This is a genomic window from bacterium, from assembly GCA_030699905.1.
Lineage (GTDB): Bacteria > Patescibacteriota > Minisyncoccia > Phycocordibacterales.
Window position 1 is genome coordinate 1 of sequence record JAUYKQ010000018.1, and the last position, 47,460, is coordinate 47,460.

The 47,460-nt window shown below is 45.6% G+C and carries 42 protein-coding genes and 3 tRNA genes; 12 read left to right on the forward strand and 33 right to left on the reverse strand.

All coding sequences use genetic code 11. The features are described 5' to 3' along the window. From Q8P86_02020 to Q8P86_02030, 3 genes are all read right to left on the reverse strand, one after another. Positions 1 to 5,037, reverse strand: a 5,037-nt coding sequence (locus Q8P86_02020; protein MDP3996449.1) for a chitobiase/beta-hexosaminidase C-terminal domain-containing protein, incomplete at its 3' end; no start/stop codon positions are given. Positions 5,038 to 5,298: 261 nt separating this feature from the next. Further along, on the reverse strand, positions 5,299 to 6,186 hold the full coding sequence (locus tag Q8P86_02025; protein ID MDP3996450.1) for a hypothetical protein: 888 nt from the start codon (positions 6,184 to 6,186) through the stop codon (positions 5,299 to 5,301). 10 nt (positions 6,187 to 6,196) lie between these two features. Further along, the gene (locus Q8P86_02030; GenBank protein MDP3996451.1) at positions 6,197 to 7,345 is read right to left on the reverse strand and encodes a family 1 glycosylhydrolase; all 1,149 of its coding nucleotides are present in this window, start codon (positions 7,343 to 7,345) and stop codon (positions 6,197 to 6,199) included. 49 nt (positions 7,346 to 7,394) lie between these two features. On the opposite strand from Q8P86_02030, the gene Q8P86_02035 reads away from it, so the two are divergent. Then, the gene (locus Q8P86_02035) at positions 7,395 to 7,895 is read left to right on the forward strand and encodes a hypothetical protein (protein ID MDP3996452.1); all 501 of its coding nucleotides are present in this window, start codon (positions 7,395 to 7,397) and stop codon (positions 7,893 to 7,895) included. A gap of 80 nt (positions 7,896 to 7,975) precedes the next feature. After that, positions 7,976 to 8,314, forward strand: coding sequence for a hypothetical protein (locus Q8P86_02040; GenBank protein ID MDP3996453.1), 339 nt, complete (start codon positions 7,976 to 7,978; stop codon positions 8,312 to 8,314). 297 nt (positions 8,315 to 8,611) lie between these two features. Here the strand turns inward: Q8P86_02040 and Q8P86_02045 are convergent, their stop codons facing one another. The 4 genes from Q8P86_02045 to Q8P86_02060 form a co-directional block, all read right to left on the reverse strand. Continuing rightward, on the reverse strand, positions 8,612 to 9,826 hold the full coding sequence (locus tag Q8P86_02045; GenBank protein ID MDP3996454.1) for an aminopeptidase: 1,215 nt from the start codon (positions 9,824 to 9,826) through the stop codon (positions 8,612 to 8,614). 79 nt (positions 9,827 to 9,905) lie between these two features. Next, on the reverse strand, positions 9,906 to 10,808 hold the full coding sequence (locus Q8P86_02050; protein ID MDP3996455.1) for a matrixin family metalloprotease: 903 nt from the start codon (positions 10,806 to 10,808) through the stop codon (positions 9,906 to 9,908). A gap of 1 nt (position 10,809) precedes the next feature. After that, a complete protein-coding gene (locus tag Q8P86_02055; GenBank protein MDP3996456.1) occupies positions 10,810 to 11,619 on the reverse strand; it encodes a YihY/virulence factor BrkB family protein in 810 nt (269 codons plus the stop codon). A 111-nt stretch (positions 11,620 to 11,730) separates the two neighbouring features. Continuing rightward, positions 11,731 to 12,786, reverse strand: a complete 1,056-nt coding sequence (locus Q8P86_02060) for a peptidoglycan-binding domain-containing protein (GenBank protein ID MDP3996457.1) — start codon at positions 12,784 to 12,786, stop codon at positions 11,731 to 11,733. Positions 12,787 to 13,025: 239 nt separating this feature from the next. Here Q8P86_02060 and Q8P86_02065 point away from each other — a divergent pair, with 239 nt between their 5' ends. Then, on the forward strand, positions 13,026 to 13,397 hold the full coding sequence (locus Q8P86_02065) for a DoxX family protein (GenBank protein MDP3996458.1): 372 nt from the start codon (positions 13,026 to 13,028) through the stop codon (positions 13,395 to 13,397). A gap of 214 nt (positions 13,398 to 13,611) precedes the next feature. Here Q8P86_02065 and Q8P86_02070 read toward each other — a convergent pair whose 3' ends face one another. The 3 genes from Q8P86_02070 to Q8P86_02080 all read right to left on the reverse strand — a co-directional run bounded on the left by Q8P86_02070 (position 13,612) and on the right by Q8P86_02080 (position 16,056). Then, positions 13,612 to 13,995 (reverse strand): hypothetical protein, encoded by a 384-nt coding sequence (locus tag Q8P86_02070; protein MDP3996459.1) that lies wholly within the window; start codon positions 13,993 to 13,995, stop codon positions 13,612 to 13,614. Between the two features lie 139 nt (positions 13,996 to 14,134). Beyond that, positions 14,135 to 15,262, reverse strand: coding sequence for a PQQ-dependent sugar dehydrogenase (locus tag Q8P86_02075; protein MDP3996460.1), 1,128 nt, complete (start codon positions 15,260 to 15,262; stop codon positions 14,135 to 14,137). Positions 15,263 to 15,489: 227 nt separating this feature from the next. Next, a complete protein-coding gene (locus Q8P86_02080; protein ID MDP3996461.1) occupies positions 15,490 to 16,056 on the reverse strand; it encodes a Gmad2 immunoglobulin-like domain-containing protein in 567 nt (188 codons plus the stop codon). A gap of 501 nt (positions 16,057 to 16,557) precedes the next feature. Here Q8P86_02080 and Q8P86_02085 point away from each other — a divergent pair. After that, positions 16,558 to 17,130 carry a type II secretion system protein gene (locus Q8P86_02085; GenBank protein MDP3996462.1) on the forward strand — a complete coding sequence of 191 codons (573 nt, stop codon included), beginning with the start codon at positions 16,558 to 16,560 and terminating at the stop codon, positions 17,128 to 17,130. An 88-nt stretch (positions 17,131 to 17,218) separates the two neighbouring features. Beyond that, positions 17,219 to 17,791, forward strand: a complete 573-nt coding sequence (locus Q8P86_02090) for a type II secretion system protein (protein ID MDP3996463.1) — start codon at positions 17,219 to 17,221, stop codon at positions 17,789 to 17,791. A gap of 291 nt (positions 17,792 to 18,082) precedes the next feature. Here the strand turns inward: Q8P86_02090 and Q8P86_02095 are convergent. From Q8P86_02095 to serS, 10 genes are all read right to left on the reverse strand, one after another. Beyond that, a tRNA-Gln gene (locus Q8P86_02095) sits at positions 18,083 to 18,153 on the reverse strand. Between the two features lie 158 nt (positions 18,154 to 18,311). Then, the gene (locus Q8P86_02100; GenBank protein ID MDP3996464.1) at positions 18,312 to 19,334 is read right to left on the reverse strand and encodes a class I fructose-bisphosphate aldolase; all 1,023 of its coding nucleotides are present in this window, start codon (positions 19,332 to 19,334) and stop codon (positions 18,312 to 18,314) included. A gap of 88 nt (positions 19,335 to 19,422) precedes the next feature. After that, positions 19,423 to 20,454: a DNA polymerase III subunit gamma/tau gene (gene dnaX, locus Q8P86_02105; GenBank protein MDP3996465.1), complete on the reverse strand. Its 1,032-nt coding sequence runs from the start codon at positions 20,452 to 20,454 to the stop codon at positions 19,423 to 19,425. A 119-nt stretch (positions 20,455 to 20,573) separates the two neighbouring features. Then, positions 20,574 to 20,816, reverse strand: coding sequence for a hypothetical protein (locus Q8P86_02110; GenBank protein MDP3996466.1), 243 nt, complete (start codon positions 20,814 to 20,816; stop codon positions 20,574 to 20,576). A gap of 119 nt (positions 20,817 to 20,935) precedes the next feature. Beyond that, a complete protein-coding gene (locus Q8P86_02115; protein ID MDP3996467.1) occupies positions 20,936 to 21,481 on the reverse strand; it encodes a hypothetical protein in 546 nt (181 codons plus the stop codon). 50 nt (positions 21,482 to 21,531) lie between these two features. Next, on the reverse strand, positions 21,532 to 22,623 hold the full coding sequence (locus tag Q8P86_02120; GenBank protein ID MDP3996468.1) for a tRNA-dihydrouridine synthase: 1,092 nt from the start codon (positions 22,621 to 22,623) through the stop codon (positions 21,532 to 21,534). 236 nt (positions 22,624 to 22,859) lie between these two features. After that, positions 22,860 to 25,319: an AAA family ATPase gene (locus tag Q8P86_02125; GenBank protein MDP3996469.1), complete on the reverse strand. Its 2,460-nt coding sequence runs from the start codon at positions 25,317 to 25,319 to the stop codon at positions 22,860 to 22,862. Further along, positions 25,316 to 25,699: a hypothetical protein gene (locus Q8P86_02130; GenBank protein MDP3996470.1), complete on the reverse strand. Its 384-nt coding sequence runs from the start codon at positions 25,697 to 25,699 to the stop codon at positions 25,316 to 25,318. Before Q8P86_02130 ends, Q8P86_02125 begins: the two co-directional genes overlap by 4 nt. 47 nt (positions 25,700 to 25,746) lie before the next feature. Further along, positions 25,747 to 26,553 (reverse strand): hypothetical protein, encoded by an 807-nt coding sequence (locus tag Q8P86_02135; protein ID MDP3996471.1) that lies wholly within the window; start codon positions 26,551 to 26,553, stop codon positions 25,747 to 25,749. Between the two features lie 81 nt (positions 26,554 to 26,634). Then, complete coding sequence (serS, locus tag Q8P86_02140; protein MDP3996472.1) at positions 26,635 to 27,903, reverse strand: serine--tRNA ligase; 1,269 nt, start codon at positions 27,901 to 27,903, stop codon at positions 26,635 to 26,637. Between the two features lie 115 nt (positions 27,904 to 28,018). Here serS and dprA point away from each other — a divergent pair, with 115 nt between their 5' ends. Then, positions 28,019 to 28,891 (forward strand): DNA-processing protein DprA, encoded by an 873-nt coding sequence (dprA, locus tag Q8P86_02145; protein MDP3996473.1) that lies wholly within the window; start codon positions 28,019 to 28,021, stop codon positions 28,889 to 28,891. A 60-nt stretch (positions 28,892 to 28,951) separates the two neighbouring features. Then, a complete protein-coding gene (gene topA / locus Q8P86_02150; GenBank protein ID MDP3996474.1) occupies positions 28,952 to 31,156 on the forward strand; it encodes a type I DNA topoisomerase in 2,205 nt (734 codons plus the stop codon). 57 nt (positions 31,157 to 31,213) lie between these two features. Here topA and Q8P86_02155 read toward each other — a convergent pair whose 3' ends face one another. Then, complete coding sequence (locus Q8P86_02155) at positions 31,214 to 31,408, reverse strand: hypothetical protein (GenBank protein MDP3996475.1); 195 nt, start codon at positions 31,406 to 31,408, stop codon at positions 31,214 to 31,216. 252 nt (positions 31,409 to 31,660) lie between these two features. Between Q8P86_02155 and Q8P86_02160 the strand changes: the two genes are divergently transcribed. Next, entirely contained in the window at positions 31,661 to 33,292 is a 1,632-nt protein-coding gene (locus tag Q8P86_02160) for an HD domain-containing protein (GenBank protein ID MDP3996476.1), read from the forward strand. Here the strand turns inward: Q8P86_02160 and Q8P86_02165 are convergent. The 3 genes from Q8P86_02165 to Q8P86_02175 all read right to left on the reverse strand — a co-directional run bounded on the left by Q8P86_02165 (position 33,282) and on the right by Q8P86_02175 (position 37,680). Beyond that, the gene (locus Q8P86_02165) at positions 33,282 to 34,337 is read right to left on the reverse strand and encodes a ParB/RepB/Spo0J family partition protein (GenBank protein ID MDP3996477.1); all 1,056 of its coding nucleotides are present in this window, start codon (positions 34,335 to 34,337) and stop codon (positions 33,282 to 33,284) included. The genes Q8P86_02160 and Q8P86_02165 overlap by 11 nt on opposite strands. Before the next feature lie 1,037 nt (positions 34,338 to 35,374). Beyond that, a complete protein-coding gene (locus tag Q8P86_02170) occupies positions 35,375 to 37,429 on the reverse strand; it encodes a hypothetical protein (protein MDP3996478.1) in 2,055 nt (684 codons plus the stop codon). Continuing rightward, on the reverse strand, positions 37,426 to 37,680 hold the full coding sequence (locus tag Q8P86_02175) for a hypothetical protein (protein MDP3996479.1): 255 nt from the start codon (positions 37,678 to 37,680) through the stop codon (positions 37,426 to 37,428). Before Q8P86_02175 ends, Q8P86_02170 begins: the two co-directional genes overlap by 4 nt. Positions 37,681 to 38,655: 975 nt before the next feature. Here Q8P86_02175 and Q8P86_02180 point away from each other — a divergent pair. The 3 genes from Q8P86_02180 to Q8P86_02190 all read left to right on the forward strand — a co-directional run bounded on the left by Q8P86_02180 (position 38,656) and on the right by Q8P86_02190 (position 40,118). After that, positions 38,656 to 38,737, forward strand: a tRNA-Leu gene (locus Q8P86_02180). Positions 38,738 to 38,986: 249 nt separating this feature from the next. Continuing rightward, positions 38,987 to 39,877, forward strand: a complete 891-nt coding sequence (miaA, locus tag Q8P86_02185) for a tRNA (adenosine(37)-N6)-dimethylallyltransferase MiaA (protein MDP3996480.1) — start codon at positions 38,987 to 38,989, stop codon at positions 39,875 to 39,877. A 169-nt stretch (positions 39,878 to 40,046) separates the two neighbouring features. Further along, positions 40,047 to 40,118 (forward strand) — tRNA-Trp (locus Q8P86_02190). Positions 40,119 to 40,343: 225 nt separating this feature from the next. Here Q8P86_02190 and rpmG read toward each other — a convergent pair. The 3 genes from rpmG to Q8P86_02205 form a co-directional block, all read right to left on the reverse strand. Further along, complete coding sequence (rpmG, locus tag Q8P86_02195; protein ID MDP3996481.1) at positions 40,344 to 40,502, reverse strand: 50S ribosomal protein L33; 159 nt, start codon at positions 40,500 to 40,502, stop codon at positions 40,344 to 40,346. A 141-nt stretch (positions 40,503 to 40,643) separates the two neighbouring features. Continuing rightward, entirely contained in the window at positions 40,644 to 41,711 is a 1,068-nt protein-coding gene (locus Q8P86_02200) for a hypothetical protein (protein MDP3996482.1), read from the reverse strand. 18 nt (positions 41,712 to 41,729) lie between these two features. Next, positions 41,730 to 41,936, reverse strand: coding sequence for a hypothetical protein (locus Q8P86_02205; GenBank protein ID MDP3996483.1), 207 nt, complete (start codon positions 41,934 to 41,936; stop codon positions 41,730 to 41,732). Between the two features lie 195 nt (positions 41,937 to 42,131). Between Q8P86_02205 and Q8P86_02210 the strand changes: the two genes are divergently transcribed. Then, entirely contained in the window at positions 42,132 to 42,431 is a 300-nt protein-coding gene (locus Q8P86_02210) for a hypothetical protein (GenBank protein MDP3996484.1), read from the forward strand. Positions 42,432 to 42,714: 283 nt separating this feature from the next. Here Q8P86_02210 and Q8P86_02215 read toward each other — a convergent pair whose 3' ends face one another. The 6 genes from Q8P86_02215 to Q8P86_02240 form a co-directional block, all read right to left on the reverse strand. After that, on the reverse strand, positions 42,715 to 43,929 hold the full coding sequence (locus Q8P86_02215; protein ID MDP3996485.1) for a PsbP-related protein: 1,215 nt from the start codon (positions 43,927 to 43,929) through the stop codon (positions 42,715 to 42,717). 57 nt (positions 43,930 to 43,986) lie between these two features. Next, complete coding sequence (locus Q8P86_02220) at positions 43,987 to 44,175, reverse strand: hypothetical protein (GenBank protein MDP3996486.1); 189 nt, start codon at positions 44,173 to 44,175, stop codon at positions 43,987 to 43,989. Between the two features lie 150 nt (positions 44,176 to 44,325). Next, complete coding sequence (locus Q8P86_02225; GenBank protein MDP3996487.1) at positions 44,326 to 46,263, reverse strand: hypothetical protein; 1,938 nt, start codon at positions 46,261 to 46,263, stop codon at positions 44,326 to 44,328. Positions 46,264 to 46,275: 12 nt separating this feature from the next. Next, positions 46,276 to 46,512 (reverse strand): DUF2283 domain-containing protein, encoded by a 237-nt coding sequence (locus Q8P86_02230; protein ID MDP3996488.1) that lies wholly within the window; start codon positions 46,510 to 46,512, stop codon positions 46,276 to 46,278. A 2-nt stretch (positions 46,513 to 46,514) separates the two neighbouring features. Continuing rightward, the gene (locus Q8P86_02235; GenBank protein ID MDP3996489.1) at positions 46,515 to 46,736 is read right to left on the reverse strand and encodes a DUF4258 domain-containing protein; all 222 of its coding nucleotides are present in this window, start codon (positions 46,734 to 46,736) and stop codon (positions 46,515 to 46,517) included. Positions 46,737 to 46,753: 17 nt separating this feature from the next. Then, positions 46,754 to 47,460 (reverse strand): hypothetical protein (locus Q8P86_02240; protein MDP3996490.1); only part of this gene is annotated, 707 nt, incomplete at its 5' end.

Below are 47,460 nucleotides of genomic sequence, written 5' to 3' on the forward strand. Positions count from 1 at the left end.
TACTTCGTAACCTAAGAGAGCGCAGTGAACATCGTTGACTACTTGCTGGTCGGCTTGGAATGCAAGAAGGAGGTTTAGGATTGATTGGATTTGGGAAGAAGTTAAGGCAGAAGAGAGCGAGGGGAAGAGTTCGGGAGAGGATGTAATGGATGAGGAGCAGGAGGAGGGATCGTCTGTTCCTTCAAATTCGTCAGGTTCTGATTGTGTAGAAATGTCTTGAGGAATGGTGTAGGAGCCGAGGTCAAGGGTGCCGCCGCCACCTGAAGAACCGCCTCCTCCGCTACTTGAAGACGGAGCGGAGCTTCCGCCACCTGAAGAAGAGCCGCCACCGCCTGAAGAACTTCCGCCTCCTCCGCCTCCTGACGGTGGTGATGGCGGTGGAACATACCCTTCCGTAACTTCATAGGTAGAGAAGCCGGTAACGGTGAAGGTTAGGGTTTTCTCGGTTTTGTCGTAGGTGATATTGGAGCAGATGGTGGAAGGACAGGAGACGCCGTCTCTTTGGATTTTGGGCTCGGTAAAGGAGATGTTGTGGAGGGTGATGGAAGCTTCTCGGTTGAATTCGGGAAGATTGGAAGGGTTGAGAGTTACTTTGTTTGGAGCAAAGGTGATGTTGCCGTCCAGTGACAGACGGGTTTTGTAGGTTGTTTGGTTCTCTGTTTCGTCTTTGAGAAGAGGGATGCTTTCACTCCAGTTGATTTTACCGTAGTTCCCTACTCCGAGTTCAAGGTTGGAGAGTGAACGTAGGTCAAGAGCGTGGAAGTCGGGTTTGATGTCAAAGGTGGAGGCAAGAGGTTTGGGACAGCCGTATTTGTTGACTACTGATGCGAGAGTGGATGGAGTGGAGGGACAGTAGTCGTCTGTATCAGGGATGCCGTCGTTGTCGGAGTCGCTTCCATTTGTTGAGGGAGGGTTGGAGACGGAAAAAGAGATTTGGTAGTCGGAGGAGTTGGTGTTGCCTGCGGTGTCTCGGCATTTGATGTGGTAGGTGTAGCTTTGGCCGTTAGAGAGACCGGAAACTGAAGTTGAGTGAGTTGTGCTTCCCGTGGTGGAGAATGTGGTCATAGATGCGTAGTTGGTGTTTGCTGTGGTGGAGTATCGGCAGGTGGAGGATTCATTTGTGATTAAGGAAAGAGTAGCGGAGGTGGTGCCTGATGAGAGAGAGTCGGAAGGCGAACCGCCCGAGCGTGAAGGAGGAGTAACATCACCTTGGGCTGTGGTGATGGTGCCGTTTTGGGAGGTGGCGAGGTTGCCTGAAGAGTCGCGGGATTTGACGCGGTAGTTGTAGAGTGTAGACGCTGATAGGCCACTGATAGCCACAGAGTGGCTTGTAACCAACGCTGAATCTAACGCTGATGAAGAGCCGTAGGAAGTGGTGAGTCCGTATTCTATCTGTGAATCGGCCGGTTCGTTGGTAGTCCAGTTTACTGTGGCGCCAGAGGTCGTGATGTTTGAAACGGTGAGGTTGGAGAGGGTGGGTTGGGTGGTGTCTGGGGTAGGTGTGGAGCCGTTGGTTAGAGAGATGCCGGAAACAGTGTGCGAACCTGTGTCGGCATAGAGAGAGATGTTGGCAAGTGATGACGCGCTTCCCTGTTCCGTCCTGAAGGCGTAGTTGCTGGCGATGGTTACAGGCGTGCCGTTGTTGGGTGCGACTGTGGCACTGTATCTCTTATTGAGAACGTCAACCGTCATTACCACATTGTATGGGATGTTGGAAGTGTATGGGAGAGAAGTGACAGCGCTGTAGATACCTCCGTTCCTGGCGTCGATGGTACCGTTGGGGTTGAAGCGGATGATAGCTGCAAGGTCGGTGTAGCCGTCTGCGGGTCCTGACGAGAGGCCGGTGACTGCGTCGATGTTGGTGCCGGATGGAGTCATGGTGAAAGAGATAGTGAAGGTACCGGTTTGGGAAGTGAGTGGGACGTTGGTCCAGTCGAATTCGTTAGAGGATATCGAGCCGAGGACATATACTTCATCTAGAATGTCGCTCGTAGACAATCCTGATTTGACCGCTATGGCCTTGAGAGTAACAGAAGAAGAAATGGTAATGGGAGAAGTGTATTTTGTTGAAGAAGTGGTGGGAGTGGCGCCGTTTAGAGTGTAGTAGATATCAGCCCCACTGGTCGGAGTAGAGAGCGAAACCGTCTGGGCGTTTAGATAACTGCCTCCACCTGGAGTAGCAGTTGGGATGGATGTCTTGAAAGAGTAGGTTTCTGTGCGGACCGTGCTGTCTTCCAGACCGTCAGCTACTGCAAATGCTTTAATGGTCGTGTTTGAAGAAACGTTGATAGCGCCGGTGTAGCGATTTGAGCTTCGGGTAGGTGTGGAGTTGTTGGTAGTGTAGTAGATAACGGCGCTTGGGGTGGCAGAGGTCAGAGTGACTGATGTGGGAGAGGAGATATTTCCACCGGAGGGGGTGAATGTGGGAGAGTGGGTAGTGGATGGCTGTGAGACGGTATTGCGATAGGCGGTCCACATACTATGTGCAAACGGTGAACTATAACTTCCACCCGTACCAAGTTCTTTCATACGATCAATCCAATCGAAGAATGCATCATGGTTCCAGAGATTCTCAATACCCATGACATGCGCAACGAGCGCAGCGCCCATCGATGATTGGTAGGTACTGCTGTGATATGCAAGCTTCCCCGGAAGGTATCTATAACTGGTCGTCAGCAATCGATAATGTCTTTCTCCCCAACTCGCTGTCCCCAGAGGTGTGTCGTCATAGTATCCTGGGTTACAATAACTCTGATCACCGCTGCAATTTATCGGATCATATGTCGCATCTCTCTCCGCTTGCGTGAGATAGAAGGTTTGTCCATCCTCTTGGAAAACTCCGCGCGTATCAAATGCGGAGGCTACATTCTTCATAGCATCATCGTTGAGAATCACTCCGGCAAATAGGATGGGCATCTTCCTTCCAACACCGATAGTGCCACCAACATTGCCCCAATTGGCGCCATTTGCGACATTCCCGTAAAAATCAATGCCGAGTTGAATGTAACGGATGAGAAGTGTTCTCTTCGCATCAAAGGAATCGTTGAGCATGAGACGCAGTACACCGTTATGTGCTTGTCGAGCCATTTCTCCTCCATAGTTAGGCATGTTCTGCGCCGGATGTAAGTAATCCCCTTGCCATTCTGTGCGATGATCTATCCACGGCTTCTCAAATATAGTTTCCATTGAAGCGAGGGTTGGTGTGTTGGCGACCGGTGCTAGAGATGGAATGAGATGTGACTGGATGCTATTCACAGAATGCATAGGTTTGCTGGTGCCGGCATATGGAGGACGGAAGGTTCCTGATGCCGGAGCAGACGAAACAACGGTGAGCACGGCGGCGACATCCAATACCGGACGAGACAAATCTCCGCTAATTGTAGACACGAGCGATGATACTCCCGCAAGCGAAAGCGGAAGCTGTGTAGAAACATCTAAAGCGGAACTAAAACTACCATTCACGCGTGAATCGTATCCGTGACTGGAGCCAGGCATGGGGTTGACCATGGATCCGTCACGGCCAGCTGTGTTATTTGGTTTGCTGATACCTGTGACCACCACCGGCCCCACCACCCACCAATCACCATTAACAAACTGTCCGCAAGAATACGCCTTGTCAAACGTCCACGTGATGCCGAACTGAGAGATGGATGAGCAAGTGCCTGCAGTCGTGGTCTCTGAGGCCTGTGTCCTGGCGCTCACACTGGATGACTGGGTTGATTGATTGCCTGTCGCGTCGTATGCAGATACGGTATATGAATATGATGTGTCGGCAGAGAGGCCGGAATTTGAAAATGAGGTTGTGTTGGATGTTGCGATCTGACTGCCGTTTCTGTAGATGCGGTAGCCGGTGACACCGCTCGCCTGCCCTGAGCCTGTCGAAGGGTCGGTACTTGCCGTCCAGGAGAGATTGATTTGAGATGAGGAAACGGCGGTTGCGGAAAGGCCTGTAGGAGTTGAAGGAGCCGTAGTGTCATTTTCGTTCTCAATGGGATCGGGTTCAGGATCCGGTGTAGGGTCTGGCTCAGTAGTGCCTCCTTCCTGACTTCCGAGAGAGTAGAGTTCTTGGATTTCTGATGAGGTGAGGGCGCGGTTGTAGATGCGAACGTCATCTAAAAAACCTGCGTAGTAAAAAACGGTAGATCGTGCACCAATCTGGTTTACAAGTACGTCGCCTGTTGTGCCAATATCTCCTGAACCTATTGACTCTCCGTTTATATAGAACGTAACCGTAGTACCATCACGGACAAAAACATAATGGTTCCAACTATCCAACTCTATTCCTCCTATACTTTTATCTACAAAGCCAGCACTAACGCGATAGCGTAAGCTTCCGGAATTAAAGCCTACATGGTTACTAGCAGAGTTAGAGTGTCCAAATACAGCAGTAGCCGAAAATGCTTTAGCCCAAAAAACAAATGAGTTCGTTTGATCCCCCGAAAAAGAAATTCTTATTGTATCATCCACCCCATCAAAACTCATCGCCCCACTCCCCACTTTCCCACTTGTCCAAGTCGGGCCGTTTTTAAGTGTACCATTATTACCACTTCCACTTGAGTCCCCTGCTGTTGTGCCCGATCCGTCATCAAAAGTGTAGTGAGCGACAAGGCCGGAACCCGAGCCGGAGATAGCCGCCGTCTGGGAAGACGGCGGCAGATTTACGATGTATGATTTAAGATTTAGGAAGGAGGAAGAAAGAGAAGAAAAGAGAGAGTTAAGAAGTGATCGGGTTTTGGGGCCGACTTGTCCCCAGCCGGTTGATTCTTCGTCTCCTTCGCAGACAATTCCCTTTTCACATTGAAAGGCCTTGACTGCAGAGGTGGTAAGAGAGCCGTAGTAGGTGGTTTCGTTGTTTAAAGAGCCGGGTTCGGGTGCGGGAGCTACGGTCTTGCCTGTTAGGTTTAGGATTTTCTGAAGCAGAGTTACCTCATCGTTTGAGTCGCCGTACTTGAGCGTCTGGTTTATCTGCGCGTTTGCAAAAAACGGGATGGTGAATAATGAGCAGACGAGGATGGGGTATAAAAATGCTTTTTTCATGTTCCTAATTTTAACATTCCAACTTTTAATGTCTAATCTCTTTATAGCATAATTTTTAATTTTGTAATTTTCATACCGTTAGAAGTTACTGCTTATCATTCTCTGATAATATTTTATTGAAAATTTCGGGGTTTGATTGAAAATTGAAAATTGGAAATTGAAAATTATTATCATCTCCCCATATTGTATAGCTGCGTGATTTCGGAGGCGGAGAGGGAAAGAATGTGCCCGTATATCCCGTCTCCCATGTCCAACCCGCAGTTATATAAACAATACAAACAACCCGCTCGTGATAAGAACAATCGCCACCCATTTGTGCAATATATGTCCGGGTCTGAAGACCTCTTTAACGTATCTTGGCCTCCTTTCACCCAAAAGCCCCACTATTATAAACAGGAAGACAAACTGCAAACCTTGCAAAGCATTTACGATGGAAACATCACCAAGTTTTATGGCAAAAAGAGTTACCAAGAAAACCAAGGAAGATAAAATTTTATTTCCCACAACCAGAGAAATGGTTCTTTGCGAAACTCTCTTTGTTTTAGAAAAAACGGCCTTAAAAACAGGTGGCCACAGGAGAAGACACATTGCCGCCACGAAATTCGCCATTCGCGACCAGAAAAAAGCGTTCATAAAATCAATCTGATTAAACATTATTTTCATGTAAATGGAAGAAAGAGCAAAAAGAAGACCGGAAAATACAACGAAAACAAAAGCCAAAGGATGAAAACGAAAATGAGCGACGAAAAGCATTCCGACAATCAAAAAGACAATGCCCGCCACAAAATGTTCCGGCAGAGGGGACTGCAAAAGTTTTAAACTGAAGAAAAAAGTCGCTCCGGCCGTAATGGCTCCCAAAAACGGCGCGACATCCGTCGCATCCGCCCACTTGAGGGCCGTGTAGAGAAATAAAATCGCCCCAATAAAAGTAAACCCAACTATGGCGGACAGTTTTAAAGTAACAAAGGAAGGAAGTGAAATGAGACCTGAAGGCAGGAGGACTATCGGAAATATTGAAAGGGCGCCGACATAAAAAGCATAGACGGCGGGACGAGGTATTTCAGGCGAAGTTACCAGATACTTGTCCAGAAGCACCACGATTGCCTGAAAAAACTGCGCGATTACAACTAATATTATCCAAAATTCCATGAAAAAAATTTTAACGTGAATTTTTGACTGAATTGATTAAATGTTTATACACCTCGGCGGAATTCCTGACAGTCCTCTTGCCCGTCTCGTAGTCCGTTTCCACCAAACCAAACCTCGGCCCAAAACCTTCCGCCCATTCATAGTTATCCAAAAGCGACCAGTAAAAATATCCTCTGACATCCACCCCCTTTTTTATGGCTTCCTCCACGGCCGCCACATGTTCTATTATATACTGTCCCCGTCGCAAGTCCTTGGCGTCCGCCAGTCCGTTTTCCGTAACATAAATGGGCTTCTCGTATGATTTGGCTTCTACGAGAACGCTTTCAAGCCCCGCGGGATAAATATCCCAACCCATGTCTGATTTTTCATGATGTTTGTCGTCTCCGAATTTCTTATGGAAATAAAAATTTATGCCTATAAAATCGGTTTCGCCTCTGATTGAGTTTAAAAATCTTTTGTTCCAGAACCAACGCAAGAAGCCGGCGAAGATGGAGCTCCAGAAATTGCCACCACAAAAGTCAATGTTGTTTTTCGCGATACCGACTTGAACAAACTCTTTGGCTTTTTTGATTTGCCGATACGCTTCTCTATGGGCCTTCACCAGAGAACTTTGAACCCTCAAAAAAGACAGGACGTTCTTTTTAAAAGGAGGCCATACTCCGCGATTGTATCCATTGGAAGCAAAGACGACCGGTTCGTTCATTATAATCCAAAAATCGGCTTCGGCGCCAAGTTTTTCCACAACATGTCGGCAATATTTAGAAAACACAAAAGGAAAAGACGGCGACAACACACCCCCTTTTTTAGAAAGCCAGTCCGGCAAAGTAAAATGCCAAAGCGTAACAAACGGTTCCATTCCCTGCGACTTAAGTTCCCGCAAGACGGTTCTGTAATGTTCTATCTCTTTTTGGTTAAAACGTCCTTGAACCGGTTCAATTCTCGCCCACTCAACTGACAGTCGATGGGCGTTATGCCCAAGCATCTTTGCGATAGCGAAATCCTGCTTGAATTTCGTATAATGCTCCGCTGTTTTACCACAAACAGGCACAGTTCCTTTGCGGGCCTCTTCAGCCCAATCATTGTTTTCTATCCCGCCCTCTACCTGATAAGCGGAAGTGGCCGCCCCAAAATAAAACCCGTCAGGAAATTTTCTAACCATGTGATAATTGTAGCATGATAAACGCCGTTTAAAATGGTATAATTTTTTGATGTTTTCAAAATTTTGGAACTGGTACGAAAAACATTACCTTTTAAATGTTAGCGTGGCCGCCGGACTTTTCACCCTACAGATAATTCACTTGATATGGCTTTTCGGCGAGGTTATAGTTTTAAAGCTCTCGGGTGTGACGCTTTTTCATTTCCACGACAGCTGGCGATGGCTTGTCATTCTTGTTGACTACACGGAAATACCGGCTCTTTTTGGCATTTCTTTAATCTACATAAACGACCTGCGAAAACGATTCACATGGAAGCCGTTACTGTACCTCGTGTTTTTGAATTCCCAATGGCTTCATATTTTTTGGATTACGGACACGTTTGTCGTAAACTCTTTCACCGGCGCCGGAACTGTTTTTCCGGGATTTTTAGCTTGGATTGCCATTCTTATTGACTACTTGGAAGTTCCGGTAATGGTGGAGACATTTAAAAAACTTTTTGTCGCCATAAAAGAACGCGACCGTACCCTTATGAAAGTGGCGTTTGAAGAATAGTCGGTCAATGCCAAGTATTGACCATATGATTTTATCTGATAGATTAATATAAGACGCAAAACTCAAACCGGAAGGTATCTATGAGATCTATGAAGATAGTCATGACGATGTATTCTTCTTACGAAATCGGTATTCCGCAGTTTAGTGTAAAATGTCCATTTTGCAAACGGACGATAGCCGAAGGAGAATGGGTTATTTTCACGGAATTCGGTGGCAAAGGGTTTGTCCTGGCAAGAGAAGTGACTCACTGCGGTATTTACGAAAAACATGTGCCGTTTTTCTTGCCTTACGTGTACGATAGCGACATGGAGGCCTCAAAGAAAATTAACGCCATAATAAAGGCCTCGTCCGATAACGATGGACATTGTAAGCTGTCTTTTTTTCCGGTATCGTCTTTCTTCATTCCGGAAAACAACTGACCTGTCCTTCGTTTACTTTCATAAAAACCCGCCGTCACGTTCACGGCGGGTTTAAGTTTTACGGACAAAAGTAATCTTAAGAAACGAAAAAATAGAAACAGAAAATTGCGATTTTTCCTCTTCTCTCTTTTATTCTCTCTTTTTTGACTTTCTTAACTTCTTTCTTAATCTCTTCATCCATTAATTTCCTAATTTCCTCACATACACTAATTATGGACGGCCGTCCATAATTAGTGTATGTCGGGATGGAAGACAAAGAACAAGCTGGCTTTATAGTAGACACCCCACCGGCTGTTCTTAAAGCACGAACATGCCGTTTTTGTAGATGACGCGCTCAGAGCCGTCTTTTAAAATCGCGGTTACAATTCGCTCTTCGGTGGAAACTATATCCGTATGCACCGACGAGTCGTTATAGCCCATTTTTTTCCATTCTTCTTTTGTAACTTTTGACGGGTCGCCATCAAAACAGTCGTGATAGGCCTTGCCAAGCGCCAGATGAGTATTGCCGTTTGGTCCGCCCATGTTTTCGTCAAAAAGTGTCTCGGCCATGAATTTTGTAATTCTTGAAAATCGCTTATCCGTCAATGAATATTCTCCGATTTTGTCGGCATTCTCTGTCTTTATCATCTGTTTTAGAATTTTTTCTCCCTTTTTGGCTTTTGCTTTAACCACTTTTCCTTTTTCAAACCAAAGTTCCACTCCTTTTATCAAATTTCCGTAAACGTAAAGCGGTTCGCTAAAACGTATCCACCCTTCCGTACCCCGCCAGTCAGGTGAAGTAAAAAGCTCAAAACTTGGAATATTTCTGCCGGAACCGCCCATCCAAATTCGCTCCTTTCCCAGCTTTATTTTCAAATCCGCTGACGGCCCCTTTACGCGCAGATATTCAGGCCGAAGGGTATTGAGTTTTTTTCTTATATTTTCCAGCTTCACGTAGACCTTCTTCCACTCAGCAACCGGGTTTTTACTGTCCAAAAAACACGCCTTTATTATTTGGTTCCAGTACTCTTTTTCCGTAAGCCCCGCTTCCTTGGCCATAGCCGGTGTGCCGTAAAGCGCTATGGTCCATGTATATAGTCCTCTGTTTTCTTTTTCATTTCGCCAATCCATATAGGGCTTAAAAGTCAGACCGCGTAGCATGATTTTCTCGGGCGGAACGCCTTTTAGCGCCTGTTTGTTCATTTCGGAAACCACAAAAAGTGAATGGTGTGCTTCTTCCACAAGACCTTTTAAAAATTTTTCAGGAAAAAAACGAAGCTGGTGCTCTTTGGCGTAAAGATAAAAATCCCGTTCCAATGGAAGCCGTACTCCTCCGTCAGGCCGGAAATCGGAAATCACATGTCCACCCGCTTTCCACACGGCTTTTCTAAGCTCAACAAAAAGAGGTTTTGCGTACTCATAGCAAATCAAATGCACGACGTCATTTTTTTTGATGCCTTTTCCTCCGCCGAGAGCGAAATTTACCAAAACATCGGCGTATTTTTCCAAAATTTTTTGAGAAGGATGGTACATGATAGGCACATGATAAAACAGGGTCGGAAGATTATGCTTCCTTAATGCCTATCTTAACCTTTAAGATTCATTCATACAACTAAATGCGACACCTTTCCCGAAGGGCGCTTATATCTTCTTCGGTTAAAGACACGTTTTCCAAGTCCTGTTCGCCCATTAAATAGTACATGACCGAACGAGGGTCCTCCACATGGTCCAAACCGAGCGCGTGCCCCAGTTCATGAACCAGAACCAAAGTCAGATTGGACATATCGTCAAATTGAAAAATATTTATTTCCCGACCGTTGTATTCGCCTTGACTGAATTCTCTGGACGAACCGTGTTCTGATTGATAGGTCTTTACTCCAACATTGTATTGCCCCACCAAAGAGTTTCCTTGAGCGCTTAGCCGGTTTAGTTCTCTGGCAAAAGAATTTATACTTACTCTCTGCGCTTCCAAAGAAACGGCTAACTGACGCAGTTCTTTTTCTTCCTGCTCCAGTCGCTCGTAGACGTCTTGTGGCGCTCCTCCTCGCCTGTTCCACATCTCTACTTCACTGTTGAAAGAAGAAATCCTCCTCTCGTACTCGTCTGCCGACGTCTTGTAAGCGGAAAGTTCCTTTTCATACAGCGCCTGCGATTTTGACTGTTCGTGACTGAGCGACAGGTAAGTGTTTTCAAGCATTTCAAGTTCGTTCCTTTTTCTTTCTTCTTCTATGGCCAAACGCTGTCTTTCGTCAAAAATAAGATTGACCTTAAAATCGGCTTGCTCCACCAATTGAAACAAATTCACGTTGAAAGCGTCTTCCCAGACACCTTCCGCTTCAAGGAGGGCAAAGGTGAAATCCGACTCTGTTATGCCGAAACGGCTGTCAAATTGTCCCAAAGAATATTTCAGCGTTTTCTCGCAAACAGTGGGTCCGATAATTTCGGCGTTGCGCAAGATGACATAAGAGACACCGACTGAAAGAATTATGAAAATAATGCTAAAAAATTTTTTCATTTTACTTGGCCTTTGCTAAAAGAGCGCCGACGAACGCAGACAGAATGGCATAATATACCCATATAAGTGCGACCAAAAGAAATTCAGCGGCTCCGTATATGGAAACAGTGGTGCTCCACTGCAAAAACAGCGAAATAATATAATTTAGAAAAGTAACGCAAGCGGCCGCAGTCAGACCGCCGTAAAAACACTGAAGCCACCCAATATCCGATACGGAAGCCAGCCGATAAACCACGGTAAACAAAAGACCGAGAGCAAGAAAACTCATCGCGAACTGAGCCGTTATAAAAAGAGCATCCGGCAAAAATGTCAAAACCTCGTGGGAAAACTGAACCAGAAGAGGTACTGTTATGTTGAACACGGATAGCGAGAAAAATAAAATTATCACGGCCACCATGAAGACAACGGAAAGTCCGTGTGTTTTAATGGTTCGCTTCAGCGGGTCTCTTTCATGTATTTCATAGGAGAACAAATCAAAAAAACTTTGTCTGGCGTGATGAAAGAAACGAGCAATTCCAAATACGAGAATTATCGCGGATATGCTCGTCAGAGTGATATTTTGTTCAACAGAGGCCAGCCGGTCAATCATGGTTTGGAAAAAAACTACGGCGCTTTCTCCAAAACGCGACATTACATAGCCGGAAACAGCGTCTCTGACAAGAGTGTTTTCAATGAAAAGATTGCCGATTGAAACGGCGATGATGAGAAGAGGAGCGAGAGCGAACATGGCGTAATAAGCCAGCGAGGCGGCTCGCAAAGTTATCTTCTCATTTCTTGCCATTTCAATAATGAGACGGATTTTTTGGGGCATGGGTATAAATATATCACGACCAGTAACGTGGATATTAACACCGAACCCGCCCTTTCGCCAAGGCGAAAGGGCGGGCGGGTCACTATGCCATATAGAACGGAGACATTTGTTTTAGTTCGTTATTGTCTGCGTTGTTCCAAAAACAGGCAGTGTTCCTCCCACCGACGTTCCGAAAGGAACAGTGACAGAAAGGACTCTAAGGCCTCCGCTTTGACCGACAGAACCGGCAAGATTGCTTGTGGGGATACCCGTTACCGTAAAAGTTCTGGATTGTCCGGCCGGAATCGTGACACTCTGGCCTATGACAGTCACGCCATTGGTTCCAAGTGTACCTCCCAGTCCGATCTGGTTACCATTCTCGTCAAGCAGTATCACTCTTGCGAATGTGAAATTCGGCAGTGAGCCGGTTTTTTCAACCACAAAGTTGTTTATCGTTACCTCTGAATTTGCTCCGGCTGACAAAGTGACACGGGTGAAAGGCACGTGAGCGCCGTCGCCTCTTATGGATGTGGCATTCGGCTGTGAAGGAACACTAACGGTTAGAAAAGGACTGCTTAAAGGAACGCCCGCCACGAAGCCGACATAGTCGTTGGCGATAAGAGAATTCAATTTATTCTGTGTGCTTACGTCCACAATGCCGTAGCCACTAAACAGTCCGAATGGCGACAGAAGCTCTGAACGGAAATATTCCTGGAAACGAGCTACCGCGTTTTCCGTCAGTGAACCGAAAAAACGAGTTTCGTTGCCCGGCGAACCGGGACCGGAAGACACGATACGAGTGGAGGAGTTTACGTTTAGTATTCTCTGAAGATAGAGAACGTCGTCTCCCACTGCCCCTTGGCTCAAATACCTGTTGAATCTAAACCCTGTGGGAACTATCGGAAATTCGCCCCCTCCGACGGCGTCTCCGCCTCCTCCACTGTTAATTCCCACGCGCAGGGAAGCTATTTGCGCCATAAATGTGTCAAAGACGGATAGCATGGCATTTATTTTGGCTTCAAGCTCCGCGTATGTCTGGGCTTCGGCTTTTGGAGCGAGTAACGGACTTCCGAGTACCGCCATGAAAAACGCGACCGACAGTATTGCCACTGCCGCCTTTTTCCCGAAATTCTTGGAATTTTGTCTTTTTTCCCGAGTGGAATTCAAAAATGCTGAAATTTTTTTCATAGTTTTGTTAAAAATTAGATAATTGATTTAATCGACCCTTGTGGCCGGATCTATTGGGTAAAATAGAACTTGGCCACATATTTAATAATGTCTATGTTTATAGTACGACTAAGTTATGAGGTAGCAGTGAACGAGCGCCTTCGTATTTCACCAAGTGTTCATGAATTTGAAAGAAGATGTTATAGTTGAAATGTTCGCAAAGTAACTGATTTTAATTACAAAATAACAGAATTTAACTTATGGAGACAACCATTTTGCTTGTCGGAAACGTTATTTTCGGGGGATATTTCTTTTTAATGGGTATCAATCACTTTTTAAAGTCGGACATGCTTTCCGGCTACGCCTCTTCAAAAGGCGTACCGTTTCCGAAAACAGCCAATATTTTGGCAGGGCTTTTTTTGACTTTGGGTGGCCTTGGGATCGTGGCAGGACTTTACATTGTCCTCTCTTCAATATTGCTTATCGTATTTTTGATAGCAGTCAACTTCATGATTCATTCTTTTTGGAAAAACAAAAATGCTGATGAAAAGGCGTCTGACCTTCAGCATTTTTTGAAAAACACCGCCCTTATCGGAGCGCTACTGGCGCTCATCGCGAGAGTGATGATGTAATACTGTGAATTGCTAAATATTTGCTTCCCCCCCCACGAGGGAAAGCTCCCAAAAAAGTGACCGCTCCAAGGGCGCTTGCCCGGTCTTAGTCACTTTTTTGTGACTTTCCTCGTGGGGGGCGCCTGTCGTATTTCGCAATTCAAAGATAAAAACACAGCCCGCGCTTCGCGCGGGCTGTGTTTTTAAATTTCTCTCTCACATCGCAAACTAACCGCTATACCCAGAAAGTAGACAGTACCAAAACCGCTCCCACAAGAAAGTACGCCACTCCTATCATGTAGTAGGCGCTTTGCTTATGGAAGAGCGACGCCGTGTTTCTTAAGGCCCTTTGAGAAGCGAACATATAGAAAACCCCTTCAATCAAAAGAATCCACGCCAACGCGGATACTACCGAAGCCAAAGGTGAATCCCAAACATTGTGAAAAAGCACCAAGAGAACGCCTCCCACTATTTCCGCTATACCCACCAAATAGATGAGAGCGCGGCTGCCGAACATTTCGTCAAATATTTTTACAGTCATCTTGCGCTTTATGAGCATACCCGAACCGATAACCAGAGAAAACAGTCCCATAAATTGCGCCAAAAAAACAGTGTCCATAAAATTTGTTGCCAGATTACGTTAATAATTAAAACGACATTTTTTAACCTTGATATAATTATACAATAAGCGTCAATAGTCCACAATTTAAAACTGTGGATTAACACGGGTACGAATTGGTGAAAAAACCATCGGCCTCTTATCTGAAAATTTCAGGATTGATTTTTAAAATCCTGTCGTCTCCACTTCCGGGAGTTCCTCTGCCGTCCGTGTTGCTCGTGCTTATATATAGAAATCCATCGTCCCCCATTCTTGCCATTCGCACGCGCCCATATTCTTCCCGAAAATGAATTTTGAGTTCAGGTTTGCTTGTGGCGCTTAAAACCGCTTCAAAAAGAGCTTCTCCGCGAAGCCCGCCGAAAAATATGCTTCCATCATAATAGGTGGCCGACGCGGGCGCCCAAGTATAGTCGGAACCGGAATGTAAAACCGGCGCATTCATCCCTTCTTTGCGCTCGTCCCCTTGAATTGTCGGCCAGCCGTAATTGCCTCCTTTTTCTATAATATTCAACTCGTCAAAACCCGAGAGAGCTCCGGAACGGCCGTGTTCCGTGCTCCAAAGCCGTCCCTCCCCGTCCCAGACGAGACCTTGCGGATTTCTGTGTCCGTAACTCCAAACGGCGTTCCCAAAAGGGTTGTCGGCAGCAGTGGCGCCATCGTCGTTTAAACGCAAAATTTTTCCGGCAAGAGAATTTTTATTTTGGGCGAGGCCGGCATTGCCGGCGTCTCCGGTTGTAATATACAAAAATCCGTCCGGACCAAATTCAATCCTTCCTCCGTCATGGTAAGAGGCGCCGGGAATTCCGGAGAGAATCACTTCCCTGCCCGAAAGTTCGTCATTTTCAAAACGATATCTCTCCACGCGATTTTCAATTTGTCCGCCAACCTGCGAGGTGAAGTAAAGATAGACGAAGCGGTTTTGTGAGAAGTCCGGATGAAGAGCTATGCCCAAAAGACCGCCTTCGCCGATATGTCGCACGCCCGAAATTTCATAACGCCTTTGGCCGTCCCCGATTCGCAAAAGCGTGCCGGGCCGTTCTGTCACCAAAAAATCACCTTCCGGCAGAAAAGCCATATCCCATGGAACCTTCAGCCCTGTCGCCACTTCTTCCACGTCTTCCGACTGTTTTCCTTTCATATCCGTAACCGCGACATCTTTCGGCGGACTCTGCGAAGCAAAGAAAAACTTTTTTAAATCATCGCCAAAAAACACTCCGGATAAAACTACAACCAAAACCGCTATTGCAATGGCAATACTTTTTTTCATATTTTCTTTGAGTTACGAAATACGGCAAGCACGCCCCCACGAGGAAAGTCACAGAAAAGTGACTAAGACCGGGCAAGCGCCCTTGGAGCGGTCACTTTTTTGGGAGCTTTCCGAGTGGGGGGGCATGAAACAGATGTTTCGTAATTGACAGTATTTATCAAATTCTTAAAATCCGCGACGATTGCCGGACAATATTTATTTTAAGTACTCAACTTATTCTTTTCTCTCTACTCCTGGTCTATTACAAAAAATATCGGAATCTCAAGCGCATCGTCGTTTTCAGAAAGGTCGGAAGGGTTGGCCTTTTGCAAAATCAAAGCCCCTCTGTTTGAATAGTTTCCCCTGATTTGCGAGATGTCAAATTCCACTTCCGCCTCAAACGGCACAAAATCAGTGGTCATCCATTCGCCTAAAGAAGTGGCGTATCCCTCCCCTATTATAAGTCCATCCCAATCCACGACAGAAATCGGAAAATTGGCTTCAAAAAACCACGTGCCTCTCGCTTCTCCTGTTATCTTCACGGGACTTGTTATTTCCGTGCTTGGCCGAGGGCTTGTCAGACGGATAAAATCCATTTTTTCAATTAAATTGCCGACATTTTCCACGAACAAGTTACCCTCACTGTCGCGACATTGCCTTGGATAGCTTTCCATTATGGGAAATCCCGCGTTCGCGCATTCTTCAAATGAAGTTACGGTCACCTGTGGCTCTTCCCTCTCCGTATCTTTTACATAAATCCAATATCCGAGTCCCAAAAGCGCCACAATCCCCAAAATAAGAATAGTTTTTTTCATTTTTTTAATTAATTATCCAATAAAGAGCTGTTAAATTTTAAATCTCACAAATCAATAAAAATATTGATAAAGGTAATAGAAATAATATTTTCTAAATTTCAGTGGCACGGCATTACATAAACACCACAACGAAAGAAACGCCTGCTTGGCTTGTTGGCATTATACCACATATTCACATATTATTTTCCTCCCCACTGCACGCATTCTGTCCACTCGGCATCTTCGTTTTAAAAAACCGCCGCTTCAACATACAAAGTATGAGAAGCGGCGGCCCAACTTGAAGCCCTTTTACCCTTTTCCTAGTGTGTGGCCAAGAATTCCTCCTCTTTACAAAGGATAACACAAAAAAACACGCGAAGGAAGGGTCGATAACATAATTTTCTTTCGCGAGTTATGAAGATTTCCACATTTCAAGTTTAACAATATTAATAACTATAATATAATTAAAGTGAATGAATTTCAACTCCGAAACAGAGTATATCAACGATTTTATAAGATAAAATGAAACATCACAGTCACAAAGCGGGTTTTACATTGGTAGAGCTTCTGGTGGTGATATCCGTAATCGGCCTGCTTTCGTCCGTGGTTCTTGCGAGTATAGAGGGCACCAGGGCGAAAGCGCGCGATACCGTACGCATTCAAACGTTTTCCCAGTTGGAAACAGCGCTAGCTCTTTATCACGACAGGCATGGTGTTTACCCCTGCGGTGACAACAACGGAAGATACGACTCTTCCGTAAGCGCTGGTTTTATAAACGGCGCGGGAGAGGACCAAGACAGTTGCACAGGAGGTCCATTGACCGGGCTTTTTGAAGAGGGCTTCTTTGTAGAGTGGATAAAAGACCCGATAAACTCGCAACCGCAAGGATGGTTTTATTTTTACCAACTGCCCGATATAACAGCTCCTGACCACCGACAAAGTTATGTTCTATACACGCGTCTGGAAAGTACTCCGAAATTGATGAAAGAAGACGGCGGCAAATGTGATAATTTTTACGAAGTAGGTCCGGATGCCGGATTGGTAGACCTGATTTTCGTAGTAGTGGTTCCATATTTTGGAGTACCTTGCAATTAGCATTCCTGTCAGCTTTCTAAGGTTATCTTGAAAAAGTCAATGAATTTCAACTCCAAAACAGAGCATATTAGTGCTACTATAGTATAAAATGACGCGGTACAGTCACAAAGCGGGTTTTTCCATTTTAGAGCTTCTGGTGGTGCTTTTCATAATATATGTCCTTTCCACGATAGTGGTAAGCCAAATCAGAGTCGCCATAAAAAGAGCGCGCGACACCGTACGTATTGAAACGTTTCATCAAATGGAAACAGCGCTGGCTCTTTATCACGACAGGCATGGTGTTTACCCCTGCGGTGACAACAACGGAAGATACGACTCTTCTTTGAGCGATGGTTTTATAAACGGCGCGGGAGAGGACCAAGACAGTTGCACAGGAGGTCCATTGACCGGGCTTTTTGAAGAGGGCTTTATAGACGCGTGGATAAAAGACCCGATAAATTCAGAGGAAGACGGATGGTTTTATCTTTACCAACTGCCCGACATAACAGCCAACGACCATCGACAAAGTTATGTTCTATACACGCGGCTGGAAGATAAATCGGAAATGATGAAAGAAGACGGCGGTAAATGTGATAATTTTTACGAAGTAGGTCCGGATGCCGGAGTGGCTGACTTGGCTTACGCGGGCGCAGGAAATCTTTTTGGAACGGAATGCAATTAGCATTTGCTGGATCCCGACGTCGCCGACGGGGCTCGTCTCTCGGGATGCTCAATCGGGCTTCGAGTCCCTGACGCAAGTGAAGCGGTTCACTTGCTACCGGCAGTTCTCCACTGTCGTTACGAACTGCCGGTCAGGGACCGCGGGTACGCTTCTCGGTCCTTACAGGACCAGTACAGGTTTCCCGTTTTTTCGGCATAAGAATGCCTCAAAAACATGGGAGAACCTCTTCGAGTCCCTGACGCAAGTGAAGCGGTTCACTTGCTACCGGCAGTTCTCCACTGTCGTTACGAACTGCCGGTCAGGGACTCGAACCCCAATACCCTCCTCCAAAGGGAGGTGTCCTACCATTAGACGAACCGGCAAAATTTGTTCCTAAATTTATAGTTAAAAAAGCGACGTCCGAGTACCACTCACTCACAAAACCCTAATATACCCCCAATTTATATCATAAAAAAACCTAAATTAACAGGTTTTTTTAATAGAAATTCAAAATTCAAACGCGCACTTGCCGTATTTTATTCTACGCGACTTCATACCGCCCCTCGCTCGCTTGTGCCGTTTCTTTCAATCTCTTCAAAAATATTTCTTGCGCTCTCTCAATATTTTCATCTTTTCCGGCCCAGGCCTTCATGATGGGGTCTTGGATGGCTCGAGAATAGGAAAAAGTAAGAGGCCATGGCGCGTCTTTATTCTTGGCTATTTTCGCTATTTCGTTTAAGTTTTCCGTAGCTTGCTGTGGCGTCTGCCCGCCGGAAAGAAATACGACACCGGCAGTTTCTTTGGGTACTTTGGCCAAAAGAGAACGCATGGTCGCTTCCGCGATTTCTTTGGAACCCCATTTCTCTCCGGACTTGTTTCCCTGCAAAACCATACTTGTCTTCAAAATCAAACCGCCCAAATTTATTCCCTCTTTATTCAACTCTTCAAAAGTAATGCCGAGGGTATTTCTCACAACCTCTTCGCATCTCTTCAATGTGTGATTTCCTTCAAGCAAAACTTCCGGCTCCACCATCGGCACCATTCCTTTTTCCTGCGCCAAACCTGCGTACTTTGCCATTCGCCTGGCATTTTCTCTAACAGCTTCTTCGGTAGGCAAATTATCGCCGATTCTAACCACTGCCCTCCATTTGGTAAACTTTGCCCCCATTTCCGCGTATTCAGAGAGACGATCGGATAGCCCCTCAAGCCCGTTTGTCACTTCTTCTTGTGGCGAATTTTCAAAGGGACTCGTCTTTTGGTCAACCTTGATTCCTGTCGCGATTCCCCTTTGGCTCAAAAGTTTAGGGAAAGAAACCCCGTCGTTATCGGACTGCCGTATCGTCTCATCGTATAAAATTACTCCGGAAAGATACTTTTCGGCTCCAGGCGCGGACAAAAGAAGCTCGCGCCATTTTCTCCTATTTTCTTCACTGCACTCAATACCCTCCGCCACAAATCTTTTTTCAGCCGTGCCGACACTCTCGTCAGCGGCCAAAATTCCCTTACCCGATGCCATTAGATTTTTTACCACTTCACTTAAACTTAAAGAAGATTCAGAATTCATGATTTAGGATTTTAGAAATAAATTTCGCATTTTTAATTATACTTTAACTCCGCGCTTTAGACCTTGAATATGGATAATCTATCACAAACTACACGCCACACGATTTTATTACCGCGAGCTCTATAGGCAACTGCGGTATTGCCGTCTTGCCGACCAAATCGGCGCTTTCCAAAAAAGCAAGAAGCGAAGAGGATGTCACATTTGAACCGGACGTCATCGCAAGACCTTTTAAAAACTCAAAATCCTCTTCTGACACCTCCTCTTTTATCGTCTTTTCCAAGTCCTTTGCGAAACGCAAAAGAAGAATCAGGCGCATCTTGTGAAGAATCAGCTTGACATAGGTCTTCATGTCAATGTTCTCCTCCGTAGCGCAAGCTACCGCCTGAAGCCCTTTTTCAACGTCTTTTTCGCTAACTGCCGACAAAAGATCGTTCACCACCTCCTTTTTCGGAACGCCGGAAACGATTCGCACGTTTTCTTCCGTTATTACCTTGCCGGAAAAAGAACTCACTATTTTTTGAAGTATGCCGTGAGTATCTCGGAAAGAACCGTCCCCAAGCAAAGCCACGAGTTCCGCCGCGCTTTTTTCCATATCTTTCCCTTCCTTTTTGGCGACATTTAAAACGAGGTCGCGCAGGGTCTTGACGGAGGGTTTTTTAAACGTATGAACTTCGCACCTCGAAATTATCGTTTCAGGCAATCGGTCTATTTCCGTAGTCGCCAAGACAAAGATGACATGAGGTGGAGGTTCTTCAAGCGTCTTTAAAAGAGCGTTGAATGCCTCCTTGGTCATCATATGCGCCTCGTCAACAATGTAAATTTTATACTTTGATTCAAGAGGCAAAGTGTAGACCGCCTCGCGTAGCGCCCGCACGTCGTCAATGCCCCTGTTTGAAGCGGCGTCTATTTCGTAAAGGTCGTTTGCCGTAGTGCCGAGGGTCTTGGCTAAAATCCTGGCAAAGGACGTCTTGCCTGTGCCACGAGAGCCGGAAAAAAGATAGGCGTGAGAAACATTACCTTGTTTAAAAGAACCCTGAAGAGCAGAGACAATGTGTTCCTGACCTAAACATTCTTCAAATTCCTGCGGTCTGTATTTTCTGTAAAAAACAACTTCTGGCATTAGGGTATTATAACATAGTGAGCGCCGCAAAACGCGACGCTCATTGTAATTGAAATGCTTCGGGTTCCTATTCCAACCCCATAACCGAAGCGGAAAAAAGGTCTTTTTGAGGATGTTTTTCACCGCGTAAGCGGTTCAAGCTGACAGAGAGACGAGACCCTTCTCTTGGCATTTATCGTCTCTTCCACTCTGGCAACGACTTCTTCTCTACTTCTGTCAAGTAAGTCGTCCCAAAAATCGGAGCGGTCTTCTACGGAACGTAAAAAAGCCACCCTCTCAGCGATATCAAGCCCTTTTTCAATCAAAATGCCTATCACCGTTTGACGCTTGCGCGTTTTCACGTATTCGGTTTCTTCTCGCATATTTTTACCTTTTCTCTTTTGAGTTTTACCACCGTCTGCATTTAATCCTATTCCAAATAATATTTATGACAAGTCCTAACAGTGGAAAACTCCTGTCGTCTCCCCCTATCGACATACACTCATTTTGGACGGCCGTCCAAAATGAGTGTATGTGAATTTGAATTACAAACTCCGCGATAAACACCTCTTTCATTCGTAAGTGTTTTCATCTTCATTCGCTTTTGCGTTTTGCGACTCATGATCATAGAGACCACAAAAAAGAGCCCCTCTTCGGAGCCCTTTTCATCCACTGCGTACGCACACCTTGCATGGATTCCCCATTCCCCTAAAATCAGGGTTACTTTGGATTCGTATCTATTAAAAACCGATACGAATTTGCGCACATCCTCATCGCTTTGAGGGCCGGTCGCCCAGAGCTTGAAAACCAAAACCGCGTGTACGGTTTCCACCCAACTAACCTCCTCATTCTCCAGTCCATTCTGGAGTTCCATTTCATATAGTTGTTCTATCGTTGTCTGAAAGGCCCTGTAGACTGCTTTGAATGGGACTCTTGCGTCCAGTATTTCATGCAAAATACCTCTGGCCTCTCTTTCACACCTTCCGGGCGTGCCGGTGGATTTATCAATATATTCCTCAATCAGTTCTCTAAACTTCTGTTCTTTCATTTCATCCTCCTTTCCTTTGTTCTTCCTCTAATATACTAATATATCGCAATCTAAGTCAAAAGAAAACTGTTGACAACATTTTCCACCTCATGCGCGTTTTCTGTTTCCATGAGTTTCATACGCAATTCTTTGGCTTTGGAAAAGTCAGAAACATAGGCCTTATAGTGTTTTTTCATGATAGCAAAACTTTTTTTGACGCCTAAAAATTTTCCGGAATTTTCGTTTACAAAAAAGTCCTCAAACAATTTGGTATGCTCAATCATTATTCTCAATCTCTTCTCGGGAAAAATTTCCTCGGAATTATTTTCTAATTCACGCGAATCGGAAAACAAGTCCGGTCGGCCGAAAATCGCTTTACCGAGCATCACCCCGTCCGCCAAGCTTTCCCCGACTCGCTTTACACCGTCTTCAATAGACGAAACATCTCCATTTCCAAAAATTAAGGCCTGACTGCCGAGAGCATCTCTGATTTTTACCACCTCTTTTATCCTCTCCCAGCGCGCCGGCACTTTAGACATTTCTTTTCGGGTGCGAGCATGTATGGTAACTACGGCAGGATTTTCAGCCAGCAACTCCGGAAGCCAATCCTCCAGTTCGTCTTTGTTGTAGCCAAGTCGGGTTTTGACCGAAACGGGAATATTTTTAGAGGCATCGGAGACGCCTTCTTTGGCCGCCCGAATAAGGGCGCGAGCAAGCGGTGGGTTTTTCATAAGAGCCGCGCCGGCTCCCTGCTTTTCCACTTTTCTGTCAGGACAGCCCATGTTTATGTCCACTCCGTCAAAGCCGAGATTGGCGCAAAGTTTAGCCGCATTTTTCATATTTTCAGGATTGCTCGTAAAAAGTTGGGCAACGATAGGTCTTTCCTCTTCGGAGTATTTTAAATCAACCGAAAGTTTTTCTCTTGCCTTCTCGTGGCAAAGCCCGTCTGCCGAAACAAATTCCGTCCACATAGCATCCAATACGCCACCCGTCTGGCGTATTGTAGAATCACCACCACATGCGTCATCCTCCGCGCGGCTGTATTTGGGGATAATTTGCCGAAAAGCCGCGTCCGTGACATCGGCCATCGGAGCCAAAACAAAAATCGGCCTGCTTTCGCCTGCCGCCTTTTTCTTTAGATTTTCCCAAAACCCCAATTTCATGAGTTGTCAGTTTATCACCGCGCGGAAATGTTTACAACGCGTTCAAGCGACGCGTTCAACCGGCGTGCAAACGATTACAAAGGCATAATAAACGTCCTCATCCAAACACTTCCATACTATATAGTATGGAAGTGTTTGGATGAGGAGAATTTTCGTATGGAGATTCGCGCAACGAAAAGAAAAACGCGCTTCAAAATGCTTCAAGGGCGCGTTGGTTTGCTGTGAGAATGTGTCCCTTAAGATCGCAAGTCCGCCCCGCTTAACGCCACTTTTGAACCGGCGGAGATTTCACCGCGCAACATTTTTTCAGCGATTATTTTTTCCACAGTATCCTGAATGGCGCGGTTCATTGGACGCGCGCCAAACTGCGGGTCGTAACCTCTTTCCGCTAAAAAATTCACAAGTTCTTCCGTTATGACAAGTTCCACACCCTTTTCCTGAAGCCGTTTTTGCAAACGATTGAGCATTATTTTCGCGACGGCTTTCATTTCTTCACGGCTTAGCGGTCTAAACAAAATCACTCCGTCAAACCGGTTCAAAAGTTCCGGTTTGTAAATTCCGCGCCTCACTATGTCGTCTACGATATTTTTCTTGTCCGGCAAGCCACCGGCTTTATTCATCTCCCATATAAGCTCGCTTCCGGCATTTGAAGTCGCGACAATTATGAGGTTACGAGCGTTTACTTTTTTACCCGCCATGTCCGAAAACACTCCTTCGTCAAGAATCTGCAAAAACAAATCCAAAACTTCGGGAGATGTCTTCTCAAACTCGTCCAAGAGCAGAACTCCGTATGGCTTTTCACGCAACTTGGAAGAAAGAACACCCGCCCGCGAAGTTCCGAAAATTCCTATAAGCCGCTCCAGTGCGTCTGCCGTCCTAAACTCGGACATATCCAGGCGAATAATATCGGCCTCGCCTCCGAAAAACACCGAGGCCAGAGCTTTGGTTGTTTCCGTTTTGCCGACTCCCGTAGGCCCCAGAAAAAGGAACGACCCTATTGGACGGTTCGGATTCGTAAGTCCCAAGCGCGCCCGACGCAGAGAGTTAGCCACCGCCTGAAGCGCTTCGGTTTGACCGATGACCCTTTCCTTCAAAAGTTTTTCCAAATTTAGCAGTTTTTCCTTTTCGGCCTGCTTGGGGACACTGGCGGGAATTCCCGTCTTGCTCTCAACCGCCAAAAGCACGTCTTCCTTGCGTACCGTTTTTTTGCCGGAAGATATGGAACGAGACGCTATTTCCGAAATCAAATCAATGGCTTTATCCGACAGCACGCCGTCGGAAAAATATCTTTCCGCGCTTCTTACAATTTCAGCCACCGCTTGAAATGTGAAAAAAAGTCCGTCCTTGGCTTCAAATGCCAAAGCCGCTTTTTTGACTGTGGCTAAAGTTGCCGAGCTGTCCTCGTTTTTTACCTGAATCTTTTCAAAAAGCTTCATGAAAAGAGCGTTTTGCTCCAAAAGATTGTGAAATCCGTCCGGAGAAGAAAGGGCCACAACATGCACATCCGGCGAAACAAGAAACGGCTCAAGCAAAGGAACAAGATCTGTCCCCATGGTCCTCGCGCTTTCTAAAAACTCCGGCAAGTTTTCAATGACTATAATGACGTTGCCGGAACGGACGATATCAAAAAAAACTTTACGCAGTTCCGACTCAAACGACTGTTTGTTTCCGGTAACCGTTACAAAAGAGTTGCCGTCAAAAAGAAAAACTCTTTTATGTTCTATAGCCGGCAGCGCTTTTCCGCTTGAAATTTTGGCGGCCAACCGATAAACAAGTTCCTTTTTTATTCCACCGTCTTCTCCAACAAGCAGAATGTTGGCCTCGCTGTTTTTGCTCAAAACATTTTCCATTTCCCACAGCTCTTTTTCGCCACTTTCCGTTTTGTTGAGAGTTGTCCTGCTTTTTGAGACCGAAGTTATATCTTGAGCGTATTTTTCCAAGATATAAGCTCCGCCATAAGACCAGTCCTTGCCTATTCCGGAAATGGCGCCGAGACGTTCTTTGCTCCAAAAGCGCAAAGCCAGACGCATATTTTCATGCATTTCTTCCACCCACAAGGCCGCCCCTTTAAATTCGCCCCTATCAATACCACGGCGAGCCAGGTATGACGCGAACTCTTGGTCTTCGGCAAAAACCGCGTCTGAAAATTCCAAAAGAGTAACTTTTTCTGACGGAACGGAAAATATCACAGGCAAAAGAGGTTCTCTTTTGGACGTTAGGAATTCCACTACAGAGTCCTGCCCGAGACCTAAACGTTTTAAAATCAAAATGCCGTACTTGGATTTGAGAAAAGCAACAGTGATGTCTTCTCGCGCGGAATATACTATGGAAGCGACTGTGAAAGAGACACTCGTCCCGTTTTTCCCCTTGGTTAAATTTTCATCCCCCTTTTCCGGCAAACGCATTGGAAGTCCCTTGAAAAAAAACGAATAGTAAAAAGAATTTACAAGAAATACAATAGTCCATAAGCTGAAGACGAGCACGAAAACGCCAGTCATCTTTTGCCTGAATTCGTAAATTTCGGAAAAACCGAAGTTTTGCGACAAAAAAGTCAAAATGGCCGCAAACAAGGAAATCCACGCAAGCCATGACAATATAGAGAAAACCTTTCTTCGGGCACCAAGAGAAAATACCAAATCCATTTTAATGGCGGGAGAATAAATTTTTGCCGATTGTCTAATTTCAGCGAAATTCATAGTGTCAAAGATACCGCCCCTCCTATTAAAAGCACGACCACTATTGCCGGCAATAAAAACCATATGACGTAAAAAGCAACCGACACGATAAAAGCGATTAGAATGATAAAGAGTCCCGAGATTACAGTAACAAGACGAGCCAAAAATCCAACCAAGCGCATTATGGTGTTTATGATAATTCTCTGCCAAAAAGCGTCTTCATTCTTGTTTTCTGAAAGTCGTCTCCAAGGAGAAAAAAATGTTTTAAAAAGTATGGATAAGGAGAAGAAATTATAAAGAAACCACATGATGTTGGTTTCAATGCGAAAGATGTCCCGAAAAGCGCCTCCGTAATGCCAGACGAAATAGTGCACGGGCAAACTTAAAGTATTAAAGCGCATGAGATAATTGTATCACGCAACGTAAAACATCAAACACCTCGCCTCTTCTATTTATAAAACACTTTGTTTTCAAACCTTAAATCAATATATTCAAGTTCCGGAATTTTCCCGCCAGTTTGAATATTTGCAAACGCGATGCTCAAGGACTCAAGCACGGTTGAAAATTCTTGTTCCAGCGAAAAAATGACTTTTGTTCCGTTCTCCAAAAAAACCTGACGCTCACCGTCTTCTTTTTCCCAAAAAGCTATCGGAGTCAAGTTTGTTATATTTTTGACCTCTTCTAAAAAACTCAAAACAGCGACAAACCCCTCCTTGGTATCGTATCTTTGAGAGATAGGTACCTCGTGGTCAATAAGACCGTAAAAACGCAAGTAAACCGTTCCCGCAAGTTCCGGCGAAGGAGCATAAACAAAGCCATCTTTGTCAGTGAAAAAGCACGGCGTCTCAAGGGGAGCTTCTGAAAAATCCGGTTCACCTTGGCACCATATGGCCTTTGGCTGTCGCTCGGAAACAACCACAGAAAAAGACCGCAAATCAGTAGTATGAATGGCCAATTCTTTGACTTTTGGATGCTTCTCCAGAATATAATTTTTAACCGATACTTTGGAATACAGAAAAATGTTTGACTTTGGAAAAAGAAAAAAGTGTTTGCCCGACAGGGCCTCTCTGGTTGAAGCGACAAGAGCGCCGGCATCTATGGTTGTATTTCCACGAACTTCTATCTTATTCACTTGAAAATAAGGCAGATGCGACAGAAAAGTTAGCAATCCAAAAATAATAACTGAAAGACAGATAAGAAAGGCCGATATGCGCAAAATTTTTTGCCTTTTGCGATCTTTTAGTCGGATTTTCATTTGACATGGAACATAAGAAAATCGGCAGATGGACTCTGCCCCGCGGGGCTTGCCACTTGCGGTATTCAAAGTAGTTACCGCCTAAATCTTTCGCTCTATCTTCTCTTTTCCCATGTATTTTTGCAAAACCTTGGGAATCAAAACAGAGCCGTCTTCCTGTTGGTAATTTTCAACTATGGCGGAAAGAACGCGCGGTGTCGGTATGGCCGTGGCGTTTAAAGAGTGGGCGTAGCGTTTTTTGTCACCGTCGTCATAGCGGATATTAAAACGGCGGGTTTGAAAGTCATGATAATACGAAGCGCTGGCGATTTCTCTATAAGAGTTCTGCGAAGGCATCCACAATTCCGTGTCGTATGATTTTACTTGGGCCTTTTTCAAGTCCCCCGTGCATATCGCGAGTTGCCTATACGGAATGCAAAGCGACTCAACAAATTCTTCCGTATTGCGATTTAACTCCTCGTGAATTTTCACTGATTCGGCATGATCACAGTGGCATAAAACAAGCTGTTCCAATTTGTAAAACTCATGCACGCGTATCAGCCCTTTTGTGTCCTTGCCGTGACTTCCCGCCTCTCTTCTGTAACAAGGTGAAAAAGCCAAATATCTTTTCGGCAAATCTTCTTTCTTTAAAATCTCTTCGGAATGATAGGCCATCATCGCCACTTCCGAAGTACCCGAAAGATAATCATCGTCCTGAGTTTTAAAAAGGTCCTCGGCGTCTGCCGGTAAATGCCCCGTCCCGTAAAAAAATTCCTTCTTTACTATTGCCGGAGCGATGAAAGGAACGAAATTTTTATTTCCGAAAAATTCCCGCGCGTAATTCCAAACAGCCCAGGACATGTCCGCTCCTTCATTTTTCAAAAAGTATCCTCTAAAACCGTGAACTTTCGTCCCTCTTTCAAAGTCCACCATGTCCAAATTTTTCATTATCTCAACATGGTCTTTTGGCTCAAAAGAAAACTGTGGCTTTTCCCCCCACGTTTTTAACTCCAAATTGTCCTCCTCGCCCTTGCCGTCAGGAACCGACATGTCGGGAATATTAGGAACGGCAAGCATCATGTTTTTCCAATCCGTCACTAACGTCTTGAAATACTCTTCGTCGTCTTTCATTCCGTCTTTTAGGGCGCGCATTTCTTCTACCAAACTTTTACGTCTAAGGTCGTCTCGGCAAGACGATATCGCGTTGCCAACCCTGTTTTGCTCGGCGCGCTTTTCCTCAATTTTCCGAATCAATATTCTTCTCTCGCTATCTTTTTTCAAAAACTCGTCCACGTCAAGTTCAATCCTTTTCTTTTTAACGGCTTCTTTTACGAGGTCTGTGTTCTCGCGAATAAAATTTATATCTAACATAAATATGTAATATTAAACCCGCGCCCGAAAAATCTAACCGCAACTTCTGACTTTTCACTTTTAACTTGCATGTCGCAGATTACATGCATTATACCAAATCTGTTACAATATTTCCATGGATTATCCCCTTTCCACGATTACAGGCGAAAAAATGCCGGAACGTCTTCGTCAAATACCCGTATCGCCGAAAAAACTCCACTACAGAGGTAACCTCCCCGACTGGAGCGGTAAATTCCTCTGTGTTGTCGGTTCCCGAAAATATACACCCTACGGAAAAAGTGTTTGCGAAAATCTGATAGCCGGCCTTTCGGGCTATCCGATAACAGTAGTATCGGGTCTGGCTTTGGGAATTGACGGCATAGCTCATGAAGCGGCGCTTTCTGCCGGCCTCGTTACTTTGGCTTTTCCGGGTTCCGGCCTTGACTGGAAAGTTTTGTATCCATCATCTCACGCGGGGCTGGCCCAAAAAATTCTGGAAAGAGGAGGCGCGATTTTTTCGGAGTCAGAGCCGGATTTCCGAGCCCGACCCGAAAGTTTTCCTCAAAGAAACAGAATTATGGCGGGAATTTCCCACGCCATTTTGGTAATAGAGGCCGAGTTAAAATCAGGCACGCTTATCACTTCTCGTCTGGCGACGGAATACAACCGCGACGTATTCACCATTCCTCACTCCATATTTTCAAAAACCGGCGAGGGACCGCACATGCTTCTGAAACTCGGCGCCACTTTGATAACTTCACCAAGCGACATTTTAGACGCTTTTGATATTGGTCCTGAAAAGAAAGACACTGAATTTTCACCCAATAAATACGCCGACTGCATGCCCGACGAACTTCTCGTAATAGAAAAGCTCACGATACCCCAATCCCGCGACGGACTCATACGGCAGTTGCCTTTTCCGGCTTCTCAGGTAAATTCCATTTTAACAATGTTGGAGATAAGAGGTCTGGTGAAGGAAGAGTTAGGAAGGATAAGAATCGTGAATTGAGAGAAAAATAATTTTCAACTTATTGCATCTTTCGCATAGTTCGTGTAATACTTAAAAACCATGAAGCTTTTAATAGTGGAATCCCCCGCCAAAGCAAAAACCATTTCAAAATATTTGGACAATGAATACACGGTTCGGGCCTCTGTCGGTCATATCCGTGATTTGCCCAAGTCAAACAAAAAAGCCATTTCAATAGAAGGTGGTTTTGTTCCGCATTACGAAATTGTAAAAGGTAAAGAGAAAGTGGTAAGCGAGCTTAAAGCCCTCGCGGAGAGGGCCGATGAAATAGTGCTGGCGACCGACTTGGACCGTGAAGGAGAAGCCATCGCTTGGCATTTGTCTGAACTTTTTAAAAAAGGTGTCGCGAAAAATAGAGGGCGCGACTCATCCGGTCCGTTGAAAAGAATTACCTACAGCGAAATCACAAAAGAAGCGATTCGGGAAGCGCTTAAACACCCGAGGACTATTGACCAAAATCTGCGCAAGGCCCAAGAAGCGCGCAGGGTTCTTGACCGACTCGTCGGCTACGACCTATCCGGTCTCATATGGAAAAAGCTCCGTTACGGACTGTCGGCGGGACGCGTGCAGTCGCCGGCCCTGCGGATAATAGTGGAGCGCGAAAGAGAAATAAAGGCATTCAAGCCCGAAAAATTTTGGGTCATAACGGCCAACGTAAAAAATAAAGAAGCTGAATTTTCAGTGGTATGCTCGGAAGAGCCGCGAGAAAAAGAGCAAGTGAACAAAATCGTTTCGGACGGAGAGAAAGGACAATGGTATGTCAAAGACATCGTGGAAACAAAAGCCGGTCGTTCTCCGCGCCCTCCTTTTATCACGTCCACGCTCCAACAATCCGCTTCCACCCGACTGGGATTTACTCCCGCCCGCACCATGGGCGTCGCTCAAAAACTTTACGAAAACGGACATATCACATATATGCGTACCGACAGCACGAACCTAAGCAAACAGGCACTCGGTTATGCCGCCTCAGTAATAGAAAAAAAATTTGGCAAAAATCTCGTACAGATTAGAACTTATGCCAAAAAAAGCAAAAACGCCCAAGAGGCCCACGAGGCCATCCGTCCGACAAACCTGGCAAAAGAAAAAATTTCCGGAAACGACGACCAGAAACGACTTTACGAACTTATCTGGCAAAGGGCTATCGCGAGCCAAATGGCGGATGCCGAAATTCTCCGCACAAAAATAACCGCGAACATAAAAAGCGACTCTGTTCCCGATTTCGCCATAAACGGTTCAAGGGTAATATCGGCGGGATGGCTTCTGGCTGACCCGAGGGCCCGTGGCGACGACGTTGAACTGCCAAAAGTGACAAAAGGCGAGGACCTTGACCTTTTAAATATAGGTTCGGAAGAAAAAGAGACGGAGCCGCCGTCACGTTTCAGTGAAGCCGGACTCGTAAAAGAACTTGAGAAAAGAGGTATTGGCCGACCTTCCACTTACGCGTCTATTATAAAAACACTTGAAGACAGGGGTTACGTGGAAAAACAAAACAAAGCGCTTGTGCCGACGGACACCGGTGAAGTGGTCAGCAGTTTTTTGGAAAAACATTTCTCTACTTATATAAGCGACGACTTTACCGCCCACATGGAAGACGACCTTGACGATATCGCGAACGGTGACAAAGAATACAGAACCACTCTTGAAAACTTTTACACGCCTTTTTCCAAAGATGTAAAGGCCAAAGAAAACATTGAGAAAATAAACAATTTAGGGTTGGCCGACAAAAAATTCAAATGTCCGACTTGCGGAGGGTCTATGATTATAAAACTCGGCAAAACGGGAAAATTTCTTTCTTGCGAAAAATTTCCCGACTGTTCGGGAGCTCTAATGATGGACGGCCACGAAATAAAGGTGGACGAGCCGATAGGTAAACATCCGGAAACGGGCGAAGATATTTATCTTTTGACTGGGAGGTTCGGACCTTATGTCCAGCTCGGACTTCAAGAGAAAGGCAAAAACAAGCCGAAAGCAAGAAAAGCCAGTATTCCAAAAGATAAGGACTTGGGAACCGTAACGGTGGAGGACGCGGCAAAATATCTTTCATTGCCGAGAAAGCTCGGCAAACATCCGAAAACGGACAATGATATCTCCTCAAATATAGGACGCTTTGGACCGTACATAGTTCACGACGGAGATTTCCGCTCTCTTAAAGGCGCGGACAACCCATACGAAATCACTTTGGAGCGGGCGTTGCAAATACTCTCGGAACCGAAAAAAGCCCGTTTCGGCAGAAAGAAAAAAGAATAGACAAAAGAAAATGCCCGAAACAACGTTCGGACATTTGCGATGGGAATGATATGATGCTCACAAACTCATCATAAAGTCGTACATCTCCTCATCTTCTTTCCTTTTTAAGGGAGGTGAATTATATTCAATTTCTGAATCCCCGAGGACGAGCCCGTGTCCGTCAGGGTTTGACCGCCTCGTGGTGTGTCTTGATTGACGAGAATGTTTTCTCCCACATTCTCGCCCCATTTGCTGACTGTTTGTATTTTTCATAGATACTCTCCTTATACCAGTATCACATAGTGGCCCCCAGGATGTCAACGTGCCATCGCACAACTCTCTTTCCACAAATTTTGTCGCAAGAGAAAAACTCCGAAAATTGAAAATTGCCACTTCCTTAACTTTTGCTTCATATTTCTTATTCATAATTCATAAATCATATTTCACTTTTAATCTTGCCTACTCCTTCCCCATTCGCTATTCTTAGCTTACGGCTACGCTTAAACATAATGTCTAAACATTTTTATGTCAGATTCTTCCCTTGAAAAACTCATTTCAATATTAGAAAAGCCGACTCCTTCGGACATCGCTCTTATTTCCAAGGCCTATCACTTTGCGAAAGAGGCGCATCAAAGCCACCTGCGCTTCTCCGGAGAGCCCTACTTCAATCACCTTTTCGCTACGGCCGTAAACTTGGCCGAACTTCGCATGGGCCCCATAACCATTTCCGCGGGACTCCTGCACGACTCTCTGGAAGACGCGAATATAAGCCGGGAAACACTGGAAAAAGAGTTCGGCAAGGAAATTCTTTTCTTAGTTGAAGGTGTCACAAAACTCGGCCACGTCAGATATCACGGCGCCGAACGACACGTGGAATCATTGCGTAAATTTTTCGTAGCTGTTTCCAAAGACCTCAGGGTTCTCATCATCAAACTTTGCGACCGTCTGCACAACATGGAAACGCTCGCGCATGTTCGCGAGGAAAAAAGAGAACGCATCGCCAAAGAAACCTTGGAAATATATTCGGCTCTGGCGTATCGTCTGGGCATACGAAAACTTTCGCGCCGACTGGCCGACCTGTCGTTCCCCTATGTCTATCCCGAGGAACATAAAAGAACCGAAGAACTTTTGAGCAAACGTTTGAAAAAAGAAACATCCTCCCACCTTGAGAAGATGTTAAAGTCGGTGAAAAAAGAACTTGGCAAGGCGGGTATTACCGAATTTTTTACAAGCTATCGCGTAAAAGGTCTGTACAATCTCTACTTGAAATTAAAGAGAAAGGACTGGGATATTGAAAAAATTTATGATATTTCCGCCTTGCGCATCATAGTGCCGACAGTCGCCGATTGCTATGCCGTCTTGGGAGTCATCCACGGGAACTGGATGCCTCTTCCCGGCCGAATAAAGGACTACATTGCCTTTCCGAAACGTAACGGTTATCAGGGAATACATACCACTATTTTCACCGGAGACGGCACGATACTTGAGGTTCAGATAAGGACAAAAGCCATGAACAGAGAGGCCGAATACGGCATAGCTTCGCATTTTGAATACAAGGAAGAAATGGCTTCAAAAGAAGAAGTGATGGAGAACAGCGTGTCGTGGGTGAAGGAAATATTGCCTTCCTTTACAATAAGGGACGAAAAGGACAAAGATATTCCGCTTTGGGTTGAAAACTTGAGGGCGGTTGAGTCGTTCCCTAAAGACCCGGCCGCCTTTATGGAGACCTTGGCTGTTGAATTTTTTGGAAACAGGGTCTTCGTGTTCACACCCAAAGGCGACGTTATGGACCTTCCTCAAGGAGCAAGTATTGTGGACTTTGCTTACGCCATACATTCAGACATCGGCAACCACATGGCCGGAGCAAAAGTCAACGGCAAAATTGTTCCGTTAAACAGAGAGCTCAAAAACGGCGAAATTGTGGAGGTTGTTACCAAAGAATCCGCCCATCCTTCGCTCAAGTGGATAGAATTTTGTAAAACCAGTTTGGCCCAGAAACACATAAGAACGGCAGTGAAACTGCAGATATGGGTGCCTCGTAAAGAAAATCCGCCGAAAAAAAAGGAAGAGAGTCAATCCAAAAAACAGAAATCAGCCCGAAAACATGAGATGAGAAAAAGAAAAAAGAAAGGGAAAGGAGAGAAAATCAGACGGTAAAATTCTTTAAAGAATACAAATCAGTGTCATCGTCTTCTCTTTTTTGGTTTGGACTTCTGTCGTCTATCGGAAAATCCCGTGAGGCGGGGTCGTCGCTCAAAGAAAAAGTGTCCTCTGCTACCTCTACCGGTAGGGCAGAGGTATCCGGCACATCCGATCCGGAAAATTCTTGCCTATCAGGAATTTGATCAGGAAGTTGAGATGCTGACAAAATCTCTCTGTCCGCTTTTATTTTATCAAGAATAGACATCAAATCGTCATTGGAGAAAAAATCAATGCGAATCTTCCCTCCGCCAAACGGTTTTGCTTCTATCATTACTCTTGTGCCCAAAATTTCCGAAAACATATTTTCAAGCTCTGCCTGTTCAGGCGATCTTGGAATTCGCCTGGCTCTTTCCACCGCTATTGAACGGGCTATTTGCTCGGCGTCCCGAACATTCATTTTCTTTAATATTATTTCTTTAAAAAGGGTCTGTTGTTCTTCCGGTCTGTCAACAAGCATGAGTATTGGCCTCGTATGTCCTTCGTTTATTTTACCCTCGGAAAGAGCGTTAAGCATTTCCCCGGGTAACAAAAGAACCCGCAAACTGTTTGTTACGTACTCGCGGCTTCTGCCGATTTTCATGGCTATTTCGTGATGCTTCAACCCGAAATCTTCCACCAGTTTTTCAAACGCCCTGGCCCTTTCCACCACATTTAAGTCCTCACGCTGAAGGTTCTCTATTATGGCCAATTCCAGCTTTTCTCTGTCGCTGTCTTCGCTCGCTCTTATAAGAACCGGAACCTGAAAAAGACCGGCGATTTTTGAAGCCCGAAGACGACGTTCTCCGGATATAAGCTCATACTCTACGGCCATTCCACCTTCCGGCGTTTGAAATTCTTTTCGTGTTACCACAAGCGGCTGCAAAATTCCGTACATCTTTATGGATTCGGCCAAATCATTTAGGCGCGCCTCGTCAAATTCCCGTCTCGGCTGAAAAGGATTAGGTTTTATCTTATCTGTTTCTATCCAAAAAATTGAATTGTTGAAAAATTGAGAAGACATAGAGTTATGGAATGCAATTATAGTCAAATTTTATCACAGCTCTTACATAACGAGCAAGTTCTTCTAATAATACACAAGCTTAGCTTTAAGTATTGAGAAGTGAGGTCTAATTTCAGAGGAGATTTAGGGAGGCGATTTTGCGATTCGTTGTCCACGTTTTGTTGTCCACAATACACCACAAAAATCGTCCGAAAAAGGTGGTGGCCACGATTTCCAAAATTTGACATTTAGACCTGCTTGTCATATTCTACCGTTAGAAAACCTTGAAACCCGCCTTTGTCCAGGGCGGAGGCCGAGAACAGAGGACTTCGCGCGCCTCTTTTCCCGGCTAAACCACCGGTAACCCCGCGCGTGGCGCGGGACCTCATCATTTTGCTTAGGGCGAAAAACGGCTAAATAGAGCCAGAGTCGGACTCTAGAGCGCACTCTCTTTGAGTGGTGGGTGGACTTATAATCGCACGACCTTTGCCCGCCCTCTATAGCACCTATTCTTTTGAGTGGTGGGTGGACCAAGATACGGCCATCCGACTCGTTGGCTCTATAGCATCTACTTCTTTGGGGTGTGGGTGGACTTCGCTGATGGCTTGGGTCTCTATAGCATCTGCTCTTTGAGTGGTGGGTGGACGTATGACTTCAAGGAGTTTCAGCCCGCTCTATAGCACATGCTTCTTTGAGGGGTGGGTGGACTCCAGTCGTAGTCGTCGCATTAGGAAGCTCTATAGCATCTACTCTTTTGGGGGGTGGGTGGACGTGATCAAGGTCTCGTTATGGCCGTCCTCTAGAGTACCTGTTCTGATGAGGGGTGGATGGACGTATACGAACTTCACGGATCACATTTCTCTATAGCACCTGCTCTTTTGATGGGTTGACTATAGTTCAAAATTCAAGGTTTGATTTATTCGGCTCGCGCTTCTCGCGAGCCGTTTTTTTATTCGTAAACCCCATCAATTTGCCCGTACGCGAAAAATGACAAACATAAAAAAAAGACCCGAGGAGCAATGCTCCCGGGCCTGTGTATTCGTTTTATATAATCGCGCCTATTTATTGGCGACGCGGTCTTTCTCCGCCAGATCGTTGGCTCGCCTGACGCCTGCTTCAGCGACAAGTTCTGCCTGAAACTTCGAAGGTACAATACCCTCAAAGCCACACTTGCGGCAATTAAGGATCTCTCCTTTGCGCCATGTATCAGCGTTCTCTTCCTTTTGCCCTTTTTGCCTGCAGGCGCGACAAGCGGGACAAGTGAACTGAAGAAAGAAGTCGTACAGCTCTGCTACCGTCGGAATAGCCGATTCAAACTGCCGAAGACCGAGCCACTTTGTAACGCTCGGAAGACGGCTATAATTCCACATTGAGAAGCGTATGTTCGCTTCTCCGTCTTTACCGCTCTTGTCCACCCAGTTTATATTTTCAAGCGCGAGATTGGCATCCTTTTCCCATGCAATCATGAGAATGCTCCGAGCGACCTCGTAGGTGGCTGTCATGAGTTCGTCTCCAAACACACGGTCTTTGACTGACCCGTGCCGCTTTTGGATTTCCTCCAACTCACCCTTGCGGGCGAGACCGGTGCCAAGAATCGGGTTGCCCTCTATCCCCCCCCGTTCAAAGACCTCGCCTTCTCGGGACATAAGACACCAGTGTATTGCGTCAATTCCGAAATGCACTCCCAAAACATTTGGACGAAGTTCCGGCTTAACTTCTCGCCGCAAAGCGAGATGAAGCCACCACTCGGTTCTTGAGGCCTTGACCGGCCTGTCAACCCTCTTTCCTTTTTCATCGTTTTCCCCCTTGCGCCAAACATTTTTCCTCCAGCTTCGGCGTAGACGGTATTCTGCCGGTTTCTCCACGATAGAGCCGATACAGAGGTCCCACACGCTACTCTCAAGGAAGTGCTTAAAGCGCCGTTCAGAGGATTTCTGCTGTGAAGGAACAAGAGGCACCACGATGGCGGTGTTGCCATCGGGCAAATTTCCGCTTGTAACACGGAGGGGCTCAAACTCCTTGCGATGTTTCTGCCACCAGAAACAGCGAGTGTCATCTGCCAGCCGTCCGAGCGGTGAGTCGGGAGAGATTTTCTCAAAGACGGGAAGACAGCCGTAGTAGCGCGTGCGCGTCTTTATTACTGTCTTTCCGTTTACATTATATCTCTCCTCCACTGTCCGCCTGAATATGCCGATAGCCGTTGATGCGTTCGTAGTTGCCGGCAACCTGCCCGGCTCCGGCGACTGGACGAGCTTGCGCCAGTCGGGGTCCACATTGATGGGTCTGTCGCCGTGCTTGTCGTCTTCCGCGTATTCACCCGGATACAGCTCGCGAGCGGTCTTGTACGGAAAGCTTTCCGTTCGATTTACTATTCGCTCCAGAGCGGCAAGCCACTGCGTCTCTCTGGTGTCAGGGTCCCGTTCTGAAAGAGACGGGAATCCGGTGTCCGGGTCGTCGCAAAGAAGCGCGATGTGCGAGTTTAGGCTTTCGGCGCATTTTTGGCGTACGCCATTTCTGAATGACGCGGAAACAAAAGGCATGTCGGAATCCATCCAGCATTGAAAGATCATGGCGACCGTTTCGGCCTGCAAACTTTCATACGCATGGGAGTCCTCCGTTACCGTTTCTTTTCCTTTCTTTCTCTCCACCTTGAAGCTATAACGCTCCAAAAGGCGGAAACGGAACGATGTGCCTTCGTCCTCGCCTACGATGGCGGAGGCAAGATGAATGGCGACAAGATGGTACGCATTGGTGTACCGCGGTCTTGCTTTCCACCGGTTCATCGCGGAGACGGTTTCGCTTTTCGGCCGTTTTGGCTCTTTCGGCTCTTTTGATAGGAGCTTTCGCGCCGCCTTGAGCTTGTCGCTCTTCTTTCCTTTCGGAATGGGAAGAACAAGGTCGGCGGTTATTACGCCGATTTCGTCCCGCTTAACATCGAGCGCGTTTTGCAATGTCGCAAGAAGGCTTTGTACCCCTACGCCAGCGGAAGTAACAGTCTCCGTTAAGATGCTTCGCGTGAACTCGGCAAATTTGCCCCCTTCGTCAGTTTGAAGTTTCACCCTGAATGTCGCGGTGATGTCCTGCGGCTCGTGGGGTTTGGGTTTGAATTTCAATTCGTACCTCCTTTCTTGATTTCTTTGATTAGGGTTTCAGCTAAGGTTGGATTCTGCTCTCGTATGACCTCCAGCACTTCAGCTCGTCTGTTGATTGCCCGCTCAAGTTTGAAACGAGCTTTTTTATTCTGGCCAGAGCTTCGTTGAAGCTCGGCCGCGTTTGTTCCGATACTTTTCGTTAGAGCTCGGGTATGTTCCGCAAGCGATTTATCGCCTTTGGGCAGAGTTTTCTGCTTTTTTACAATGTTCATAACTGAATGTCTTTCTACTGCAGATAGTGTTTTTTGTCAATTTACTTTATTATCAATCTATGGTTAAATCTTATCAGAAAACCTTGAAACCCGCCTTTGTCCAGGGCGGAAACCGAGAACAGAGGACTTCGCGCGCCTCTTTTCCCGGCTAAACCACCGGTAACCCCGCGCGTGGCGCGGGACCTCAATATTTGACTTAGAACAAAAACGGCTAAGTAGAGCCAGAGTCGGACTCTATAGCGCCTGCTCTTTTGAGTGGTGGGTGGACTTAGACGCGCCAAAAGGAATAATAAGCTCTATAGCATCTGCTTTTTTTAGGGGTGGGAGGACAAGTTTGCTTGCTGGCGTAGTCGTCCCTCTATAGCATCTGCTCTTTGAGGGGTGGGTGGACACAAATCCACGACTCTATAGCACCTGCTTCTTTGAGGGGTGGGGGGGGGACGTGCGCGCACATCGCGGGCACACAAACTCTATAGTGCCTGCTCTTTTGAGGGGTGGGTGGACCGGGAGTCGTGGAGGAGGTAAAACCGACTCTATAGCACCTGCTTCTTTGAGGGGTGAGTGGACTTTCGCTTCATACTTAGGGAAATCTACTCTATAACATCTGCTCTTTGGGGGTAGTTCGCCCTCTTGAGAACCTGTTATCACAGGAGGATATTAGAAAATTCAAGGTTTAATTTATTCGGCTCGCGCAAGCGCGAGCCGTTTTTTATTCGTAAACCCGAAACACCTTGACCACGAAGTAGCAGACCTTGTGGCAAGGGGCCAGTGCCAACAAAAGTTAGTACTGGCCAAAAAAACCTTACCCTCGCGGAGCGCCTGCCTGCGTGCGGACAGAAGTACGGCAGGCAAGCGAGAGGGCGTTCCGTCAAGGTAATCCGGTAAAATATCCGCTTTTTCGTAAATACCCGCTTTTTTTCGGTGCAGTACAGCAGTTTGATTTAGGATGTCCTTTAGAGTAGAATCTGTATAATTGCCGGGGTGGCGGAATTGGTAGACGCACACGACTCAAAATCGTGCGGGGTAACCCATGGGAGTTCGATTCTCCCCTCCGGCACACGATCAAAGCAAGTGGCCGGAGAGCCGCAAACTGCTTTGCGGCGTGGGAGAATTGAAGGGGTTCTCCGTTATGATTTGGAAATTCTGATTTCAAAATCATCGGAAACCCGTACTGGTCATGTAATGACCGATAAGCGTACTCGCGGTCTCCCCTCCGGCACAAAACGCGAAACGAGAAATGGGGAAAGGGGTAGGTACCCTTATCTGTCCCACACCATACCAATTCAAAAACAGAGTGTATCATCAAATGAAAATTTTAGTGATAGTAGGGCCGACCGCAGTGGGAAAAAGCGACTTGACGGTTGAACTCGCTTTAAAGTTCAAAGGGGAAGTGATTTCCGCGGACTCTCGTCAAATATACGAAGGACTGGACATAGGAACCGGAAAAATTACAAAAGAAGAAATGCGCGGTATTCCCCACCACCTTTTGAGCGAAGTTAAACCCTCCAGACAGTTTTCCGTCGCGGAATTTAAAATTTTGGCCGAGCAAAAAATTGCCGACATCGCGGAGCGCGGAAAACTTCCGTTGGTTTGCGGAGGCACGGGTTTTTATATACAGGCGCTTGTAGATAATTTACTTTTGCCCGAAGTGCTTCCGGATAAAACTTTGCGAAACGAGCTGGAGAAAAAAACTTCACAGGAGCTTTTTAAAATTTTACGCGACTTTGACCCAAAGCGAGCCGGACTTATTGACGTGAAAAACAAAAGACGGCTTATCCGCGCCATAGAGATAATAAAAGCGCTTGGAAAAGTACCACTTCTCGCGAAGCCGGAAACAAAATTCAACCCACTTATTATAGGACTCGACCTGCCGGATGATACTCTGCGCAAGAATATAAGCGCCCGAATTAGCAAAAGAATCAAAAAAGGCATGATAGCGGAAGCGGAAGGACTGCGCAAAAAGGGCCTCACATGGAAAAGAATGAACGAACTTGGCCTTGAATACCGGTACTTGGCAAAATTGCTTCGCGAAGAGATTTCTCGCGAAGAATTTATAGCTGTTTTGGAGCAAAAAATCTGGCAATACGCGAAACGGCAAAGAACATGGTTTAGGCGGGACGGCCGAATAAAATGGTTTGAACCGTCCGAAGTAAAAAACGTGATTGCCGTGGTCTCTGATTTCCTTAGCAATGATTAGAGCATGTTTGAAAACCCTACCACAGATGTTTAAGAAATCCGCAAGCCGCTTGTTTCGCTCGCCAGCGCCGGATGAATTCCCTCCTTATTCGCTTATTCGTACGAATAAGCGAATAAATCTCATTGGATTTATGTGATTTAAATATGATATAATACAGCCACTTTGGTTTGGGTCCATAGTTTCAATGGTAAAACGTCGCTCTCCAAAAGCGAAGTTTCCCGTTCGAGTCGGGATGGGCCCGCAATAAAATTTTTTCGTCCTATCCCCGCGAGTTATGCTCGCGGGGATATTAGGCGAAAAATTTTTTGAGAACTCTTCCGTTCGGGGCACTCGCTTCGCTCGTTGCTCTCCGCCACGGGGAAACTCCCGTTTCCCCGACCCCCTTCCCACTATTCCTCGTCACCCCGAAGCAGAGCTTCGGGGTATCTCTCAGAATGAAAAACAGCCCTTCATATTAGGGCGGTTTTTACTTCTTCGTCTCTTTATGCGCCACCTGCTTCCTGCACCACTTGCACCACTTTTTAAGCTCTATTTTTCGCTCCACTTTTTTCTTATTTTTGCTTGACCAGTAATTAATGCGTTTGCATTTGGAACAAGCCAGTTTTATAAGTCGGTCTTGGGACATATGTAAGTCAAAAGTTAAAAGTGTAAAGTTGAAAGTTAATTAAGACAATAAAAAGAATAGCACAAATAAGAAAAAAAGCAAATAAAAACCGCGCAATTCGTCGAAACGAATTGCGCGGGTGAAGAACTTAAGGCGGGGGGATTATCCTCTTCCACCTCCGCCTTGGGTGGGCGGTTGCGGTAGGATGGGAGGAAGGATGTAGACCACCTGGTACTTCCCTTCTCCGAGTATCCATTTTTCCGTTTTCAAACTCTGGACAAACGGAACCGACCAGCGATTTTCCTCCTCGCTGAATGTACGGAGGACGAAAGCGAACGGAGCTTCGCCGCTATGGTCGGCGCCACCAAAGAGGACTTCCATAGGCCCTCCCCGTATTTCAAAGTATACAATCGCCGAGCGAATGTCTACTCCCCATAGGCCGACACCGGAAGGGTTTATCCCGAAGTCGTACTCCCCTTCAATCCCAATCCCCATATACCCGTGGGTGAAGCCGGCGACGCCTTTCGGTGCCCCGTTTTGAAGGCCGAGGACGTGTTCGCGCCTTTCATTTTCGAGTTGCGTTTGGAGGTAAATCTCCCCTTGCAAACCGGCAAGCCACGAGGGGAAATAGAGCCGCCCCGCATAGATACGAGGGTATACTTCCTGGGTTGAACCGTCCTCCCTACGGATTACAATCCGGGCATAACTTAACCCTGCGATTTTGATGGGCACCTCGCTTGCCAGCTTGAAGGCAATGTGGTTTTGCCCATCGGGAAACCATACTCCTCCGCCCTTTTTCACCTCCAGGTTGGAAGTATGGTTGTGGGAGAAAAGAATTTCTCCCATCTCGTCCCAGAGGTACGCATGGACTTCCGCTTTTCCCTTGAGCGTTCCGAGTTCAAACAGAAACGGCGTTTGCCGTAACTTCTGAACCACGGCATCGGCGCCGCCAGTTTGGATATTCGCATGAACGGATGCATGCCCGTACGGCACAATGCCGGCATGACTTATGTTGATCTCCCCGCTTTTCACAACATCCTTGGCGTAGGCCTTGAGGAGGCCCTCGCTTTGGATCATGGGAAGGGATAGGTCGTACCCCGTGGATGTCGGAAAAAGTTCTGAAGGAACTGGCAGACTCGTGCCACCTACGCCTCCACCGCCGGACGACTGCGCCAAGATTGGCGTTAAGATGATACAAATCGAAACCAACAAACCGATAATTTTTTTCATTCTTTTTTCCTTTCTTTCTTATTCAACCGCCATCTGGAAACCGCCGGAGGCCACGTAGGACTCTCGCTTCACTTCGTCCTTTTTTGATGTAGTATGGTTACTGACCGTTTTCGCCGTTTCTTCCGCAGACCATTTTTCAGGCCCGGGTTTTCCTCCGCGTTGCAAGTTTTGCATTGCCACCAAAACGATGGCGACAACAGCCAGTACGACCAAGATTTTTTTCATATTTTACTATCCGTTTTGCGCCATTGGGCGCAGGTTTTCCCCGCCTTTTGTCAAACAAAAAGAGCCACCAAGCTCTTTTAGTACACTGGATATTATTATACACATATTACGCTATTTGTCAACTTTTGTTGACTTCCCTCTCTTTTTGTTATAGGTTATTTCAGGACTTCGGTTTAACCTCAACTAAATTCAGAAATGAAGAAAATCGTGTTTTTTACAGAAGAAGGAGAGGACGCAATAGCGTGTTTCATCGGTGGCAAAGATGCCATCAGGAGAGTAAAGCAGAAAAGTAATATGGATGTAATAGTCATCCGAGTGGTTGATGTTGACAGCATCACTCACCCGGTCTTCTGCAAGGTGCTTGAGCTTTTGGCTGAAGTAGAAGACAAAACAGAGCAAACCGGCCTTTCCGAAACACTCTGTGGCGTCTTTGAAGCCGGTATCGACCATGCCTCTGCCGAGACGGCACACCGACATCGGACAAAGAAAAAGTGACACTGCCTCCGCACGGCCCACCTGACGTCTCATCAAAGTCGCCTCCTCACAAGATGGCGGCTTTTCTTTTGATACTTTGATATTAAAACAGAAAAGTTTCTATACTCCGAAAAGGACTACAAAAAAAGGGACTCCTGCCAACTATTTCATAAATTCAACAACGAGCATTCGACAGACGACGCCAATGGTCTAATTCGTACGAATAGGCGAATAGTTTGAGTCCATTTTTGATTTTTGATTCGGCTGTTTCGTAAAAGTGGAGATGATTTTGGTTCGCAAACAATCAAAACTTTACTGTTTGCATAATTTCGTCCAAGATTTTCATCTCCGAGTCAAAATATGCGTCAAAATTATCTGGCTGTGAAGTACCAGGAGGAGTTTCGTTTGTACCCGTTCCCGCAATTCTCTCTTCAAAGACAAAGCATTTGTCATTCCTGTCCAATAAATATTGCTTAAATCTATTGATTGAGCTCATTCCGCTCGTTGCTCCGTAAGGGGGATTTTCGAAATTATAAGAAGTACCATTTATAGTGATTTTCTCTTCAGACAGTGTACGCACGTTGGGACAAGAGCTTGGGTATATTTGCACAGAAAAGTTTTTATAATTAAACTTTCCATACTTTTGAACAAACGGTACTTCAAAACTGATAATCTGCGTCCCGTAAGAATTAGTGCTTTCAGTAAATACCGCGTTTTCCGGATACTGAAACGAGAAACCATACTCTTCATTGCGGTAGGTTTTCCATCGGGATGTATTTATAAGGCCTTTAAATTTAAAAGTTGAGATGATTTGGTCAAATTCAAGCTTATATGAATTTACCACTGATTGATCGGAAGAGATACCTACACTCAAAGATAGCAGAAAAATGCGGTCGCCTTTTTTGACATAAACCGCGGTTGATTTACTCACTTGTTCAAAAACAAATTCTCGCGCCAAATTGCCGTCAATATTAAAATCTCTAACGGAAATAAGTTTACTATGCACATTAGAACCGTATCCTTCTTTAAGAGATCTCTCAAATTGTTCCGCATCTGGTATATTTCGGACATTTTCATTGAGAGGAATGAAATCTAACACGGCTTTGTTTTTTCCAAGATCATCCGTCTCGGAAACTGAATTCTCATCCCAACTAACCAGTCTCACGGCTCCATCGCTCATAATCACAATCCTCCATTCTGCGGGAAAATAAAAAGAAAAATCCGCTGCCGGGTCATTGTAGATTTGCCATCCCTCCGGCACTTCAAATTGCGGCGATTCTTCTGCTTCGTCTCCCGCTAACGCTTCTTGATTTCCGTTGTCAATTGTTTGCTGTTGGTCTTTGGTTAGCAACAAATACCCGACCGCGCCGAGTAGAATTACGATAACGGCAACGAGAACCCAAATCAACCCTTTGCTTTTGGCCGGTTCGGGATTTGGTGTTTGCTCACCTTTGCCGACGGTGGGTTGTTGGTAGTCGGTAGTAGGTTCTCGGTTGGTATCTTGTCCTTGGTTTTCCACAGTTCTTAAAGTTAGTTTCTAATTTGCCATTCGATAACGTAAGAATCTATTACTCATTTACGCATACCATTTATCAATATTATCAAATGCTTTCGTAACTTCTTTATCTCCAATGTATTCAAGGAGTGTCCTGTCGGCTTTAACATGCGCGCTTTCAGGACTTTCTCCTTCATAGTCCGGCTCTGACCATCCCACCGTACTTCCAGCCAATTCTCGCAACCGCTTAACTAACTGTTTTGTGGTCATAGCGCTTTGGATTTATGTTTGAAGTATTTTAACGCCTTCACTAATTATACTACCTTCGCATATAATTCCAGTGAATTCTGTCCGTGGTTTTTACCATCTTCGTTCATACATAGATTGTACCAAGATTTTGGGAAGATAGGCAATGTAGGGTTAGAGGATAGAATGCAACACCTTTTCTTGCTCACCTTCCCCTCCGCAGTCCCATCCATCCCTGAATTTCATACCGTATTGTCTGACAACCTCCACTTCACTGTTTGAAATCCATCTGATACTCTCCAGAGTATTTGCTCTTGAATCCAGAATCTTATTGAATTCCCGAACCGCGAAATTTTTCAAATCTATTGCCAACGGGTACTCTACGTAAACGCACGTGCCTCCGGCAACCGAGGTAACAAAGGCGACATGCCTGCCGTCCGGTGAAATTTTAAAACTCTTTGCACCGCCTGACGCATCCTTGACGGCAAGTACACGCTTGATGAAATCACCGTCTTTGTAAATATCCACATAGGTGTCTCCGAACTTCTGTGTACCGACATTTGAGTTATCTTTTATTTCCTTAAACGTGTAAGGATCTTCAGCACTGCGATAGGTTTCCCGATCACTACCGACCTTACCATCTTTTGAGTTTTCAAAAATAGGATCAGAAAAGCTATCGGATATGAATCTCATATTCAGTCCTCTGGAATTGTGTCCATCTTCTTTTGTCGGTATTATCTCGCCGTCTTTAAGAAGTATGTAATCATTTACAAAAATCTTGTCACTGAATCGGCTTCTGAAGTCATTCGCTTTCTGTGCTTCCGTTTCGTAATCCGCCTCATCGCCACAACTTCCGTAATCTTCTCCGCGCAAAAGTTCCTGTTTTGAAAAGTCGTACATTTCAGTTGTGCCCCAAAAACATCCGCCATCCCCCTCACCCCACTCCATTAAAAGCAAATTATCTTCTTCTGAATATCCGATTATTTGACGTGAAGACACGCCGCTCGCTAGTAATTTTCTATCACCACTCCTCATGTCGTAGGCATAAAGATCAAGATGACACTTTGCCAGATATTCATTGCAGTCAGGGCCCGCCAAATACAGCATATAATTTTCAGTAAAGAAAAACTCAACAACTACTGCATTGCCTGACAGTCCAAGATTGTCCAAATCAGCGGTTTCTTGCGTGATAATATTCAATGTCTTCAGTCGGCCATTCTCGGCATGATAGATAATGCCGTCATACACAATAGGTGCAGGCCCGTAGCTCATCTTGGGAAGCTCTGCAGCCAGATAATCTATGTTGCTTCCATCCGGCCTGAAAATCACACTGGTAATATATGTTCCGGAGAATAATCTATCCTTCTCTCTTGTGTCAAAATAAACAACTCCTGAAGATTTATCTGTAATTTTTTTCGTCTCGTACCGTTCCCTGATCGTGGATATCATTTGGGAAAAATCGTCACTGCAAGTATCCGGTACGGGGTTCCCGTTTTTATCGTATAAGATAAAAGCTGTTACCGAATTTTCTTCTCCGGAAGAAAAACTGCCCCCATGATGCACTATACGAACTTCCCCGGGGAATGTCTGCTTTCCTTCCCACTGAAACTCAAAATTATCCGGCAAAGACCCTGTGTGCAGATACCACGAAGAGTCAAATTGGCGTCCTTCTGTCGTCATAACCCGGTCGGCAAAAGAGGTTTGTCTGTACGTTGACCCGCCAAATAAGGATTGCGACGACCGTACATAGGCCATAACACACGAATTTGCCGAATTTTCAAACGCAAAAAGCGCTTGCTCCATATCTTTCGGTAATTCCAGATTTTCACCATCCAACTCTTGCCATCCAGAAGCGGGAGTAAATTCAAAATTTTGGGGCAGATAAACCAAGTTTTGTCCATCATAAAATTTTTCAGCTTGGACTTCGTTTTCGGTTTTACCGTTTCCAGCCAGGAAAATATAACTAAGGGTGGAAAGAAGGAAGACGATAACGATTGAAAGTGCCCAAATGAGTCCTTTGCCGTTGCTTGGAGGCGGAGTTTGCGCAAGTCCTTGCGGGGAAATATTTTGCGACGGCGGATTATTGAAGTTTTGATTTTGTTCCGGGGGCATAGATCGTCTGATTTAAACTGTTATCGGTATGGGGATATCCAAATTAAACAACAAAGAAGGTTTTGTCTTGCTTTCCTTATCTTTTCCTAATTGCTTTGAAGCACACAAAATTTCAATGCCTATTATTTTGCCTTGTTTATCAAGGTCGGCGACTAAAAAGTCGGACAGCTCAACGGTTCGGGCAACTTTTTTGCCTTTGTTTAAATAGATATACATTGCGTCTGCTTTTTTGTCGTAAGTGATGTTCATATTTAATCTTTAAAATACGCCGTGATGATAACATAAACATTTTTGTCTTTGCTGAAAACCACCACGAGTTCGCTCTTACTTATGTTCTTAACACACTTTACCAAACCGCCAGGCAAGGATTTACGACTATCTGGATTTTGTATTACAGCTTTAATAGCTTCGGCAGAAATCTTACGCTCAACAAACAGCCGGTATTTCGCATGTTCGGTAAACCTGAATTTCACTTTCTTATTTTACCATATTACTCCGTAAATTTGAAAGTTGAGAGGATTTGCTTATACAGTTCATCTTCGCTCATATAAACCGCAAATATTACATCGTCTTGTTTTCTTAAAAACAAGATTTTCTTTGGCGTATCCGACCTAAAAAATCCATAGTGTGGGGCGACAGAACACATGCCGTTGCAAGTAAAAATATATCCTTTTCCACCCGCGATAGCTGTACTTTCAAGAGGACCGAGTAGCGCCGGCGGGTTTCCTTCGGTTTTAGTGTGCTCGTAGGCATATTCTGCAAACTCTTTAAGCGATTGGGAAATGCCTTCAACGACAATAAATGAGATTGGTTCGGGGTCACTAACATTCTTGTTTGAATTTGTTAATGCAATGTAGTTTGATTCTGCTAATACCCCTATCGTTCTGGGTACGTTGTAATCGGCTAATGTATGACTTACAGGATACTCAAACTCAAACCCGTACCTTTCATTACTGTAGGTTTTCCAGTCCGAAGGCACAGCGAATTGCTCTTCACTTTCCGTCTTTTTTTGACTCTCGCTTTCTTCTTCTACTAACGCGGATTTGAAATATTGAGCGTAAGCAAGATAAAAGATGGTGGCGAGCAAGATAACGATAACGATTGAAAGTGCCCAAATTAGACCTTTGCCAACGCTTGGAGGCGGAGTTTGCTCAAATCCTTGCGGGGAAATATTTTGCGACGGCGGATTATTGAAGT

Coding starts and splice junctions, on each gene's coding strand:
- Q8P86_02025 (MDP3996450.1), bottom strand. CDS start 6,186: ATGGAATTTTGGATAATATTAGTTGTAATCGCGCAGTTTTTTCAGGCA.
- Q8P86_02030 (MDP3996451.1), bottom strand. CDS start 7,345: ATGGTTAGAAAATTTCCTGACGGGTTTTATTTTGGGGCGGCCACTTCC.
- Q8P86_02035 (MDP3996452.1), top strand. CDS start 7,395: ATGTTTTCAAAATTTTGGAACTGGTACGAAAAACATTACCTTTTAAAT.
- Q8P86_02040 (MDP3996453.1), top strand. CDS start 7,976: ATGAGATCTATGAAGATAGTCATGACGATGTATTCTTCTTACGAAATC.
- Q8P86_02045 (MDP3996454.1), bottom strand. CDS start 9,826: ATGTACCATCCTTCTCAAAAAATTTTGGAAAAATACGCCGATGTTTTG.
- Q8P86_02050 (MDP3996455.1), bottom strand. CDS start 10,808: ATGAAAAAATTTTTTAGCATTATTTTCATAATTCTTTCAGTCGGTGTC.
- Q8P86_02055 (MDP3996456.1), bottom strand. CDS start 11,619: ATGCCCCAAAAAATCCGTCTCATTATTGAAATGGCAAGAAATGAGAAG.
- Q8P86_02060 (MDP3996457.1), bottom strand. CDS start 12,786: ATGAAAAAAATTTCAGCATTTTTGAATTCCACTCGGGAAAAAAGACAA.
- Q8P86_02065 (MDP3996458.1), top strand. CDS start 13,026: ATGGAGACAACCATTTTGCTTGTCGGAAACGTTATTTTCGGGGGATAT.
- Q8P86_02070 (MDP3996459.1), bottom strand. CDS start 13,995: ATGGACACTGTTTTTTTGGCGCAATTTATGGGACTGTTTTCTCTGGTT.
- Q8P86_02075 (MDP3996460.1), bottom strand. CDS start 15,262: ATGAAAAAAAGTATTGCCATTGCAATAGCGGTTTTGGTTGTAGTTTTA.
- Q8P86_02080 (MDP3996461.1), bottom strand. CDS start 16,056: ATGAAAAAAACTATTCTTATTTTGGGGATTGTGGCGCTTTTGGGACTC.
- Q8P86_02085 (MDP3996462.1), top strand. CDS start 16,558: ATGAAACATCACAGTCACAAAGCGGGTTTTACATTGGTAGAGCTTCTG.
- Q8P86_02090 (MDP3996463.1), top strand. CDS start 17,219: ATGACGCGGTACAGTCACAAAGCGGGTTTTTCCATTTTAGAGCTTCTG.
- Q8P86_02100 (MDP3996464.1), bottom strand. CDS start 19,334: ATGAATTCTGAATCTTCTTTAAGTTTAAGTGAAGTGGTAAAAAATCTA.
- dnaX (MDP3996465.1), bottom strand. CDS start 20,454: ATGCCAGAAGTTGTTTTTTACAGAAAATACAGACCGCAGGAATTTGAA.
- Q8P86_02110 (MDP3996466.1), bottom strand. CDS start 20,816: ATGCGAGAAGAAACCGAATACGTGAAAACGCGCAAGCGTCAAACGGTG.
- Q8P86_02115 (MDP3996467.1), bottom strand. CDS start 21,481: ATGAAAGAACAGAAGTTTAGAGAACTGATTGAGGAATATATTGATAAA.
- Q8P86_02120 (MDP3996468.1), bottom strand. CDS start 22,623: ATGAAATTGGGGTTTTGGGAAAATCTAAAGAAAAAGGCGGCAGGCGAA.
- Q8P86_02125 (MDP3996469.1), bottom strand. CDS start 25,319: ATGAATTTCGCTGAAATTAGACAATCGGCAAAAATTTATTCTCCCGCC.
- Q8P86_02130 (MDP3996470.1), bottom strand. CDS start 25,699: ATGCGCTTTAATACTTTAAGTTTGCCCGTGCACTATTTCGTCTGGCAT.
- Q8P86_02135 (MDP3996471.1), bottom strand. CDS start 26,553: ATGAAAATCCGACTAAAAGATCGCAAAAGGCAAAAAATTTTGCGCATA.
- serS (MDP3996472.1), bottom strand. CDS start 27,903: ATGTTAGATATAAATTTTATTCGCGAGAACACAGACCTCGTAAAAGAA.
- dprA (MDP3996473.1), top strand. CDS start 28,019: ATGGATTATCCCCTTTCCACGATTACAGGCGAAAAAATGCCGGAACGT.
- topA (MDP3996474.1), top strand. CDS start 28,952: ATGAAGCTTTTAATAGTGGAATCCCCCGCCAAAGCAAAAACCATTTCA.
- Q8P86_02155 (MDP3996475.1), bottom strand. CDS start 31,408: ATGAAAAATACAAACAGTCAGCAAATGGGGCGAGAATGTGGGAGAAAA.
- Q8P86_02160 (MDP3996476.1), top strand. CDS start 31,661: ATGTCAGATTCTTCCCTTGAAAAACTCATTTCAATATTAGAAAAGCCG.
- Q8P86_02165 (MDP3996477.1), bottom strand. CDS start 34,337: ATGTCTTCTCAATTTTTCAACAATTCAATTTTTTGGATAGAAACAGAT.
- Q8P86_02175 (MDP3996479.1), bottom strand. CDS start 37,680: ATGAACATTGTAAAAAAGCAGAAAACTCTGCCCAAAGGCGATAAATCG.
- miaA (MDP3996480.1), top strand. CDS start 38,987: ATGAAAATTTTAGTGATAGTAGGGCCGACCGCAGTGGGAAAAAGCGAC.
- rpmG (MDP3996481.1), bottom strand. CDS start 40,502: ATGTCCCAAGACCGACTTATAAAACTGGCTTGTTCCAAATGCAAACGC.
- Q8P86_02200 (MDP3996482.1), bottom strand. CDS start 41,711: ATGAAAAAAATTATCGGTTTGTTGGTTTCGATTTGTATCATCTTAACG.
- Q8P86_02205 (MDP3996483.1), bottom strand. CDS start 41,936: ATGAAAAAAATCTTGGTCGTACTGGCTGTTGTCGCCATCGTTTTGGTG.
- Q8P86_02210 (MDP3996484.1), top strand. CDS start 42,132: ATGAAGAAAATCGTGTTTTTTACAGAAGAAGGAGAGGACGCAATAGCG.
- Q8P86_02220 (MDP3996486.1), bottom strand. CDS start 44,175: ATGACCACAAAACAGTTAGTTAAGCGGTTGCGAGAATTGGCTGGAAGT.
- Q8P86_02225 (MDP3996487.1), bottom strand. CDS start 46,263: ATGCCCCCGGAACAAAATCAAAACTTCAATAATCCGCCGTCGCAAAAT.
- Q8P86_02230 (MDP3996488.1), bottom strand. CDS start 46,512: ATGAACATCACTTACGACAAAAAAGCAGACGCAATGTATATCTATTTA.